General features: G+C 58.9%; 54 protein-coding genes and 2 pseudogenes. 30 read left to right on the top strand and 26 right to left on the bottom strand.

Annotated features, from left to right (window positions below; translation table 11 throughout):
• Positions 1-83: 83 nt before the first annotated feature.
• Together EQV90_RS11980 and EQV90_RS11975 are read right to left on the bottom strand one after the other, a co-directional pair.
• Positions 84-1,232 (bottom strand): FAD-dependent oxidoreductase, encoded by a 1,149-nt coding sequence (locus EQV90_RS11980; RefSeq protein WP_003437746.1) that lies wholly within the window; start codon positions 1,230-1,232, stop codon positions 84-86.
• A gap of 41 nt (positions 1,233-1,273) precedes the next feature.
• On the bottom strand, positions 1,274-1,441 hold the full coding sequence (locus EQV90_RS11975; protein WP_003437744.1) for a rubredoxin: 168 nt from the start codon (positions 1,439-1,441) through the stop codon (positions 1,274-1,276).
• Positions 1,442-1,641: 200 nt separating this feature from the next.
• Here EQV90_RS11975 and EQV90_RS11970 point away from each other — a divergent pair, with 200 nt between their 5' ends.
• Together EQV90_RS11970 and ubiA are read left to right on the top strand one after the other, a co-directional pair.
• Complete coding sequence (locus EQV90_RS11970) at positions 1,642-2,205, top strand: chorismate lyase (RefSeq protein ID WP_003437740.1); 564 nt, start codon at positions 1,642-1,644, stop codon at positions 2,203-2,205.
• A complete protein-coding gene (gene ubiA, locus EQV90_RS11965) occupies positions 2,206-3,096 on the top strand; it encodes a 4-hydroxybenzoate octaprenyltransferase (RefSeq protein ID WP_003437737.1) in 891 nt (296 codons plus the stop codon).
• Positions 3,097-3,159: 63 nt separating this feature from the next.
• Here ubiA and EQV90_RS11960 read toward each other — a convergent pair whose 3' ends face one another.
• Together EQV90_RS11960 and EQV90_RS11955 are read right to left on the bottom strand one after the other, a co-directional pair.
• The gene (locus EQV90_RS11960; RefSeq protein ID WP_240878137.1) at positions 3,160-5,544 is read right to left on the bottom strand and encodes a penicillin acylase family protein; all 2,385 of its coding nucleotides are present in this window, start codon (positions 5,542-5,544) and stop codon (positions 3,160-3,162) included.
• 37 nt (positions 5,545-5,581) lie between these two features.
• On the bottom strand, positions 5,582-6,166 hold the full coding sequence (locus EQV90_RS11955) for a DUF6436 domain-containing protein (RefSeq protein WP_240878136.1): 585 nt from the start codon (positions 6,164-6,166) through the stop codon (positions 5,582-5,584).
• A gap of 109 nt (positions 6,167-6,275) precedes the next feature.
• Between EQV90_RS11955 and EQV90_RS11950 the strand changes: the two genes are divergently transcribed.
• Positions 6,276-7,217 (top strand): alpha/beta hydrolase, encoded by a 942-nt coding sequence (locus tag EQV90_RS11950; RefSeq protein ID WP_240878135.1) that lies wholly within the window; start codon positions 6,276-6,278, stop codon positions 7,215-7,217.
• A gap of 28 nt (positions 7,218-7,245) precedes the next feature.
• Here the strand turns inward: EQV90_RS11950 and EQV90_RS11945 are convergent, their stop codons facing one another.
• Positions 7,246-7,998 carry a DUF2059 domain-containing protein gene (locus tag EQV90_RS11945; RefSeq protein ID WP_003437731.1) on the bottom strand — a complete coding sequence of 251 codons (753 nt, stop codon included), beginning with the start codon at positions 7,996-7,998 and terminating at the stop codon, positions 7,246-7,248.
• 151 nt (positions 7,999-8,149) lie between these two features.
• Between EQV90_RS11945 and EQV90_RS11940 the strand changes: the two genes are divergently transcribed.
• The 3 genes from EQV90_RS11940 (at position 8,150) to EQV90_RS11930 (ending at position 10,104) form a co-directional block, all read left to right on the top strand.
• Complete coding sequence (locus tag EQV90_RS11940; RefSeq protein ID WP_003437729.1) at positions 8,150-8,785, top strand: 2OG-Fe(II) oxygenase; 636 nt, start codon at positions 8,150-8,152, stop codon at positions 8,783-8,785.
• On the top strand, positions 8,782-9,273 hold the full coding sequence (locus EQV90_RS11935) for a DUF523 domain-containing protein (RefSeq protein WP_003437728.1): 492 nt from the start codon (positions 8,782-8,784) through the stop codon (positions 9,271-9,273). Before EQV90_RS11940 ends, EQV90_RS11935 begins: the two co-directional genes overlap by 4 nt.
• A gap of 117 nt (positions 9,274-9,390) precedes the next feature.
• Positions 9,391-10,104: a carbonic anhydrase gene (locus EQV90_RS11930; protein ID WP_003437726.1), complete on the top strand. Its 714-nt coding sequence runs from the start codon at positions 9,391-9,393 to the stop codon at positions 10,102-10,104.
• Positions 10,105-10,177: 73 nt separating this feature from the next.
• On the opposite strand, the gene EQV90_RS11925 is transcribed toward EQV90_RS11930, so the two are convergent.
• Entirely contained in the window at positions 10,178-10,813 is a 636-nt protein-coding gene (locus EQV90_RS11925) for a hypothetical protein (RefSeq protein ID WP_003437723.1), read from the bottom strand.
• A 331-nt stretch (positions 10,814-11,144) separates the two neighbouring features.
• On the opposite strand from EQV90_RS11925, the gene coxB reads away from it, so the two are divergent.
• From coxB to EQV90_RS11880, 9 genes are all read left to right on the top strand, one after another.
• Positions 11,145-12,272, top strand: coding sequence for a cytochrome c oxidase subunit II (gene coxB / locus EQV90_RS11920; RefSeq protein WP_240878134.1), 1,128 nt, complete (start codon positions 11,145-11,147; stop codon positions 12,270-12,272).
• Positions 12,273-12,354: 82 nt separating this feature from the next.
• Entirely contained in the window at positions 12,355-13,944 is a 1,590-nt protein-coding gene (gene ctaD / locus EQV90_RS11915; RefSeq protein WP_003437719.1) for a cytochrome c oxidase subunit I, read from the top strand.
• Positions 13,945-14,061: 117 nt separating this feature from the next.
• The gene (locus EQV90_RS11910; RefSeq protein ID WP_240878133.1) at positions 14,062-14,634 is read left to right on the top strand and encodes a cytochrome c oxidase assembly protein; all 573 of its coding nucleotides are present in this window, start codon (positions 14,062-14,064) and stop codon (positions 14,632-14,634) included.
• Between the two features lie 12 nt (positions 14,635-14,646).
• Complete coding sequence (locus EQV90_RS11905; protein WP_003437717.1) at positions 14,647-15,534, top strand: cytochrome c oxidase subunit 3; 888 nt, start codon at positions 14,647-14,649, stop codon at positions 15,532-15,534.
• A 10-nt stretch (positions 15,535-15,544) separates the two neighbouring features.
• Positions 15,545-16,282: an SURF1 family protein gene (locus EQV90_RS11900; RefSeq protein WP_003437716.1), complete on the top strand. Its 738-nt coding sequence runs from the start codon at positions 15,545-15,547 to the stop codon at positions 16,280-16,282.
• Positions 16,257-16,850: a hypothetical protein gene (locus EQV90_RS11895; RefSeq protein ID WP_003437715.1), complete on the top strand. Its 594-nt coding sequence runs from the start codon at positions 16,257-16,259 to the stop codon at positions 16,848-16,850. The genes EQV90_RS11900 and EQV90_RS11895 overlap by 26 nt, the downstream gene beginning before the upstream one ends.
• A 10-nt stretch (positions 16,851-16,860) precedes the next feature.
• Positions 16,861-17,940 carry a COX15/CtaA family protein gene (locus tag EQV90_RS11890; protein WP_003437713.1) on the top strand — a complete coding sequence of 360 codons (1,080 nt, stop codon included), beginning with the start codon at positions 16,861-16,863 and terminating at the stop codon, positions 17,938-17,940.
• A complete protein-coding gene (gene cyoE, locus EQV90_RS11885) occupies positions 17,928-18,827 on the top strand; it encodes a heme o synthase (RefSeq protein ID WP_240878132.1) in 900 nt (299 codons plus the stop codon). Before EQV90_RS11890 ends, cyoE begins: the two co-directional genes overlap by 13 nt.
• Positions 18,824-19,459: an SCO family protein gene (locus EQV90_RS11880; RefSeq protein ID WP_003437708.1), complete on the top strand. Its 636-nt coding sequence runs from the start codon at positions 18,824-18,826 to the stop codon at positions 19,457-19,459. The genes cyoE and EQV90_RS11880 overlap by 4 nt, the downstream gene beginning before the upstream one ends.
• A 56-nt stretch (positions 19,460-19,515) precedes the next feature.
• Here the strand turns inward: EQV90_RS11880 and EQV90_RS11875 are convergent, their stop codons facing one another.
• The 3 genes from EQV90_RS11875 to EQV90_RS11865 form a co-directional block, all read right to left on the bottom strand.
• Positions 19,516-20,286 carry a MetQ/NlpA family ABC transporter substrate-binding protein gene (locus EQV90_RS11875; RefSeq protein ID WP_010656765.1) on the bottom strand — a complete coding sequence of 257 codons (771 nt, stop codon included), beginning with the start codon at positions 20,284-20,286 and terminating at the stop codon, positions 19,516-19,518.
• 82 nt (positions 20,287-20,368) lie between these two features.
• Positions 20,369-21,043, bottom strand: a complete 675-nt coding sequence (locus tag EQV90_RS11870; protein ID WP_003437705.1) for a methionine ABC transporter permease — start codon at positions 21,041-21,043, stop codon at positions 20,369-20,371.
• Positions 21,043-22,050: a methionine ABC transporter ATP-binding protein gene (locus tag EQV90_RS11865; protein ID WP_003437703.1), complete on the bottom strand. Its 1,008-nt coding sequence runs from the start codon at positions 22,048-22,050 to the stop codon at positions 21,043-21,045. The genes EQV90_RS11870 and EQV90_RS11865 overlap by 1 nt, the downstream gene beginning before the upstream one ends.
• 190 nt (positions 22,051-22,240) lie before the next feature.
• Here EQV90_RS11865 and katE point away from each other — a divergent pair, with 190 nt between their 5' ends.
• Positions 22,241-24,433 carry a catalase HPII gene (gene katE / locus EQV90_RS11860; RefSeq protein ID WP_256681561.1) on the top strand — a complete coding sequence of 731 codons (2,193 nt, stop codon included), beginning with the start codon at positions 22,241-22,243 and terminating at the stop codon, positions 24,431-24,433.
• A 90-nt stretch (positions 24,434-24,523) separates the two neighbouring features.
• Here the strand turns inward: katE and EQV90_RS11855 are convergent, their stop codons facing one another.
• Genes EQV90_RS11855 through EQV90_RS11840 form a run of 4 tightly spaced genes read right to left on the bottom strand, consistent with a single transcriptional unit; the run spans position 24,524 to position 27,329 of the window.
• The gene (locus tag EQV90_RS11855; RefSeq protein ID WP_003437696.1) at positions 24,524-25,240 is read right to left on the bottom strand and encodes a PA5502 family lipoprotein; all 717 of its coding nucleotides are present in this window, start codon (positions 25,238-25,240) and stop codon (positions 24,524-24,526) included.
• A 37-nt stretch (positions 25,241-25,277) separates the two neighbouring features.
• Positions 25,278-26,066 carry a zinc ABC transporter permease subunit ZnuB gene (gene znuB / locus EQV90_RS11850; protein WP_003437694.1) on the bottom strand — a complete coding sequence of 263 codons (789 nt, stop codon included), beginning with the start codon at positions 26,064-26,066 and terminating at the stop codon, positions 25,278-25,280.
• Positions 26,059-26,847 carry a zinc ABC transporter ATP-binding protein ZnuC gene (gene znuC / locus EQV90_RS11845; protein WP_003437692.1) on the bottom strand — a complete coding sequence of 263 codons (789 nt, stop codon included), beginning with the start codon at positions 26,845-26,847 and terminating at the stop codon, positions 26,059-26,061. Before znuC ends, znuB begins: the two co-directional genes overlap by 8 nt.
• On the bottom strand, positions 26,847-27,329 hold the full coding sequence (locus EQV90_RS11840; RefSeq protein WP_029612723.1) for a Fur family transcriptional regulator: 483 nt from the start codon (positions 27,327-27,329) through the stop codon (positions 26,847-26,849). The genes znuC and EQV90_RS11840 overlap by 1 nt, the downstream gene beginning before the upstream one ends.
• Positions 27,330-27,395: 66 nt before the next feature.
• On the opposite strand from EQV90_RS11840, the gene EQV90_RS11835 reads away from it, so the two are divergent.
• Complete coding sequence (locus EQV90_RS11835; protein ID WP_160626503.1) at positions 27,396-28,316, top strand: zinc ABC transporter substrate-binding protein; 921 nt, start codon at positions 27,396-27,398, stop codon at positions 28,314-28,316.
• 84 nt (positions 28,317-28,400) lie between these two features.
• Here EQV90_RS11835 and EQV90_RS11830 read toward each other — a convergent pair whose 3' ends face one another.
• Positions 28,401-29,351 (bottom strand): homoserine kinase, encoded by a 951-nt coding sequence (locus tag EQV90_RS11830; RefSeq protein ID WP_003437685.1) that lies wholly within the window; start codon positions 29,349-29,351, stop codon positions 28,401-28,403.
• A 58-nt stretch (positions 29,352-29,409) separates the two neighbouring features.
• Positions 29,410-29,700: a DUF2782 domain-containing protein gene (locus EQV90_RS11825; protein ID WP_003437683.1), complete on the bottom strand. Its 291-nt coding sequence runs from the start codon at positions 29,698-29,700 to the stop codon at positions 29,410-29,412.
• A gap of 74 nt (positions 29,701-29,774) precedes the next feature.
• Between EQV90_RS11825 and polA the strand changes: the two genes are divergently transcribed.
• Positions 29,775-32,540, top strand: a complete 2,766-nt coding sequence (polA, locus tag EQV90_RS11820) for a DNA polymerase I (protein WP_127196659.1) — start codon at positions 29,775-29,777, stop codon at positions 32,538-32,540.
• A 251-nt stretch (positions 32,541-32,791) separates the two neighbouring features.
• Here the strand turns inward: polA and yihA are convergent, their stop codons facing one another.
• Entirely contained in the window at positions 32,792-33,442 is a 651-nt protein-coding gene (gene yihA / locus EQV90_RS11815; protein ID WP_003437678.1) for a ribosome biogenesis GTP-binding protein YihA/YsxC, read from the bottom strand.
• Positions 33,443-33,632: 190 nt separating this feature from the next.
• Between yihA and EQV90_RS11810 the strand changes: the two are divergent.
• From EQV90_RS11810 to EQV90_RS11785, 6 genes and pseudogenes are all read left to right on the top strand, one after another.
• A pseudogene (locus EQV90_RS11810) lies at positions 33,633-33,921 on the top strand (c-type cytochrome).
• A gap of 46 nt (positions 33,922-33,967) precedes the next feature.
• Positions 33,968-34,588 carry a c-type cytochrome gene (locus EQV90_RS11805; protein ID WP_003437669.1) on the top strand — a complete coding sequence of 207 codons (621 nt, stop codon included), beginning with the start codon at positions 33,968-33,970 and terminating at the stop codon, positions 34,586-34,588.
• 191 nt (positions 34,589-34,779) lie between these two features.
• A complete protein-coding gene (locus tag EQV90_RS11800; protein WP_003437668.1) occupies positions 34,780-35,433 on the top strand; it encodes a thiol:disulfide interchange protein DsbA/DsbL in 654 nt (217 codons plus the stop codon).
• Positions 35,434-35,447: 14 nt separating this feature from the next.
• Positions 35,448-36,314 (top strand): endonuclease/exonuclease/phosphatase family protein, encoded by an 867-nt coding sequence (locus tag EQV90_RS11795; RefSeq protein WP_003437667.1) that lies wholly within the window; start codon positions 35,448-35,450, stop codon positions 36,312-36,314.
• The gene (locus tag EQV90_RS11790; RefSeq protein ID WP_240878131.1) at positions 36,311-38,347 is read left to right on the top strand and encodes a diguanylate cyclase; all 2,037 of its coding nucleotides are present in this window, start codon (positions 36,311-36,313) and stop codon (positions 38,345-38,347) included. The genes EQV90_RS11795 and EQV90_RS11790 overlap by 4 nt, the downstream gene beginning before the upstream one ends.
• A gap of 83 nt (positions 38,348-38,430) precedes the next feature.
• On the top strand, positions 38,431-39,213 hold the full coding sequence (locus EQV90_RS11785) for an N-acetylmuramoyl-L-alanine amidase (RefSeq protein ID WP_003437665.1): 783 nt from the start codon (positions 38,431-38,433) through the stop codon (positions 39,211-39,213).
• Positions 39,214-39,224: 11 nt separating this feature from the next.
• Here the strand turns inward: EQV90_RS11785 and EQV90_RS11780 are convergent, their stop codons facing one another.
• On the bottom strand, positions 39,225-41,015 hold the full coding sequence (locus EQV90_RS11780; RefSeq protein ID WP_240878130.1) for an ATP-binding protein: 1,791 nt from the start codon (positions 41,013-41,015) through the stop codon (positions 39,225-39,227).
• 10 nt (positions 41,016-41,025) lie between these two features.
• Positions 41,026-42,372, bottom strand: a complete 1,347-nt coding sequence (algB, locus tag EQV90_RS11775; RefSeq protein WP_003437663.1) for a sigma-54-dependent response regulator transcription factor AlgB — start codon at positions 42,370-42,372, stop codon at positions 41,026-41,028.
• Between the two features lie 427 nt (positions 42,373-42,799).
• Here algB and EQV90_RS11770 point away from each other — a divergent pair, with 427 nt between their 5' ends.
• The 5 genes from EQV90_RS11770 (at position 42,800) to EQV90_RS11750 (ending at position 47,045) form a co-directional block, all read left to right on the top strand.
• A complete protein-coding gene (locus tag EQV90_RS11770) occupies positions 42,800-43,102 on the top strand; it encodes a hypothetical protein (protein WP_240878129.1) in 303 nt (100 codons plus the stop codon).
• An 83-nt stretch (positions 43,103-43,185) separates the two neighbouring features.
• Entirely contained in the window at positions 43,186-43,350 is a 165-nt protein-coding gene (locus EQV90_RS11765; RefSeq protein WP_003437658.1) for a DUF1328 domain-containing protein, read from the top strand.
• Between the two features lie 2 nt (positions 43,351-43,352).
• Positions 43,353-43,817 (top strand): inhibitor of vertebrate lysozyme family protein, encoded by a 465-nt coding sequence (locus EQV90_RS11760; RefSeq protein ID WP_010656775.1) that lies wholly within the window; start codon positions 43,353-43,355, stop codon positions 43,815-43,817.
• Between the two features lie 573 nt (positions 43,818-44,390).
• Complete coding sequence (gltP, locus tag EQV90_RS11755; protein ID WP_003437653.1) at positions 44,391-45,710, top strand: glutamate/aspartate:proton symporter GltP; 1,320 nt, start codon at positions 44,391-44,393, stop codon at positions 45,708-45,710.
• 105 nt (positions 45,711-45,815) lie between these two features.
• A complete protein-coding gene (locus tag EQV90_RS11750) occupies positions 45,816-47,045 on the top strand; it encodes a nucleoside recognition domain-containing protein (RefSeq protein ID WP_003437651.1) in 1,230 nt (409 codons plus the stop codon).
• A 70-nt stretch (positions 47,046-47,115) separates the two neighbouring features.
• On the opposite strand, the gene EQV90_RS11745 is transcribed toward EQV90_RS11750, so the two are convergent.
• The 7 genes from EQV90_RS11745 to EQV90_RS11715 form a co-directional block, all read right to left on the bottom strand.
• Positions 47,116-47,742 carry an ABC-type transport auxiliary lipoprotein family protein gene (locus EQV90_RS11745; RefSeq protein WP_240878127.1) on the bottom strand — a complete coding sequence of 209 codons (627 nt, stop codon included), beginning with the start codon at positions 47,740-47,742 and terminating at the stop codon, positions 47,116-47,118.
• The gene (locus tag EQV90_RS11740; RefSeq protein WP_003437645.1) at positions 47,739-48,677 is read right to left on the bottom strand and encodes an MlaD family protein; all 939 of its coding nucleotides are present in this window, start codon (positions 48,675-48,677) and stop codon (positions 47,739-47,741) included. Before EQV90_RS11740 ends, EQV90_RS11745 begins: the two co-directional genes overlap by 4 nt.
• Before the next feature lies 1 nt (position 48,678).
• The gene (locus EQV90_RS11735) at positions 48,679-49,470 is read right to left on the bottom strand and encodes an ABC transporter ATP-binding protein (RefSeq protein ID WP_003437642.1); all 792 of its coding nucleotides are present in this window, start codon (positions 49,468-49,470) and stop codon (positions 48,679-48,681) included.
• 8 nt (positions 49,471-49,478) lie between these two features.
• Positions 49,479-50,609 carry an MlaE family lipid ABC transporter permease subunit gene (locus tag EQV90_RS11730; RefSeq protein ID WP_003437638.1) on the bottom strand — a complete coding sequence of 377 codons (1,131 nt, stop codon included), beginning with the start codon at positions 50,607-50,609 and terminating at the stop codon, positions 49,479-49,481.
• Positions 50,610-50,688: 79 nt separating this feature from the next.
• Entirely contained in the window at positions 50,689-51,729 is a 1,041-nt protein-coding gene (locus EQV90_RS11725) for a DUF5924 family protein (RefSeq protein ID WP_003437635.1), read from the bottom strand.
• Between the two features lie 130 nt (positions 51,730-51,859).
• Positions 51,860-52,525: a fumarylacetoacetate hydrolase family protein gene (locus tag EQV90_RS11720; protein WP_010656776.1), complete on the bottom strand. Its 666-nt coding sequence runs from the start codon at positions 52,523-52,525 to the stop codon at positions 51,860-51,862.
• 84 nt (positions 52,526-52,609) lie between these two features.
• Positions 52,610-54,004: an FAD-binding oxidoreductase gene (locus EQV90_RS11715; protein WP_003437628.1), complete on the bottom strand. Its 1,395-nt coding sequence runs from the start codon at positions 54,002-54,004 to the stop codon at positions 52,610-52,612.
• A gap of 206 nt (positions 54,005-54,210) precedes the next feature.
• Between EQV90_RS11715 and serA the strand changes: the two genes are divergently transcribed.
• Positions 54,211-55,440: a phosphoglycerate dehydrogenase gene (serA, locus tag EQV90_RS11710; RefSeq protein ID WP_003437626.1), complete on the top strand. Its 1,230-nt coding sequence runs from the start codon at positions 54,211-54,213 to the stop codon at positions 55,438-55,440.
• Between the two features lie 11 nt (positions 55,441-55,451).
• Here serA and EQV90_RS11705 read toward each other — a convergent pair.
• Positions 55,452-55,691: pseudogene (locus EQV90_RS11705) on the bottom strand (integrase core domain-containing protein); the annotation flags it as partial.

The raw sequence follows: 55,691 nt of genomic DNA, 5'->3' as shown, positions 1-55,691 counted from the left end.
GGCACGCGGCCAAGGCCGGCGCCAGCCTCTGCACCGGCTTTGTTAAAGCAAGGCAATGTCATATGCGACAGAGTTAACCGTATTTACGCCAAAAGTGCCGGCAGCTCTTTGTTCAGCGCCAGTTTTTCGCGAACAGCCTCACCCGTCAGTGCATAACCTAGCAATTTGCCTTCAGCATCGCGGCACAAGGCTTTGATATCTGCGCCCTGGCCTTCCACGGTCCAGACCCCTTCATGGCCACGTGGCACGGGTGACACCACCAGCGGGCAAACCGGGGTTTTGACCGTAATCGGCATCGCACCGTAGCTGACAGCAGTGGGATTGCCTGCGAGGGTTTGAGCCAGTGCCCGGGCGCAGCTCATCAGCGGCATCACATACAACAGGCTCAGCCCATCGACCTCGGCGCAGTCGCCCAGGGCATAGATGTTGTCATGGGAGGTTTTGAGCAGACGGCTCACCTCGATCCCGCGGTTGACCCGGATCCCGGCGGCAGCCGCCATATCGATGCGCGGACGCAAGCCAATGGCCGATACCACCACATCGCAGTCGATCACGCTGGCATCTGACAAATGTGCCTGGAGTCCGTCATCGGTGCGCTGCAGGCGGGTCAGAACCGGGCCCAGGTGCAGGCGCGCGCCCAGGCTTTCAAGGCCCGCCTGGACTGCTGCCGCCGCCGCGGGGTGCAACAGGGTAGGCATGACTTGCTCGCAGGGTGCGACCAGATCAACTTCATAGCCGCCTGCGATCAAGTCATTGGCAAACTCGCAGCCGATCAGGCCTGCGCCCAGAATCAGGACCCGACGCTTGCCCGCGGCGGCTGCGCGGAAGCGGGCGTAATCTTCGAGGTCATTGATCGGGAAGATTGAATCCTGGGCATCCCCTTCCACCGGCACCTGCACCGTTTGCGCGCCCCACGCCAGAATCAGGTCGCGATAGGCAACGGCTTCTTCACCGATCCACAGCTGCTTGTGGCCCGGGTCGATTCCGCTGATGCGGGTATGGGTACGCACCTGGGCATTGAGCTGTTGTGCCATGGCTCCAGGCATCGCCATGCTCAGGCCGTCAGCTTCTTTGTTCTTGCCAAAGCCGGTGGACAGCATGGGCTTGGAGTAGGAGCGGCCGTCATCGGCCGTGATCAACAGCAGCGGGGTTTCGCTGTCCAGCTTGCGAAACTCCCGGGCCAGGTTATAGCCCGCCAGCCCGGTACCAACGATCACGACAGGTGCGTTCATTCCAATCTCCATGGGGTGAGTCAGGTTTTGAGGGGGGTAGATCAGTTGATTTCGATCATCTCGAAATCCATTTTGCCAACCCCGCAGTCCGGGCACAGCCAGTCTTCAGGTACGTCTTGCCACAGCGTACCGGGAGCAATGCCGTCATCCGGCCAGCCGTCGGCTTCGTTATAAATCAGTCCACATACGATGCATTGCCACTTTTTCATCGGGTTCTTCCTCAAGTTCAGGCTAATACGAGGCCACAGGCTTTTTCAGATTCGCCAGGTCTCTCGTCAATTCAGGGCGTTTTGTACTGATGACGACCGGTAGATGCAAGCACGATCGCTGCCAAATAATCCTCGGCCGCTCAATCAAAGATCCGCGTGATAAGCTCGCCGGCCTCAATGGCTGCCAATTATGACCCACTGTGCCGCACATAACTTACCCGCTGATCTCCCCTGTCTGGCTTGAAAAAGACCAGCTTCCTGCATTGCCTGATGAACAAACCCTCGACTGGTTGTTCGATCAAGGCTCTTTGACCCGACGTCTGACTGTGCTCTCGGAGGGTGCCTTTAGTGTGCAGCCGCTCTTTGAGGGCTGGCAGGCCTTGCGCCAGGATGAATGTGCAGCCCTCAGCCTGCCCGAAGGCAGCCAGGGCTGGGTGCGCGAAGTGTATTTGCACGGGCATCAACAGCCGTGGGTGTTTGCCCGCAGCGTGGCGGCGAAAAGTGCGCTGGAAGATGGCGCACTGAACATGGACGAGCTGGGCACCCGATCTCTGGGTGAACTGTTGTTTTGTGATCAGGCTTTTGCTCGCGGCGCCTTGCAGGTGTGTCACTACCCCCGGGGCTGGTTGCCTGCCGCCGATCAGGCAGATCAGCTATGGGGCCGCCGCTCGCGCTTTGTACGCGGAGCGTTGAGCGTGCTGGTGGCCGAGGTGTTTTTACCCAAACTGTGGGCCGCCCTGAGTGCCCGGCCGGAGAACAACTGAATGTACGTGCGCCTGCTCAAGTCACTCAATCGCCTGAACCCTCGCGCCTGGGACTTCATCCAGCTGACCCGCATGGACAAGCCCATCGGCATCTACCTGCTGCTTTGGCCCACGCTGTGGGCGCTGTGGATTGCCGCCAAGGGTGTGCCTTCGCTGAGCAACCTGCTGATCTTTGTGTTCGGCGTAATCCTGACCCGTGCCGGCGGTTGTGTAATCAACGACTTTGCCGATCGCAAAGTCGATGGCCACGTCAAACGTACAGAGCAGCGGCCGTTGGTCAGCGGAAAAATCAGCGGTAAAGAGGCGTTGGTGTTTTTTGCGCTGCTGATGGGGATAAGTTTCCTGCTGGTGCTGTGCACCAATGCCCCGACCATCTGGCTGTCATTCGGCGGTCTGGCGCTGGCGGCGAGCTACCCGTTCATGAAGCGCTACACCTACTACCCGCAAGTGGTGCTGGGTGCGGCGTTCTCATGGGGCATGCCCATGGCATTCACCGCTGAAACTGGCAGCCTGCCTGCCGCGGCATGGTTGCTTTATATCGCCAACCTGCTGTGGACCGTGGGCTACGACACCTATTACGCCATGACTGATCGTGAAGACGACCTGAAAATCGGGGTCAAATCCACGGCCATTCTGTTTGGCGATGCTGATCGCGTGATCATCCTTACCCTGCAAGGCCTGGCGCTGGGTTGTCTGCTGCTGGCGGGCGCGCACTTCGAGCTTGGCGTCTGGTTCCACCTCGGCCTGCTGGTCGCGGCCGGGTGCTTCGTGTGGGAGTTCTGGTATACCCGCGACCGCGACCGGCAACGTTGCTTCAAAGCCTTCCTGCACAACCACTGGGCCGGCTTGGCAATTTTTGTGGGCATCGTGCTGCATTACGCATTGGGTTGACTGAACGGACCCTGCAGGAGCGAGCTGGCTGTTGAATTGAAAAGCTCGCGAGCAAGCTCGCTCCTACAGTTGCTTGGGCACCAGTCGCAAGACGCTGCGGGTGTTGAGCTGGATTTCTGTCTCGTCGATATGCGGGATGCTGTAGTCGCCTTCAATGTAGGGTCGGGCCTGGTCGCGGTAGTGTTTGTCGAAGGGTACGCCGCTTTGCCCTAGCGGGTTGATGGTCAGGCTGTGGTACGGCTCGGCAAAGTCGATCAGACGTCTGGTTGAGGGGCCGTAGGTCACTGCCCAGGGGGCCGGGCCGAGTTTGGCGCTGAGATTGTTGGGTACTTCGTGGCTGCCGGGGGCCTCGAATGGACCGACGTTAAACAGCCAGTCCAGCGGTTTCTGCCGTCCCAGCGGGTGGTCATGGGTCAAGGTGTGCGCCTTGCCCCAACGCCATTGCGCCGGGTCGTCGCCCATGGTGGCTTTCAACTGCGCAATGCTGGTTTGCCAGGCGACCTTGACTGTCTCGGCCCGGGTCTCTTTGTGCGCCGTATTACGGTTGTCCCACCACGGCGAATCCGGGTTTGCGGCGAGGCGTGGCAAGGCGGCGTCGATCACCCGGGTGCTGAGCAAGGTGTCGAAATAAACATCCCCCAACTCATCACTCATCGCTGCGTCAGCCAGGCTGAACAGAAGCTGGTTGAACAGCGTGGCGGCCGTTGATTCCAGCGGATAATCGCCCTGCCATTGCGCCAGTTGTTCTACCAGCTGGCGTTCGGCCGGATCGCTGACTACTTCACGCAGCACTGGCAACAGCGGTTTGAGCACACGCTGCCCGTAGTCGGTGCGGGTGCCCAGTTGCAGCGCCTGGCTGTTCTTCAGGTTCCATTTCACGCCGGGTTCGCTGAGCTGGCGATTGAGTTGCTGGCCGCGGTCCGCCAGGTTGTAGTAACCGGGGATCTCTATGCCGGCAGGCGATACCGGCTGAAAGTTGGCCGATACGATATAGCCCCGCGCGGGATTCTCTTCCTGGGGATTGGCGCTGAACGGATAAAAACCGACTTTGTCTGCCTGGCTGGTACTGCCGTCCAGAATGAACGCGGGATTGACCCCTGCCGGGCGTTTGGGCAATTGCGCCGCCGCCCACCAGCCGATGTCGCCCTTGGCATTTGCCCACACCAGGTTCAGGCCCGGTGCGTGAATATAGGTGGCGGCCGTGCGGGCCTTGCTCAAGGTGTCGGCGCGGTTGAGCTGGTAAAAGCCTTCGAGAATCGGGTCCCGGGTTTCCAGAAAGCCCCACCACATTGCAATCGGCGTGCTGCCGGCGGCAGACCCGAGTACATCGTTGATGATCGGACCGTGGGGGGACCGGCGCAGGGTGAGGGTCACCGGTGCCTGGCCTTTGACCGCAATCTGTTGCTCGCTGCTGCTCATCTCGACCCACTGGCCGTGGTACCACACCTGATTCGGGTGGTCGGGATTGGTCTTCTCTGCGATCAGGTCCAGATCATCGTTCTGGAACATGGTCAGGCTCCAGCCAAAATCGCGGTTGTTGCCCAGAAAGGCGAACGGCACCAGGGCCTGATGGTAGCCATAGAGCTCAAAATCGGGCGCCGAGAGCTGCGCTTCGTACCATACCGCCGGCGCCGAGAAGCGGATATGCGGATCGCCTGCCAGTAGCGGTTTGCCACTTTGGGTACGTTTGCCCGACACGACCCAGGCATTGCTGCCTTCGAACTGTGGCAGGCCGGCCTGATTCAAGGCCTGATCGCTCAGCCGGGCGAGGGAACCGAGGTTTTTCCAGTCGTTGCTCGACAGTGCCGGGCTCAGCACGCCCCGGGGTTGCCAGTCCAGGTCGAAGACTTTCAGGTAGTTGCTGCCTAACTGGTCACGTACGTAAGTCAGTAATGGCTCCGTACGAAAGGCGACTGCAAAGCTGTAAGCCATATAGCCGGCGACGCTGATCGTGTCTTCGGCGGTGAATGGCCGCGGGGTGATGCCCAGCAGGTCAAACTCCACCGGTCTGGCGTGGCTGGCCTGGTACTGGTTGATCCCGTCCAGATAGGCTTGCAGGGCCAGCCACGAAGGTGACTGATAGTCCAGTTCGGCGACATAGCTGGCGGCACGTTCGCGAATGCGCAGGCTGCGGAACAGTTTGTCGGTATCGATCAGCTTGGGGCCGAGTACCTCGGCCAGTTCCCCCCGCGCCAGGCGACGCATTATCTCCATTTGAAACAGGCGGTCCTGCGCCTGTACATAGCCAAGGGCGCGGTACATATCCGTCTGGTTAGCTGCGCGGATATGCGGCACCCCGCGCTCGTCATACCGTACCGCGACCGGTCCCTGCAGCCCGTCCAGCGCTACCTGGCCCTGGCGGGTGGGCAGCTTGCTTTGCACATACCAGGCGCCACCGCCCGCGATGACGGCAATAACGAGGGCGGCCAGGGTCAGGCTGCGTTTCATGGTGCAACTCCTTGTAATTGGTTCGCACCGAAGCGCCTTAGGGGGAAGCGCGGTCATTCTGCCACGGGCAATAGCAGCCCACGGCCATGGTGTGGGTGGCATTTACCGGGCGGCCTTCGTTCAGGGCCTGCAGGACGGGTTCGATAAAGCTGTTGCTGGCGTTGCAGGTGGCACCTTCGCTGTAGGGGCCAAAGTAGGCCAGCTGGCCGCTGCGGTCCCAGATAGCCACGGCCGGGCTGGCGCTCAGATGCTCGGCGCCGGGCAGGCTGGGCAAGGGCTTTATCGCGCCCAGGGTGGCGGGTAACTGGCCATGGGTGCCGGGCTTTTGCACGGAGTAGAACGCGACGCCCAGCGGCACGTAATGCGCCAGTAATTCGCTGAGGTGTTGTTGGTTGCCGACATTGCACGGGCAGGCCGGGTCCCAGAAATGCACCACGCGGATGGGCCCCGGGCCTGACAGCTCGGCGGGCAGGCTCAGGACATCTCCGGCGAACAGTGCGGTCTGGTCGCTGAAGGCGCGAATATAGCGGCCCTGGAACCAGTCGTAGGCCGTCCACAACCCCGCTGCACATATCAGCACCAGCAGGCAGGCAAGCAGGGTTTTTAAGGTGGGCACAGGCATGCAAAAAGGTCCTCGAAGGCCGCGTAGCTTGCCATGCTTGAACGGACAGATGAATATCGTCGGTCTATAAAGCCTGTTTTGCGCACGTGCGCCCCGTCTGGAAATTCTTATGCCTGCCCCGTTTGCCCCCGATTCCTTGCGTGCCAGCTTGCAGCCTTTGCACGATGGCCAGCCATTATCGCGCGAGGGGCTGGCGTATCAGCAGTTCTACGGGCTGGATTTTGCGCAGCGCAAGGTGCCGGTGCGCCGGCAATTGGGGCGCTTCAGTGCCGGCGGCTACGAGCTGGTCAGTCAGGTCTGGTGGCCAGCGTCCACCCCGGTGGCGACGCTATTCGTCATCCATGGTTTTTACGATCATATGGGGCTGTATCGGCACGTGATTGAGTGGGGCCTGGATCACGGATTCGTGGTCATTGCCTGCGACTTGCCGGGGCATGGGCTTTCCAGTGGCGAGCGGGCCAGCATTGATGATTTCGCGCAGTACCAGGCGGTGCTGCAAGGTTTGTTTATCGAGGCCCAGTCACTGGCCTTGCCGCAACCCTGGCACCTGTGCGGGCAAAGTACCGGTGGCGCGATTGTGCTTGATCATGTGCTGCGTCAGGGTGATCAAAGCCCGGCACAAGGGCAGGTGATTCTGCTGTCACCGTTGATCAGGCCCAAGGACTGGAATTGGTCGAAGTTCAGCTATTACCTGCTCAGAGCCTTCGTCAAAGGCATTGCCCGGCGTTTCAGCGAGAACTCCAACGATCCCGACTTCTTGCCGTTCCTGCAGGCCGATCCGTTGCAGCCGGTGCGTCTGCCGACGGCCTGGGTCGGTGCGCTGGCGCGCTGGATTCCGCGTATTGAAAGTGCGCCAGCCTGCTCCCGGCGGCCCTTGGTGATTCAGGGCGAAGCGGACAAAACCGTTGATTGGCGGCATAACCTTGAGGTGCTGAAAACGAAATTCGATCAGCCTCAGGTGCTGTTGCTGCCAGAGGCCAGGCACCATCTGGCGAATGAAACTTCCGAGATTCGTGAGCGTTATTTCGCGTTTCTGGATCAACATCTGTAGGCGCGAGCTTGCTCCTACGGGACGTTGGTTATTGCGACAGGCTTGACGTGCTTTGGCCCACGGCCAGCCCGGCGCGAATAGCTGCCAGTGCCGCCTGATAATAGGCTTTCCCGGCAGGCGACTCTGCAAAGGTGACGAACTCTTCCAGTTCCGGATCAGACAGGTCGCGATACACGTAGAGCAGCGTGTTATCCAGTTCACCGGCAAGTTGTTCCATCAAGCGCTGGCGCTGGCCATTCAACATGCCTTGGGCCTGACCGCCTCCGAGCAACCCCGGGATCATCGAACTCAAACTGTCTGCTGCAATCCCGGCAATCGCCAGAGTGACTTCCGCGCCGGCTTCACGGGCTGGCAGCGCCCGCGACAAGTGGTTGATCAGCAGTTGACGGGTGGCGCTGGCCTCGATGCGCGGCAAGCCTTGGGCGTGTTTGGCCAACTGATCGCGGCGGGTGGCCAGCAGTTCAGCAGCCACAATCTGGCGGCCCAGCGGCGACTGGAAAAAGGTCAGTGCGGGAACAGGGTCTGGCAGGTGGTTACGCATCTGCTCTTTGGCGCGCCGGTCCATTGCTTCGGGGGCAAAGCGCAGGCTGCTGTTATTGACCAGGGCCTGATAAACCGCCGGCGGCAAGTTATTGCGATAGCGCTCCTGGGCGGCAGTAAGGGCATCAACAAAATGCGCGCGCTGTTCTGGCCACCCGGCAGTCGTAAACAGATCATCGAGGTTATCTGCCCATGCGGGTAACGTGCAAAACATCATCAATAGTAAAAACAAGCGGCGCATGAGGGACTCCTGTCTGCAGGGCGCTATTGTCCGGGTGCGGCGTAGGACTTGTCGAGAATTCGCTCGTTCCAAGAGGCTTTAAATACTCCGGTTGATTATTTCCGCTCCGCCAGCTCGACGGAGCTGTCAGATTTTCAGGCGTGTCGATATTATGCGCGGCATGCAAATACCTACTGATCATCCGCTGTTGCTTCGCATCGTCGACGACCTGTACGCACAGGGATGGTCACAGCAAAACATCTTTCTGCCCGAGGCTTTGACCCTCGAACTGGCGGCCGAGTGCCAAAAACGTTCGGCCGAAGGTGAACTGACCCCGGCCGCAGTCGGAAGGGGCATTACCCAGGAAGTCCGCGAGGGTATACGCGGCGACCATATTCAATGGCTGGAGCCGGGAGAGGTTTTAGCCTGCGACAATTATCTGGGGTTAATGGAAAGCCTGCGAATCGCCATGAATCGCAGGCTTTTTTTGGGCCTGGAGGACTTTGAAAGTCATTTCGCCCTCTATCCGCCCGGAGCTTTCTACCTCAAGCATCTGGACCGTTTCCGCGATGATGACCGGCGCATGGTCTCGGCCGTGGTTTACCTCAATCAGGCATGGTTGCCTGAGCATGGCGGGCATTTGCGCATGTATCTGGATGGCGACCTCGACTATGACGTACTTCCGGTTGGCGGTTGTCTGGTGGTATTTCTCTCGGGCGAGATTCCCCACGAAGTCATGCCTGCGACCCGCGACCGCCTGTCGTTGACCGGTTGGTTTCGCCGGCGCGCCACCGAGGTATTTGTATGAGCCAGAAGTTGCTGGTCAGTCGTTGCCTGTTGGGCCATCGCGTGCGTTATGACGGCGGCGCCAGTGGTCCGTACGGGCAATTGGCCCGATGGCAGGAAGAAGGCCGGATCATTGCCTTGTGCCCGGAAGTTGCGGGCGGCTTGCCGACGCCGCGTGCTCCGGCAGAAATACCCGGTGGCCAGGGGAGCGATGTGCTCAACGGCCTGGCGCCGGTGATGACCAGCGAGGGTGAAGATGTGACCGCGGCCTTTATGGACGGGGCACAACAGGCGCTGGCGTTGGTGGTTCGGCACGGTATTGGTATTGCTATCCTCAAGGCTAATAGTCCGTCTTGCGGCAATGTGCAGACCTATGACGGCAGCTTTGGCGGGATCAAGGTTGCAGGCCAGGGCGTCACGGCGGCATTGCTGGCGGGGGCCGGGGTACAGGTATTTAACGAGCTGCAGCTGGAAGACGCCGCGCGGGCTCTAGCGCAGCTTGAGGCCTGAGGATTTGCGGGCCGGCCGGGAAATACCGGCGCGAGCAAACCCGCTCCTGCAAGGGCGTGTAGAGCGTATAAATGAGTTCAGGTAATATCCGGTGCCATTTTGCCCAGGGGATCCATCATGACTGACAAGCCGAAACCACAGCCCTCGGCAGCGACCGAAAGTGCTGATTCTGCACTGCACCATATCGTTGATGGTTTTTTGCACTTCCATCACGAAATCTTTCCTGAACAAGAAGCCTTCTTCAAAAAACTTGCCACGGCACAGAACCCGCGTGCGATGTTTATTGCCTGTGCCGATTCGCGCATCGTGCCTGAGCTGATCACCCAGAGTGCACCGGGCGATTTGTTTGTAACGCGTAACGTCGGCAACGTGGTGCCACCCTATGGCCAGATGAATGGCGGTGTTTCAACTGCCATTGAGTACGCGGTGCTGGCACTGGGCGTGCAGCACATCATTATTTGCGGACATTCGGATTGCGGGGCGATGCGCGCCGTACTCAACCCGGCAAGCTTGAAAAAGATGCCCACGGTCAGAGCCTGGTTGCACCACGTTGAAGTGGCCAAAACCATGGTGCAGGACAACTGCAACTGCGCCAATGAAGCTGAAAGCATGCACGTGCTGACTGAAGAAAACGTGATTGCCCAGCTGCAGCACCTGCGCACACACCCGTCGGTGGCGTCGCGCATGGCCAACGGGCATCTGTTTATTCACGGCTGGGTATACGACATCGAAACCAGCGAGATCAAAGCCTACGACGCCGATAAAGGCGCCTTCCTGCCGCTGGATGGCACCAGCCCGATTCCAAGCGCTACGCCCAAAGCCAGGTTTTAGGCGCTTACCCTTGCTCGCGTGCTCTGCGCTTTCTCGGACACTGCTCTGAAGGCGCTCGCGAGCACGCCGGCTGCTACAGGTTCAGGCCGACGCCCAGTTGCTTGGACAGACAAGGCCAGCGGCTCCAGGCAGCGCCCGTCTCGGGGCTGGTCAGCCGTTCGCGGTAAGCATCGACCGATTCCACGGCAAAGCTTTCGTCGTTAAGCATCTCGTCGAGCGCATGGTGCACGGCTTCGTCCAGTTGATTGGCAAAGGCCTCGCCGATTAACTGGTGGGCGATGAGGTTGGCCACTGTCATGTCCAGAGGAATCAACGGCTGACCCAGGTGCTTGATGTAGAGATCGTTGACCTCTTCGACCAGGCGGTGCGCCAGATAGGCTTCGTCCAGTAAACCTTCAAGCCCCGGATGGCCATCGAGCAGCGGGAGCGGCTGGGCAAAATATTGCTCGGCGATTTTCAGTACCGGCTTGATTTGCGACTCGATACCCGCCTCATGGGCGACTGCGTTGGCAGCATCCAGCAAGTCGGGCACCTGCTCGATGTAGGCGCTGACAAAGCGGGTCATCACGACGTTTTTATCCGTATCAGGCAGCTCGATTGCGGCATGAAGGTGCGGCAGTTGCTTGGCCAGATGCTGGGCCAGCTGCTTCGTTTCGGCCTCATGTTCTTGGGCACGCGAGATCTGCGCGCGGATGGCGGCGGTGTTCATGGGAACTCCAGGGGGGTTGCAAGACAAAAAAGAGCTATAAAAGTAGCCCTTTAAACGCAAAGGGATTTTTTTCAGGGGAAGTATTGTTATTCATTTTGTGACCGGGCAGTGAGTGCCATTTGTCGATGTGGCCTTATTTCACTGTTTTGACCCCTTACATTGCGGGGCTGGTGTCGGTGTCTATACTCGCTTTTGTAACCGTTATTTGATGTCGCCCGACTGCCTGAGCAGACGAGGCTCGGCGGTCCAGGTTCACAGGGTTTGAAAACCGCCCCCTTGTAACGCAGGTTGATACCGGCGCAATAACAAGAAAAACAAAGGGGAACCCGCAATGAAGCGACATCCAAATCTATGGATGGGCCTGCTGTTGTGGTCGGTTTTCGGTCAGGCGCAAGCTGCCTGGACCGTGAACATGACGCCGGGCGCGACCGAAGTCAGCAACGCGGTATTCGACCTGCACATGACCATATTCTGGATCTGTGTCGTGATCGGCATCATCGTGTTTGGTGCCATGTTCTGGTCGATGATCGTTCATCGGCGCTCCACCGGGCAGCAAGCAGCAAAATTCCACGAAAGCACCACGGTCGAAATCCTCTGGACGGTCGTGCCTCTGGTTATCCTCATTTTGATGGCCATCCCCGCAACCAGAACCCTGATCAATATCTATGACTCCAGTGAGTCGGATGTCGACATCCAGATCACGGGCTACCAGTGGAAGTGGCATTACAAATACCTGGGTCAGGATGTCGAGTTCTTCAGCAACCTGGCCACCCCCGCCGAGCAAATTCATAACCAGGCCCCCAAGGGCGAACATTACCTGCTTGAGGTGGACGAGCCGCTGGTGCTGCCGATCGGTGCCAAAGTGCGCTTTCTGGTGACCTCGGCGGACGTTATCCACTCCTGGTGGGTGCCTGCCTTCGCGGTCAAGCGCGACGCTATTCCGGGGTTTATCAACGAAGCCTGGACCCGTATCGAGAAGCCCGGCATTTACCGTGGCCAGTGTGCCGAATTGTGCGGCAAGGACCACGGCTTTATGCCGATCGTGGTGGATGTCAAAACCCGTGCGGACTATGACGCCTGGCTCGCAGACCGCAAGGCCCAGGCTGCTCAGCTCAAGGAACTGACCAGCAAGGACTGGACCCTCGACGAACTGGTGGCCCGTGGCGACAAGGTTTACCACACCACTTGCGTGGCCTGTCACCAGGCAGAAGGTCAGGGCTTGCCGCCGATGTTCCCGGCACTCAAAGGCTCGCCGATCGCTACCGGACCGGCTGCCGATCACCTGCACCGGGTGTTCTTCGGCAAACCGGGGACGGCCATGGCAGCCTTTGGCAAGCAGCTCTCGGAAGTTGATATTGCCGCGGTGGTGACCTACGAACGTAACGCCTGGGGCAACAACAAGGGCGACATGGTCACCCCCAGAGACGTGCTGGAGCTTAAACAGGCGCAAGGCAAATGAGCCGCCGGGGGCTGTGTGTGGGTAATGGCAGGGGGCCGTGGGCCGCCGGTTTTTTGGTCCATCCGTTTGCAGGAGTCAGGACATGAGTGCGGTTATTGATGACCACGGGCCTGCGCAAGACCACGCCCACGGCCCGGCCAAAGGCCTTATGCGCTGGGTGTTGACCACCAACCATAAAGACATTGGCACCTTGTATCTGTGGTTCAGCTTCTGCATGTTTTTGCTCGGTGGATCCTTCGCCATGGTGATTCGCGCCGAACTGTTCCAGCCGGGATTACAGATTGTGGCGCCGGCCTTTTTCAACCAGATGACCACCATGCACGGGCTGATCATGGTATTTGGCGCAGTGATGCCGGCGTTTGTCGGGCTGGCCAACTGGATGATTCCGCTGATGATCGGCGCCCCCGACATGGCCTTGCCGAGGATGAACAACTTCAGCTTCTGGCTGTTGCCTGCCGCTTTCGCACTGCTGATCTCGACCCTGTTCATGGCCGGTGGCGGGCCTAATTTTGGCTGGACCTTCTACGCGCCACTGTCCACGACCTATGCCCCTGAAAGCGTGACTTATTTTATTTTTGCCATCCATTTAATGGGCATCAGTTCGATCATGGGCGCGATCAACGTGATCGCCACCATCCTCAATTTGCGTGCTCCCGGCATGACGCTGATGAAAATGCCGCTGTTCGTCTGGACCTGGCTGATCACGGCCTTCCTGCTGATAGCGGTGATGCCCGTGCTGGCAGGGGTGGTCACCATGATGTTGATGGACATCCACTTCGGCACCAGCTTCTTCAGTGCCGCGGGCGGCGGTGACCCGGTGTTGTTCCAGCATGTGTTCTGGTTCTTCGGCCACCCCGAGGTCTACATCATGATCCTGCCGGCCTTCGGTGCCATCAGCGCGATCATTCCGACCTTCTCGCGCAAGCCGTTATTCGGCTACACCTCAATGGTCTACGCCACGGCCAGCATCGCCTTCCTGTCATTCATCGTCTGGGCCCACCATATGTTTGTGGTGGGGATTCCCCTGGTCGGTGAACTGTTCTTTATGTATGCCACGCTGCTGATTGCGGTGCCGACCGGGGTCAAGGTCTTCAACTGGGTCAGCACCATGTGGCAAGGCTCGCTGACCTTCGAGACGCCAATGCTGTTCGCCGTGGCCTTCGTAATTCTGTTCACCATCGGCGGGTTCTCCGGGTTGATGCTGGCCATCGCGCCGGCAGACTTCCAGTACCACGACACCTATTTCGTGGTCGCACATTTCCATTACGTACTGGTGCCGGGGGCGATTTTCGGGATCTTCGCTTCGACCTATTACTGGCTGCCGAAATGGACTGGCCACATGTACGACGAAACCCTCGGGAAGTTGCATTTCTGGCTGTCGTTTGTGGGCATGAACCTGACGTTCTTCCCGATGCACTTTGTCGGTCTGGCCGGCATGCCGCGCCGGGTTCCGGACTACAACCTGCAGTTCGCCGACTTCAACATGGTGTCCTCGATTGGCGGGTTCATGTTCGGCACTACGCAGCTTCTATTCCTGTTCATTGTCATCAAATGCATTCGTGGTGGCCCCAAGGCCCCCGCCAAACCCTGGGACGGCGCCGAAGGTCTGGAATGGAGCGTGCCCTCGCCCGCGCCATATCACACCTTCACCACGCCGCCGGAAATCAAGTGACCGGTGCATGCCGAGTCCCTGCAGGAGCGAGCTGGCTCGCAATGCAGACGGCCCGGTTTGCCTTGATAAATTCGCTGCTGTCATTGCGAGCAAGCTCGCCCCCTCAGGAAGCCGCTTATGGCTAACTCAACTGCGGTCAAACGCCTGGTCCTGCGCCTGTTGTTGATGGTGGTGGTGATGTTCGCCTTTGGTTTCGCCCTGGTGCCGATTTACGACGTGATGTGCAAAGCCTTCGGCATCAACGGCAAGACCGCCGGACAGTACGAAGGTGAGCAAATGGTCGACCCGACCCGGCAGGTGCGCGTGCAGTTCTTGTCGACCAATGCCATCGACATGGTGTGGGAGTTCTATCCCAAGGGCGATCAGTTGGTGGTCAACCCCGGGGCGGTTAACGAGATGGTGTTTGTAGTCTCCAACCCCACTGACCACCCGATGACGGCGCAAGCCGTGCCGAGTATTTCACCGGCCGAAGCCGCCCAGTACTTCCACAAAACCGAGTGTTTTTGCTTTACCCAACAGGTGTTGCAACCGGGCCAAAGCCTGGAGATGCCGATGCGTTTTATCGTCGACCGCGACATGCCCAAGGATGTGAAACACCTGACGCTGGCCTACACGCTGTTCGATATCACTGCTCGCCATCCGCCTGTCGCCGCTAACGCCGGCAAGGACGAAACCCGGCTTGCCCGATAAGGAGAACGCTCCATGGCAACTCACGATCACTACTATGTCCCGCCTCAAAGCAAGTGGCCGATCATTGCCACGGTGGGGCTGTTGGTCACGGTGTATGGCCTGGGCACCTGGTTCAACGACCTCAAGGCGGCGCGACCCGAGTCCCATGGCCCGCTGATTTTCTTTATTGGCGGCCTGATCGTTGCGTACATGCTGTTTGGCTGGTTCGGCGCAGTGATCAGGGAGAGCCGGGCCGGGCTATACAGCGCGCAACTGGATCGTTCGTTTCGCTGGGGCATGACCTGGTTTATTTTTTCTGAAGTGATGTTCTTTATCGCGTTTTTTGGTGCGCTGTTTTACGTGCGGCACTTTTCCGGTCCGTGGTTGGGTGGCGAGGGCAGCAAGGCGGTGGCGCACATGCTGTGGCCTGACTTTCAGTTTGCCTGGCCGTTGCTGCACACCCCCGACCCTGCGCTATATCCACCGCCTAAAGGCACCATCAGCCCGTGGGGCTTGCCGCTGCTCAACACGGTGTTGCTGGTCAGTTCCAGCATCACCCTGACCATCGCTCACCATGCCTTGAACAAGGGCCATCGCGGGGCGCTGAAGTTCTGGTTGGGCCTGACGGTTTTGCTCGGGGTCGGATTTTTGGGGTTTCAGGCCGAGGAGTACATCCACGCGTACAAAGAGCTGGGCCTGACTCTGGGCTCCGGGGTGTATGGCGCGACGTTCTTTATGCTCACCGGTTTCCACGGTGCCCACGTGACCATCGGCGCCCTGATTTTGCTGGTGATGCTGATCCGGGTGATACGCGGGCATTTCAATACCGAGCACCAGTTTGGTTTCCAGGCTGCGACCTGGTACTGGCACTTTGTGGATGTGGTGTGGCTCGGGTTGTTCCTGTTCGTATACGTGTTGTGAGTCAGCGCCCATGACGCGCTTTCGACCCGGCATCGCGCCGACACTGGTGGTGCTGGCGTTACTGCCGCTGCTGGTGTTCCTGGGTTTTTGGCAACTGAGCCGCGGGGAGCAGAAACGCGCGCTGCTCGATAGCTACGCAGAACGTCAGGCCGCCGCGCCGCTGACCGCAGGCCAACTGCTCAATGTGGAGCAACCGGCCTTTCGCCGTGTGCAATTGCGGGGGCATTTAGACGGGCAACACAGCCTGCTGCTGGACAACCGTATGCGGGATGGCCAGGTCGGTGTCGAACTGCTGCAACCCTTTCAGGATCAAGCCAGCGGCCAGTGGCTGCTGCTCAATCGTGGCTGGCTGCCGTGGCCGAGCCGTCACACACCGCCGGTATTCAGCACTGCGCAACAGACCCTGGATGTGCAGGCCTGGGTTTATGAGTCGCCAGGCGCCCCCTTTCAATTACACGCCGACCCGCTTGACGCGCCCTGGCCGCGGCTGGTGACGACGGTGGAACCCGCCAAACTTTGGGCCGAGCTGGGCCGCGAAGGTTTTGCCGATGAAATCCGTATCGCCCCCGGCCCGGCCGCGTATCAGGCCGACTGGCCACTTATTTCCACGGGCATGGGCCCGGAAAAACACACCGCCTATGCCGTGCAGTGGTTCGCCATGGCGCTGGCCCTGTTCGGTCTTTATCTGTACCTCGGTTGGCACAACGCTCGGGAGAAACGTCATGGCAACGGCCATCAATCCGCCTGATACAGCTCGCGCCCCATCCCCTGCCACCCGGCGCCGCGGGCGATTGCAGCTGATCCTTATTCTGCTGCTGACCATAGGCCCCATGGTGCTGGCCACGGGCATGTACAAACTCAAGTTCTGGGTGCCTGAAAGCCGCAGCTATCACGGAGAACTGCTGGGGAACGGGCAGAACCGCGCGGCCCTTGGCGTCGTGACCGATGAGCAGCGCTGGCAACTGCTGGTAACGGCCCCCCAAGGCTGTGCTGCCGATTGCCAGCAGTTGGTGTATCTGGCACGCCAGCTTCAGGTCGGACTGGGCCGCGATGCGTCGCGGGCGAGCCACGGCTTGGCGGTGGCGCAGCCGGTGGACGCGCAATACGCCGCCAAATTGCAACGCGAGTATCCGCAATTACAGCGCTACACACTGGACCTGCCGACTTATACACAGGGCGCTGAAGGCAATGGCGCGGCGCAACTGTGGATAATCGACCCCCACGGCAATCTGGTGCTGCGCTACGACCCGCAGGTCAACGGTAAGGACGTGCTCAACGACCTCCGCCATCTGCTGAAGCTGTCCAACATCGGATAGGGGCCAGGTCATGGCTAAAGCTGGATTTCGTCTCGCATTGTTGGCCACCTTGCTGGCGCTGGTGGTGGTATTGCTCGGCGCCTACACCCGCCTGACCCATGCAGGCCTAGGCTGCCCGGACTGGCCCGGTTGCTACGGTTTTATCAGCGTGCCGCAAAGTGAGGCGCAACTGGCCCACGCCGAGCTGCACTTTCCCGATGCCCCGGTGCAGGCCGACAAAGGCTGGAGCGAGATGGTGCACCGCTATTTTGCCGGCACCCTCGGGCTGTTGATTCTGCTGCTGGCGGCACGGGCCTGGAGCCAGCGTCGGTTGCAGGATCAGCCGTTAAAACTGCCGTTGTTTATTTTGTTGGTGGTGATCGCACAAGCGGCCTTTGGCATGTGGACGGTAACGCTCAAGTTGTGGCCCCAGGTGGTGACGGGGCATTTGCTCGGCGGGTTTGCGACCCTGAGTTTGTTGTTTTTACTGACCTTGCGTCTGTCCGGGGTGCTGCCCGCCCTGGCTATCCCCCGCCGCCTGCAGCGCTGGGCAACGGCCGGGCTGGTGCTGGCGATCATGCAAATCGCGCTGGGGGGCTGGGTCAGTTCCAACTACGCAGCCGTGGCCTGCGTCGATCTGCCGACCTGTCATGGTGAATGGTGGCCTCAGGCCGACTTCGCCAATGGCTTTCATCTGACCCAGCATATCGGCCCCAACTATTTGGGCGGGCAACTGGACAGCGAGGCGCGCACTGCCATTCACCTTACCCACAGGCTCGGCGCTGTGCTGCTGACCCTGGTGTTATTGGGCCTGGCCTGGCAACTGCGCAAAGTCGGCATGACCCGGTTGGCGGGCTTGCTGCTGCTGGCGCTGGGAGTGCAGATCAGCCTGGGAATGAGCAATGTGCTGTTTGGTCTGCCACTGGTGGTCGCGGTGGCTCACAACGCGGGGGGCGCGGCGTTGTTGCTGACGCTGGTGCTGGTCAATTACCACGCCCGCACGGCATTGGTCAGGGTCAAGGCCCCGCGCTTCTCCCGCTGGATTTTCAGCCCCCGGCGCCATACGCCTGGTCTCGTCACCCTCAAAGGAGAATTGCCATGGCGACCGTGACTGGCGAACATCAGCGCCAGGGGCTCTGGCGTGACTATCTGGAGCTGACCAAGCCGAGGGTGGTCCTGATGATGCTGGTTACTTCGCTGGTGGGCATGTTTCTGGCTACCCGCGCGGGCGTGCCGTGGACGGTACTGGTGTTCGGAAACCTGGGGATTGGCCTGTGCGCCGGTGGCGCGGCGGCGGTCAATCATGTGGTGGATCGGCGTATTGATGCCATGATGGCCCGCACCCATAAGCGACCGCTGGCCGAAGGGCGGGTTTCACCGCTGGCGGGATTGTCGTTCGCGCTATTGCTGTCGCTGTCGGGGCTGGTGCTGCTATTGGTGTACACCAATGCCCTGGCGGCCTGGCTAACGCTGGCTTCTCTATTGGGCTACGCGCTTATTTACACAGGCTTTCTGAAGCGGGCCACGCCGCAAAATATCGTGATCGGCGGGCTGGCCGGTGCGGCGCCGCCGCTGCTGGGCTGGGTGGCAGTCACGGGGCATGTCACCGCCGAGCCGTTGCTGCTGGTGTTGATCATCTTTGCCTGGACCCCACCGCACTTTTGGGCGCTGGCGATCCACCGCAAGGCGGAGTACGCCAAAGCGGATATCCCCATGTTGCCCGTGACCCACGGCGAGCACTACACCAAGGTACATATTCTGCTGTACACCCTCGTGCTGCTGGCGGTCAGCTTGCTGCCCTTTGTGATTCACATGAGCGGCCTGCTCTATCTGGTATGTGCACTAGTGATGGGCGCACGCTTTCTGCATTGGGCTTGGGTGCTGTACCGTGGCACTGCGCCGCACGCTGCGATCAACACCTTCAAGTACTCTATTTACTACTTGCTGCTGCTATTCATCGCGCTGCTTGTCGATCATTACTTAGTGTTGAACCTATGACTAGAACTCAAAAAACCGTTTATATCCTCGTCGCGCTGGTGGCATTGGTCATGGGCCTGACGTTTAACAAAATGATGTCGAGCAAAAGCCAGGGCGACAACACGTCCCTGATCGATGCCGGGATCATTCTGCTGCCGCAGAGCCGTCATTTGCCGGATGTGAAGATGACCGACCAGAACGGTCAGCCGGTGCTCATGAATGAACTGAAAGACAAGTGGAGCATGCTGTTTTTCGGCTACACCTTCTGCCCGGACATCTGCCCGACCACCCTCGCCCAGCTGCGTCAGATCAAAAGTGAACTGCCCAAGGACGTACAGGACAAACTGCAGATCGTGCTGGTCAGTGTCGACCCGAACCGCGATACGCCGCAGCAGCTCAAGCAATACCTGGGTTACTTCGACCCGCAGTTCGTGGGGCTGACCCCTGCTTCCATAGAAGATCTGCAAACACTGGCGAATGCCGTGAGCATCCCGTTCATCCCGGCGGATACCAGCAAGCCCAACTACACCGTCGACCACAGTGGCAACCTGGCGCTGATCGGGCCGGACGGCACCCAGCGGGGTTTCATTCGCGCACCGTTCAACACCGCCAAAATGGTTGCCCAATTGCCGGGGTTGGTAGAGCGCAAATAAAGGACGCGAGGGGCAATCTGTAGGAGCGAGCTCGCTCCTACAGAAAGATCAGAGGATCAGAACGCCGGGATGATGGCGCCTTTGTACTTCTCGTTGATGAACGCTTTCACTTCAGGGCTGTGCAAGGCAGCAACCAACTTCTGCATATCTGCCGAGTCTTTATCGTCCGGGCGAGCGACCAGAATGTTCACGTAAGGCGAATCGCTGCCTTCAATGACCAGGGCGTCTTTTTCCGGGTTCAGCTTGGCTTCCAGCGCGTAGTTGGTGTTGATCAAGGCCAGATCGACTTGAGTCAGAACACGGGGGATGGTCGCTGCTTCCAGCTCGCGGAATTTCAGGTTCTTGGCGTTCTGTTCGATGTCTTTTGGCGTCGAAAGGATGTTGCTCGAGTCCTTGAGCTTGATCAGGCCCGCCTTGTCCAGCAACAACAGGGCACGGCCGCCGTTGGTGGCGTCGTTCGGAATGACCACGGTGGCCCCGTTCGGCAGATCATCCAGCTTCTTGTACTTGCTGGAGTAAGCACCCAGTGGTTCCAGGTGTACGGCTGCAACGCTGACCAGGTTAGTCCCCTTGGCCTTGTTGAACTCGTCCAGGTACGGCTGGTGCTGGAAGAAGTTGGCATCCAGACGTTTTTCGGCCACCTGCACGTTTGGCTGGATGTAGTCGGTGAAAACCTTGACCTTGAGGTTCACGCCCTCTTTGGCCAGTGCCGGTTTCACGAACTCCAGAATCTCGGCGTGGGGTACCGGTGTGGCTGCGACCGACAGATCGCCGGCATGGGCGGAAAATGCGGCTACAGCGGCCACGGCAGCAAATAACTTCTTCATTCAGCAACTCCTTGTGAACACCCGACTTCAGGTGCCTGCCAGCCCTGGGCTGGCGGTTACGTTTATTAACGAGAGGTCGCGCTTACTTGCGCGAAAAGTGCACCACTAGCCGATCACCAACGGTTTGCAGAATTTGCACCAGAATCAGCAACAGCACCACCGTGACAATCATCACGTCGGTCTGGAAGCGCTGATAGCCGAAACGGATCGCCAAATCACCCAGGCCGCCGGCGCCGACCACACCTGCCATGGCGGTGTAGGACACCAGCGTAATGGCGGTCACGGTAATCGCTGCAAAGATGCCGGGGCGCGCTTCAGGCAACAAGGCGCTGGTAATGATCTGACGCGTGCTGGCGCCCATGGCCTGAGTAGCTTCGATGATGCCGCGATCCACTTCACGCAGCGCGGTCTCGACCAGACGGGCGAAGAACGGCGTAGCGCCGACCACCAGAGGCGGGATCGCGCCCGCTACGCCCAGGGAGGTTCCGGTAATCAGAACGGTGAGCGGGATCATCACAATCAACAAAATGATGAATGGCAGCGAACGCAGAATGTTCACCGCCAGTGACAATATGGCGTATACCGCCTTTTGCTCGAACAGTTGGCGCGGGCTGCACAAAAACAGCAGTACGCCCAGCGGCAGGCCAAGCAGGATGGTGAACAGCAGCGAGCCGCCGAGCATCATCATGGTGTCGCCGGTTGCCAGCCAGATTTCGAACCAGTCAATGTTGGAAAAGAAACTCAACAGGGATTCCATCAGCGCAGCACCTCCATATGAACGTCAGCCGCAGTGAAGCGGGCGAAAGCCGCTTCCATGTCGCCACCGGTAATGGCGAGGGTCAGTTGCCCGTAGGGGGTGTCTTTGATGCGATCGATACGACCGGCCAGGATGCTGTAGTCCACCCCCGTTTCACGGGCGACAGTGCCCAGCAAAGGTGCATAGGTGGATTCGCCCTGGAAGGTCAGGCGCACGATACGGCCAGGAACATGGGCGAAGTCGTCGCGCTGCTCGCTTTCGTCGATCTGCTCGTCTTCCTGGACAAAACGCTTGGTGGTCGGGTGCTTGGGGTGCAGGAACACTTGGGCGACCGGGCCTTGCTCGACGATTACGCCTGCATCCATCACCGCTACGTGGTCGCACACGCGACGGATCACATCCATCTCGTGGGTGATCAGGACGATGGTCAGCTTCAGTTCGCGGTTGATCTCAGCCAGCAACTGCAAGACCGAGGCCGTGGTTTGCGGGTCCAGGGCACTGGTGGCTTCGTCACACAGCAGCACTTTGGGTTTGGTGGCCAATGCACGGGCAATGCCGACGCGTTGTTTTTGGCCGCCTGACAGTTGCGCCGGATATTTCTTGGCGTGGTCGGACAGACCTACCCGCGCGAGCAACTCGGCAACCCGCAGATCGATGTCCTTGCGGGACAATTCACCGGCCAGCGTCAGGGGCATGGCCACGTTATCGGCCACAGTCTTGGAGGCCAGCAGGTTGAAGTGCTGGAAGATCATGCCGACTTGCTGGCGAAACCGTCGCAGGCCGTTGGCATCCATCGCCGTCACGTCTTCGTTGTCGACGATGATCTGCCCGCCACTCGGGGTTTCGAGGCGGTTGATCAGGCGCAGCAGGGTACTTTTGCCCGCGCCGGAGTGGCCAATCAGGCCGAAAACCTGGCCGCTCTCAACACGCAGACTGGTGGAGTGCAACGCGGGAATGTCCTTACCGGAAACCCGGTAGGTTTTATGAACGTTATGGAACTCAATCACGTAGCGAACCTTGTGGGGCGCGAAAATAGAAGATCAGCGGTTAGCCGGGCGCGCATTTTAGCCTGTCCGTATAGAGGTTCTTAGCATTTATTTGCGCTGGGACCTTTGATTTGGCAATAAGACGACTGATGGTCTGAATTAAGGAACGACGGTAAACGCTAAAAGTCAGTACTAGGACCCGCCTCGGGAGATTAGTCCAGGAAGCCCGGCCAACAGGGCTTTCGCCAACAAGGAGTTTAGTCTGATGAGTAGCAAAAAACCGTCTTCCAACAAGAGCCAGATGGCCGGCACCGACACCTTGGATCGTGGCAACACCAACGTCAAACTCGATAGCCTCGAAACTTTTCGTGATGACGCAACCGATCAGGCTCTGCGGACCAATCAGGGGGTGAAGGTTGCAGACAATCAAAACACCCTGAAAGCCGGCGCCAGAGGCCCCTCGCTGCTCGAAGACTTCATTATGCGCGAGAAGATCACCCATTTTGACCATGAGCGAATTCCAGAGCGCATTGTTCATGCTCGAGGTACCGGCGCCCACGGCTACTTCCAGACTTATAAATCCCACAGCGCACTGACCAAGGCGGGTTTCCTGCAGGACCCGGGTAAGAAAACTCCGGTTTTTGTGCGTTTCTCCACCGTCCAGGGCCCGCGCGGCTCCGGGGATACCGTGCGTGATGTGCGCGGTTTTGCCGTGAAATTTTTCACCGATGAAGGCAACTTCGATCTGGTCGGCAACAATATGCCGGTGTTTTTTATTCAGGACGCGATCAAGTTTCCGGATTTCGTACACGCGGTAAAACCTGAGCCCCATAACGAAATGCCTACGGGCGGTTCAGCTCATGACACGTTCTGGGACTTCGTCTCACTGGTGCCGGAATCTGCGCACATGGTTATTTGGGCGATGTCTGACCGTGCCATTCCTAAAAGCCTGCGCAGCATGCAGGGGTTCGGCGTACATACGTTCCGTCTGATCAACGCTGAAGGCAAATCCAGCTTCGTCAAATTCCACTGGCGTCCGAGTGTGGGTACTTGCTCGCTGGTGTGGGACGAAGCGCAAAAACTGGCAGGTAAAGACACCGATTACCACCGCCGTGATCTATGGGAGTCGATTGAAACCGGCGATTACCCTGAGTGGGAATTCGGCGTGCAGATCATTTCGGAGGAAGACGAGCATAAATTCGACTTCGATATTCTTGATCCGACCAAGCTGATCCCCGAAGAACTGGTGCCGATTACGCCTTTGGGCAAGATGGTGCTCAACCGTAACCCCGACAACTTTTTTGCGGAAACCGAGCAAGTGGCTTTTTGCCCGGGCCATATCGTGCCGGGTATCGACTTTTCCAATGACCCGTTGCTGCAGGGCCGGCTGTTTTCCTACACCGATACGCAAATCAGCCGTCTGGGCGGGCCGAACTTTCACGAGATTCCGATCAATCGCCCCGTCGCGCCGTTTCACAATAATCAGCGTGACGCGCAGCACCGTAGCACCATCAACAAAGGCCGGGCGTCCTATGAACCGAACTCCATCGACGCTGGCTGGCCGAAAGAAACCCCGCCTGCAGCCCATGACGGGGGGTTTGAGTCTTATCCCGAGCGCATCGACGCCAACAAGATCCGTCAGCGCAGCGAGTCGTTCAGCGATCACTTCTCCCAGGCCCGGCTGTTTTTCCGCAGCATGAGCAAGCATGAGCAAGAACACATTATTGCGGCCTACAGTTTTGAATTGGGCAAGGTCGAGCGTGTGCCCATCCGGGAGCGCCAGGTGAATGAAATCCTGGCCAATATCGACCTTGAGCTGGCCAGGCGGGTGGCTGAGAACCTGGGCTTGCCTGCACCGAAGGCGGGTACGCAAGCGGAGCGCAAAACCAGCGTCAGCCGCTCCCCGGCCTTGAGTCAGGCCAATCTGCTACCGGGCAATATCAAAACCCGTAAAGTGGCAATTCTTGCCGCCAACGGGGTTGATGGCGCAGCGATTGATGCTCTGAAAAAGGCGCTGGCGAGTGAAGGCGCCCATGCCAAATTGTTGGGTCCTACGTCTGCGCCGGTGAAAACCGCAGACGGCAAATTGCTGCCGGTTGATGCATCCATGGAAGGCATGCCGTCGGTTGCCTTTGATGCGGTGTACGTGCCGGGTGGCGCGGCTTCGATCAAAACCTTGAGCACCGATGGCGTGGCGTTGCACTACCTGCTCGAAGCCTATAAGCACCTGAAGGCGATTGCCTTGCATGGCGAAGCCAGGCAGCTGCTGGACGTTCTGCATTTGCAGGCCGATGAGGGGTTGCTGGCAATCAAGGATGGCAAGGATCTGAAGGCGTTCTTTGCCGCGATCGGGCAGCACCGTGTGTGGGCCCGGGAGCCGAAGGCCAAAGCCGTTCCGGCGTAAACGAAGGGCTCTGCAGCAGTTGGCTGGTTCGCGATGGGGTCAGAGATGACCCTGTTGCGAACCAGCTGCTTGCTGCAGGTTTGCCTGGACCTAGGGTTTACTTGGGATCAGCACTATTTGCGCAGGTACATGGCGAATGATCTGACGTTCAACTTTCAGATCGAACGCCGGATCGAGTTTTTTCACCCGCTTGCTGATCAGCGTGGACAGCCATGGGAAGTCCGCTGTGCGCGGAACCTGCAGACTGACAGCACACTGGTAATTGACGATATCTTGCGCGATCAAATTCAGTTGATGGCGAAGTTTCGCAATATCCTCGATGTTAAGCGTAACTGTGGTGCTCTCAGCGGCAGGGTCGATAACCCTGGCCGGTGGCCTGGCCTCGGCAGCCTTGAGTGCGGCTTCGGCTTTATCCAGTTCGGCCTTGCGCGCATGGGCAATGGCACTGTTGACACCGCCGGTCAGCGCTGGAGCCGTGGGCATCAAGGCGCGGGCGCGGCTCAGTGCCGTGGCAGCAGCGTTGACATCACCTTTTTGCAGCACGATCTGACTGCGTTGCAAGTAGGCTTCTGCCAGTTGACGCTGGTATTGCACCAATTGTGGATCATCCGGCGTTTGCTTCTGCAAGGTAGCCAGTTGATCTTCAGCGGTCGCGAGTTCGCTGCTGGCCAGGTTTTGCTCCAGCTGTGCGATGGCCGTAGCGCGCGCATCCGGGACAGGTGTGTCGCCGGAGGGTGTGCTTTGGCAGGCGCCCAGCAGCAAGGAAAATGCGGCCAGGAGCAAGTAACGGGAGTTGAACAGCTTCATTCCTGCGGCTCTCTAAGTGCGCAAAAAACGAGCAAGTCTACACCCCTCGACGGGGCAGAACAAAACTCAGCAGAAACAGTGCCGCGGCACACACCACAATTGATGGTCCCGCCGGCGTGTCTTTGAACCATGAAAGTGCCAGGCCACCACACACCGCCAGCATTCCCAGCAAACTGGCACCCAGGGCCATCTGCTCCGGAGAGCGGGCGTGGCGCTGGGCAGCTGCTGCCGGGATGATCAGCAAGGACGTGATCAATAACACGCCGACAATCTTCATTGCTACGGCAATAACAATTGCGATCAACAGCATCAGCGTCATGCGCAACGCCGCTACCGGCAAGCCTTCAACAGTGGCCAGCTCTTCATGCACGGTGATCGCCAGCAGCGGCCGCCACAGCGCCACCAGCAATGCCAGAACCACAGCGCTACCGCCCATGATCCACATCAAATCGTTGGGGCTGATGGCCAGCAGATCACCAAACAGATAAGCCATCAGGTCGATTCGTACTTCATGCATGAAGCTTAGTACGACCAGCCCGAGGGACAAGGTGCTGGGTGCAAGTATTCCGAGCAATGTGTCAGATGCCAACGGCTGGCGCTGTTGCAAGGTGACCAACAGGACTGCCAGCAGCAGACAGCCGACAGTCACGGCAATGGTAGGGCTGACATCCAGCAGGAACCCCATCGCCACCCCCAGCAAAGCCGCATGGGATAGCGTGTCGCCGAAATAGGCCATTCGTCGCCACACCACAAATGAGCCCAGGGGGCCGGCGACGATCGCCAGGGCCAGACCTGCCAGCAGGGCGTAAAACAGAAAATCAGCCATGCTTGCAGCCTTCTCCATGAACGTGGGCGGGTGCCGTTGTGGCGTCTTCGCTGACCACCGAACCATGCAAGTCATGGGCGTGGTCATGATGGTGATGATAAATCGCCAGGCTCTGTGCGTTTTTGCCGAACAGTTCGACGAAAGCCGGGTCATTGCTGACTTGTTCCGGGTGGCCCGAACAGCAGACATGGCGATTGAGGCAGACCACCTGGTCGGTGGTGCTCATGACCAGATGCAAATCGTGGGACACCATCAGCACGCCACAGCCATGGCGGTCGCGCAGGCGGGTAATCAGGCTGTACAGCTCGGCCTGGCCAGCGACATCGACGCCCTGTACCGGCTCGTCAAGCACCAGCAACTCCGGTTTGCGCAGCAGGGCGCGGGCCAGCAGTACGCGCTGCATTTCGCCACCGGACACACTTTGCACGGGGCTGTCGATGACCTTTTCGGCGCCGACTTCTTTCAGCGCGGCAAGGGCTTGCGCCCTGTCCACACCCGGCACCAGACGCAAAAAGCGTAAAACCGAGAGCGGCAATGTCGGATCGACGTGCAGTTTTTGCGGCATGTAGCCGACCCGCAACCTGGGTTTGCGCCAGACGCTGCCACTGGTGGGCTTGAGCAGGCCGAGCACGGCTTTGACCAGTGTGGTTTTGCCGGCGCCGTTGGGGCCGATGAGGGTGACGATCTGGCCCGGCTCGACACTCAGCTCGATATTGTCGAGCACGTCTTGCCCGGCGAAGGTCACGGTGACCCGGTCCAAACGTATCAGTGCAGCGCTCATCAGGCCTCCCGGCAACCCGAACACAAACCGACCACTTCGACGGTCTGGCCTTCGACAGTAAAGCCGACATCCAGCGCACTGTTGATGATTGCGTCGCTGATGGTTTTTTGCTCGAGTTCGATGGCGGCATGGCAGTTGCGGCAGATCAAAAACTGACCCTGATGCGCGTGCTCGGGGTGGCTGCAACCAATAAAGGCGTTCAGTGAGGCGATGCGATGCACCAGGCCGTTCTCCAGCAGAAAATCCAGCGCCCGATAGACGGTCGGTGGCGCTGCCCGGCGGCCGTCCTGCTCGCTGAGTACTGCCAGAATGTCGTAGGCGCCCAGCGGCTTGTGACTTTGCCACACCAGTTCCAGCACCCGGCGGCGCAGTGCAGTCAGGCGCAAACCCTTTTGCGCGCACAGCACATCCGCTTCGCTAAGGGCGCTGTGGACACAATGGGAGTGGTCATGGGGACGACTGGCAAGCGGTGTAATAGGCATGGGCGGCGACGATTTTTGAGAGAGACGTTATTATGTTACCTGTTTCAACCACCATGAGTGCTCATCGTGCCCCGTCTTTTTTCTATTTTTCTTGCTCTAACCGCCAGTTTGGCCGTAATTGGCCCGGCCCGGGCCGAGGTCAGCGTGTTGACCAGCATCAAACCCTTGCAGCTGATTGCGGCTGCTGTGCAGGACGGCGTGGGCCATCCCGAGGTGCTTTTGCCGCCCAATGCTTCGCCGCATAACTATGCCCTGCGTCCTTCCGACGTACGGCGCGTGCAGTCGGCTGATCTTTTGTACTGGATTGGCCCGGACATGGAAGGTTTCATGCCGCGGGTGATCAAAACCCGCACTTTGCCATCGGTGGCGGTCTACACGCTGCCTGAGCTTAAGCTTCGTCATTTCTCCGAAGATAGCCACTCCCATGCCGAAGATGCGGCCGAACACGACCACGATCACCGTCCTGGAACGCTGGATGCGCACCTGTGGCTGGCCCCGGCCAACGCCCGTGTGATCGCGGCCAAAATGGCGGCTGACCTGAGTCAGAAAGACCCGGCCAACGCTGCCCGGTATCAAGCGAATCTGGCGGCTTTCAATCAGCGTCTGGACGCCCTGGATGCGCGCCTGAAAACACGTCTGGCGGGGATTTCCGACAAGCCGTTCTTTGTATTCCATGAGGGCTACGACTATTTCGAAAGCGCTTACGGCCTAAAGCATGCGGGTGTTTTCAGCGTGGCTGCAGAAGTACAGCCAGGGGCCCAGCACGTCGCCGCCATGCGTAAGCGTCTGCAGGAAGCGGGCAAGACCTGCGTATTCAGTGACCCGCCTTTGCGTCCGCGTCTGGCAGACACCCTGACCGCCGGCTTGCCGGTCAAGTTGGCTGAGCTGGATGCCCTGGGCGGCTATACCCCGGCGACGGCGCAGGGCTATGAGCAACTGCTGGAGAAGCTGGGCAATGACCTGGCGGGCTGCCTGGAAAGCTTGTAACCCCGCACCAATAGAGCCTGCAGGAGCGCGCCTGCTCGCGAGCATTTCAATTACACACAGCTCGCCAGCAGGCTCGCTCCGGCCTTACAGGGCAAAAGGCAGATGAACTGTCACTGTCTGGTGCACGGCCAGACGGCGTTCGAATTCGCCCGGATCGTGAATCAGCACGTCTTGCCCGGCAAAGGTATGGGCCGCGATCAGGCGCGACAGCCAAAAGCGCACGCATGCGACCCGCAGCATCGTCGGCCACAATTGGGCTTCGCTTGCAGTAAACGGGCGCAGTGCGGCATAGGCACCGAGTAAGGCGCGGGCGCGCGGGGCGTCAATCTTGCCGTCTTCGTCAGCGCACCAGTCATTCAGGGCGATCGCAACGTCATACAGCATCGGGCCTGAGCACGCGTTGTAAAAGTCGATCAGGCCGGTCAGATGCGTGCCTTCAAACATGGCGTTATCGCGGAACAGGTCGCCATGCAGGTTGGCCCGGGGCAACGCGAGGATCTGCTCTTTATGCGCGCTGATTTCAATCAACGCGTTTTGCAGCAATTGTGCCGCCTCAGGTGACAGATCGGCCATTAGTGCAGGCCCTTCTGCCAGCATCCAGTCCAGCCCGCGGTCAGTCTTGCGCTCCAGCACCTTGTCGCGGGTGGCCACATGCAAGTGACCAAGCAGCTCGCCGACCTGGGCGCAATGCTGGGCATTGGCTTCACGAATATGTTTGCCCGCCAGGCGCGGTTGCAGCAGCGCCGGTTTGCCCTTGAGTTCACGCAGGGCCTGGCCGTCGACGGTACGCAGGGCGAAAGGCACCGGCAGTTCTGCGCTGTGCAGCACATCGAGCAGTTCGATGAAGAACGGCATCTCTTTGATCGGGCCACGCTCAACCAGGGTCAGGACATATTCGCCCTGCTCCAGACTGATGAAGTAATTGGTGTTTTCGCTGCCAGCGGCAATCCCCTGGAAATCGAGCAGGCGGCCAAGCCCGTAAGGCGCAAGAAAAGTTTCCAACTCGGTGCGAGTCAGGGGCGTGAATACAGACATGGTTTAAAACTGCCAGTACGGGCGCCGCGTTGAGTCGGCGCCGATTAAAGTTAAGACGCTATTTCCATTCGAAGATTTTCCACGATGGAATCAGCATATCCGGCTGGTCGGAACGGATGAAATTGGCATCAGTACCATCAGCGCGCACTAAAAAGTACGGCGGTGCTCCTTTTGGGGTGACCTTGATGGCATAGAGAAAACCGTTTTGACGGTATTCCTGGATCGTTTTATCGCCTTCCGTGCGAATGGTTACGTCTGGGTCAGCTGTGACTGCTTCATCGGCTGCGAAGGTTAGCAGCGGAGTGAATGCAAACAAGCCGGTCAGCAACAGGCGATTTAGTGTGCGCATGATAACCTTGTCCCTTTGTCGTCATTGGTCCGGACATTCTAGCGCCGGACTCGCCGAAAAGGTTGATCCTGCTCATGAGCCAAGCTCCCCTCGTCCTGGTGGACGGTTCTTCATATCTGTACCGCGCCTTCCATGCGCTGCCGCCGCTGACTACGTCCAAGGGGCTGCCGACAGGTGCCGTGAAGGGCGTGCTGAACATGCTTAAAAGCCTGCGCAAACAGTACCCGGACAGTCCGTTTGCGGTGGTTTTCGATGCCAAGGGCGGAACATTTCGCGATGAAATGTTCGCCGAATACAAGGCTAATCGCCCAAGCATGCCCGATGACATGCGGGTCCAGATCGAGCCCCTGCACGCCAGCGTTATCGCGCTGGGTTTCCCTTTGCTGTGCGTCGAAGGTGTCGAGGCCGACGATGTCATCGGCACGCTGGCCCGCAGCAGCGCGGCGGCAGACCGCCCGGTAGTGATCTCGACGGGCGACAAGGACATGGCGCAACTGGTCGATGGCCACATCACCCTGGTCAATACCATGACCGGCAGCGTGATGGACATCGAGGGTGTGAAAGAGAAGTTTGGCGTTTCGCCCGAGCAGATCATCGATTACCTGGCCCTGATGGGCGACTCGTCCGATAACATTCCCGGGGTTCCGGGCATTGGTCCGAAGACCGCATCCGGCTTGCTGGTGGGTGTGGGCGGCGGTCTGGTCGACCTCTACGAGAAGCTCGATATCGTGCCGACCTTGCCGATCCGGGGCGCCAAAAACCTCCCGGCCAAGCTCGAAGAACACCGGGAAATGGCGTTTTTGTCGTACCGGCTCGCCACGATCAAAATTGATGTGCCATTGGATATCGGTCTTGAAGACCTGCACCTCAAGCAGCCAGATTGCGAAAAGCTGATCGAGTTGTACACCGAGCTGGAATTCAAAAGCTGGATTGCCGAGGTGGAGCGCGATGCCAAGCGCGCCGGCCAGGTCATTGTTCATGAAGAGCCTGCGCCGCCTGCTGAAGAGCAGCAGTACGAAACTATCCTGGATCAGGCGCGCTTTGACGTATGGCTGAAAAAGCTTAACGACGCCAAGTTGATTGCTTTCGATACTGAAACCACCGGCCTGGATGCGCAGCAGGCGCAGTTGGTGGGGCTGTCGTTTGCAGTCAAGCCGGGCGAAGCGGCCTACATTCCGCTGACCCACTCCTATATGGGCGTGCCGGAGCAACTGGATCGCGACTCGGTATTACGAGCCCTCAAACCGCTGCTCGAAGACCCGGCCAAAGCCAAAGTGGGCCAGCACGCCAAGTTCGACATGAACATCCTGGCCAACTGCGCCATCGGTGGTGATCAGGCCTGCGGGATCATGGTGCAGGGCGTCGCTTTTGACACCATGCTCGAATCCTATGTGCTCGACTCCACTGCCACGCGTCACGATATGGACAGCCTGGCGCTGAAATACCTGGGCCATAGCACCACCAGCTTCCAGGACATTGCCGGCAAGGGCGTGAAACAACTGACCTTTGACCAGATCTCGCTGGAGCAGGCCGGACCTTACGCCGCTGAAGATGCCGACGTGACCCTGCGTTTGCATCAGGCACTGCACGAAAAACTGCTGGCGATCCCGAGCCTGAACAAGGTGCTGACAGACATTGAGATGCCGCTGGTGCCTGTACTGGCGCGCATTGAGCGCCAGGGCGCGCTGGTGGACGCCAACCTGCTGGGTATTCAGAGCGTTGAGCTGGGTGACAAACTGGTCGCGCTGGAACGTGAGGCGTTCGCCATCGCCGGCGAAGAATTCAACCTCAGCTCCCCCAAGCAATTAGGCGTGATTCTGTACGAAAAGCTCGGTTTGCCGATTATCAGCAAAACCGCCAAGGGCCAGCCTTCGACCGCTGAAGCGGTGCTGGCTGAATTGGCCGAGCAGGACTTCCCGTTGCCCAAGGTGCTGATGCAGTACCGCTCTATGAGCAAACTGAAAAGCACCTATACCGATCGCCTGCCTGAGCAGATCAATCCTCGTACAGGCCGGATTCATACGTCCTACCACCAGGCTGTTACCGCGACCGGACGTTTGTCCTCCAGCGATCCAAACTTGCAGAACATTCCTATCCGTACTGCCGAAGGCCGTCGGATTCGTCAGGCGTTTGTGGCGCCTAAAGGCTACAAACTGCTGGCAGCGGACTACTCGCAAATCGAGCTGCGGATCATGGCCCACCTGGCCAAGGATGAAGGATTGTTGCACGCCTTCCGCAATAACCTGGACGTGCACAGCGCCACTGCCGCCGAAGTATTCGGCGTCGAGCTGGGTGATGTCACTGTCGATCAGCGCCGTAGCGCCAAGGCAATCAACTTCGGCCTGATCTATGGCATGAGCGCGTTCGGTCTGGCCAAGCAGATCGGTGTCGACCGCAAACAGTCCCAGGCCTACATCGACCGCTATTTCGCCCGCTATCCGGGTGTTCTGGATTACATGGAGCGCACCCGCACCCAGGCGGCCGAGCAAGGCTATGTCGAGACCATCTTTGGTCGTCGCCTGTACTTGCCGGACATCAATGCAAAAAACCCGGCGCTGCGCAAAGGCGCAGAGCGGACTGCAATTAACGCCCCGATGCAGGGCACTGCGGCGGACATCATCAAGAAAGCCATGGTGGCTGTGGATAACTGGCTGACGGCTTCAGGCCTGGATGCCCGGGTCATTCTGCAAGTACACGATGAATTGGTGCTTGAAGTGCGTGAAGACCTGGTGGATCAGGTGCGCGATGAAGTGCGTATCCACATGAGCGAAGCCGCGAAGCTCGATGTGCCGCTGCTGGTTGAAGTGGGTGTGGGCAACAATTGGGATGAGGCGCACTAAGGGGCTGCAGGTGAAATTGCGGGCCTGTCAGTCAGGGAAAAACCGGGTTTATTGCAAATGGTTATTAGCCCTCTGGAACTAACCAGCCCTTCGCCACTCAGATTTACTGAATGGGTGGTGAAGCCCTTCAAAGCTCCTGATGTTGTGTTAAGTGTTGGCAGATATCTGGAGCGCGCCCTAGCGTTCCAGTACTTGAACCCCGAACTTCTTCCCCCAATACGAAGTCCGGGGTTTTTTTTGCCTGGGATTTCTTACTCGCTGGCCTCGACCACTTCTTCGCCTTTGTTCGGCAATTCCATCCAGCGTGCCAGCACGGTGTACGCCTCTTCCAGGCCCATGCGTTTCGGGGTGGAGAACAACTGGATGGTCACTGCATCGCCCCACTGCTTGCGAATATCAGCCTGGATTTTGAGCAGGGTATTTTTTGCTGCGCCGTACGTCAGTTTGTCGGCTTTGGTCAGCAAAATGTGCATCGGCATGCCGCTCGAAACGGTCCAGTCGAGCATCAACAGGTCGAAATCGGTCATTGGATGACGGATATCCATCATCAAAATCACGCCTTTGAGGCTTTCACGGCTGCCGAAATAGGCTTCCAGGTGACGCTGCCAATGCAGCTTCAGCGGGATTGGCACCTTGGCATAACCATAACCCGGCAGGTCGACCAGGCGACGTTCTTCGTCCAGCTGGAAGAAGTTCAGCAGCTGGGTGCGCCCCGGAGTTTTCGAGGTGCGCGCCAGGCTGGCATGGGTCAAAGTGTTGAGTGCGCTGGACTTGCCGGCGTTGGAGCGCCCGGCAAACGCGACTTCAAAGCCTTCGTCGTCGGGGCATTGATCAACTTTGGCGGCGCTGAGCATGAAGGTAGCCTGTTGGCACAGACCGAGAATGGGGTTCTTGAGTTGCATGGGATTTCCGATGTGAGCGGCGTCAGGAATGGACGCGGCGAGCGTGTCGTTTCCGTTTCAGTGGCGCCAGTATATAATGCCGCAGATTTTGTGTGCGCTTTGTCCCAGCGTAGGATGAAGAACACGGGAGCGATAAACCTAGGTTGCGCATTAGAACGCAGCAAGCTCCCAACCCTGAAAAGGTCGTTTTATGACGAAATGGCTGCTAGCTGCCGGTATCTTGATGCCACTTTAACAGCACTCAGGCTACACAGGATCCGGAAGCCGTGTACAACCGCGTTTGTATTGTCTGCCAGCTGGTCAACTGCCCGTAGCATCGAAATCCGGTGATCGGGAAGCCTCAAGGCCAAGGACAGGATGATATGGAAGCGCTGGTGCAACACGTGACCCAGGGTTTCAAGGCGATGCCGCCGCGTGGTTTGTGCATGGACTGCAGTGTCGAGGATTACCGGTCAACCATCCTGTGGGTGAACGAGTAAGCCCGGCCCATAACTCTTTAACCCTTAGCCGTAGTTGGATTAGCTGATGAACAAATTACTCGTGAGTCTGCTGTTGACCTTGGGCGTCGCCGGTATTGCCCAGGCTGCAGCCACCGCCGTTGTCGGCGATGCTGCTGCAGGTCAGGCAAAAACCGCTGTATGTGGCGCGTGTCACGGTCCGGACGGCAATAGCATGGCGCCAAACTTCCCCAAGCTGGCCGGGCAAGGTGACCGTTACCTGCTCAAGCAGCTGCACGAAATCAAGGACGGCAAGCGCCAGGTTCTGGAAATGACCGGTTTGCTGACCAACCTGAACGATCAGGATCTCGCGGATATCGCGGCCTATTACTCCAGTCAGAAAAACTCGGTGGGTGCTGCTGACCCGGCGCTGGTTGCCCGTGGCGAAGCCCTGTTCCGTGGTGGCGACCTGCAAAAAGGCATGCCTGCGTGCACCGGTTGCCACTCCCCGGACGGCCAGGGCAATGCTGCCGCCGGCTTCCCGCACCTGGGTGGCCAGCACGCCAGCTACATCGAGAAACAACTTACCGACTTCCGCGAAGGCGAGCGCACTAACGACGGTGACTCGATGATCATGCGCGGTATTGCTGCGAAGTTGAGCAACAAGGACATCAAGGCACTGGCCAGCTACATACAGGGTCTGCACTAAGGGTCGATCAGGCCAGGATGCAAGCCTTCGGCCGTGTTAACGATCGTTTAATCCTTGACTGTGAACCTGAAAGGGCAGCTTCGGCTGCCCTTTTTCGTAGCATCTGCCGCTACACTACCGAACTCAAGCCAGAACGGACCTGTCTGAAGACAGGTCACGTTGAAGCGACCTTATTTGCCCAGGAGTAAAGCATGCGTAATCTGATTCTCAGCGCCGCTCTCGTCAGTGCCAGTCTGTTTGGCATGACCGCTCAAGCTGCCGATGTACCGCTTGAAGCCGGTAAGACCTACGTCGAATTGTCCAACGCTGTTCCGGTTGCAGTGCCCGGCAAGATCGAAGTGGTTGAGTTGTTCTGGTACGGCTGCCCGCATTGCTTCGCGTTCGAACCGACCATCAATCCATGGGTTGAGAAGCTGCCGGCAGACGTTAACTTTGTCCGCATCCCGGCCATGTTTGGCGGCATCTGGGACGTTCACGGTCAACTGTTCCTCACCCTCGAAGCCATGGGGGTAGAAGACAAGGTTCATAAAGCGGTCTTTGAAACCATCCACAAGGCTTCCCTGAACGACAAGTCCGGGAACCTGCTGAAAACTCCGGAAGAAATGGCTGAATTCCTGGCGGCTCAAGGCGTGGATAAAGACAAGTTCCTGAGCACCTACAACTCCTTCGCCGTTGCCGGTGCGGTCCAGAAGGCCAAAGATAAAGCCAAGGCCTATCAAATCTCCGGCGTTCCGACCATGGTCGTGGATGGCAAGTACCGATTCGATCTGGGTACTGCCGGTGGCCCGGAACAGGCACTCAACGTGGCCGATCAACTGATCGCCAAAGAGCGGGCCGCCAAGTAACAGGGGGCCTTGCCGTGCGCGGCTGGAAAAGCAAACGCATCGTTGGCCTGCATGAACCGCAGGTCAACGAGGATCATCTGGCTACCTGCGGGCTGCCGGATGATCGGCGTTTGCGGCTGCTAAGTTTCAATATCCAGGTCGGTAACAGCACCCAAAGTTATCGTCATTACCTGACCCGCAGTTGGCAGCATGTACTGCCACACAAAGGGCGGGCCGGTAACCTGGACAAGATTGGCGACTTGTTGAGCGACTTTGATCTGGTCGCGTTGCAGGAAGCCGATGGTGGTAGCCACCGATCCGGCTACATCAATCAGGTCAAGTACCTGGCCCAACAGGGCGAATTCCCTTACTGGTATCAACAGCTCAATCGCAATCTGGGGCGACTGGCGCAGCATAGCAATGGCGTGCTCAGCCGCTTGCGTCCTACGGCGATTGAAGATCATCCCTTGCCCGGCCCTGCGGGTCGTGGCGCGATTTTAGTGCGCTTTGGTACCGGCCCTGATGCGCTGGCCGTCGTGGTCATGCACCTGGCGCTGGGGACTAAAGTACGAAACCTGCAACTGGCCTACATTCGCGAGCTGGTTAGCGGTTATCAGCACCAGGTGCTGATGGGCGACATGAACACCAATGCCACCGATCTGCTCCAGACCTCGCCCCTGCGTGACCTCGGTTTGCTGGCGCCACAAATGCAAGCCACTTTCCCCAGTTGGCGCCCGCAGCGCTGTCTTGATCATATTTTGCTCAGCCCCAGCCTGACCCTTGAGCGTGTGCAGGTGCTGGACCAGCCTATCTCTGACCATTTGCCGGTGGCAGTTGAAATCCGTTTGCCGGGAATGGTGGGTAGCGATTCACTGCCGATGTTGAGCGGCTCGCCTTCATGAGCTCCGACGACGCCAATCGCTGGAAAGAGAAGTACCTTTTAAGCATCGAGCGCCAAGACAAACTTGAGCGGCGCTGGAATGCGCGGCTCGACCTGCTGCGCAGGGGCCTGGTGCGCAGTACCCTGGCGGCGGAAGGGACAGACCGCACCGTTGATCAATGCATGAAGGAAATGCGCGAAGCGGTACGCACTGACGAGATGGACGCGGCATTGGCGACCTTGCTGCCCCGTCTCGAAAAAGCCGTACTCGACTCCGAACAACGCCGCGAAACCCGGGTTGCGCAAATCAGTACTGCGCTTAATACCCTGGTCACTCAACTGCAGGCGTTGCCGTTGCCCCGTGAAGTCAGCAAGCCGCTCAAGGCATTTGCCAGGCAGCTCGACAGCCGGGCTGGCCAGGCCCGTGAGATACCGCTGTTGCTGGACGAGTTGAGTAACTTGCAGGGACTTGCCCTGGCGCCGCAACGCCAGGCACCGGAATCGTCCAAACCGGGCTTGTTACAGCGTCTGTTCGGTGCTCAAGACCCAGACAAAACCCAGCCCGAAGTCGTTGCGGTACCTGCAGCACAAGCCACGACACCGCCAGTCATGCTGCAGCCGATGGTTGCCAAGTTGCCTGCAGCGCCGGTGTTGCCACAGGCTGAGAGCCAGCCGCCGGTGTCTGAGCAACCGCAACCGGCGCCAATGGAGCACGCGCAGTCCTTGCCTGAGTACGCGCAAAAGGCGCCTGAACAGCCCCTTGCCGTACTCGAAGTGCCCGCACCCGATGAGCCGGAAGAACAAGCTCTCTGCGGTGCCCTGGAGTCGGTGGTGGCTCTGGTCGATGCAGAGAACAGTCTGCCTGAGGCGCCGGTCGAGTCGCTCACCCTTGAACCTGACGACAGTGCTGAACTGCCTGAATCGGTAGACCCGGTTGCGGCTGCGCCGCCGGAGCCTGATACCGCCTATGCGCTGCCTGAAAGCCCGGAGCCCTCATACAGCTCGGTGGCGGCGCATATCGAGTCAACCCTGCTGGGTCTGCTAAGTGACCTGTCGTTGCCGGAGCATCACCGCCCGCAAGCCGAAGCCATGAAAGCTCGTCTTGAAAAAGGGCTCAACTGGTATGAGTTACTACCGATTCTCGACGATCTTGCAGTCTTGATGCTGGCCGTCACTGACAGTGACCAGCATGAGTTCGAGGCGTATCTAAAACAGCTCAACGAGCGGCTCGAGTCATTCCAGAACAGCCTTCAGGCGGCCAGTGAAGGGCACACTGAAGGTCGATCTGCCGCGGCTGACTTGAACAATCAATTGCGCGAACAGGTCGACGGGCTGCAAAACAGCGTTCAGGGCGCGGTTGACCTGAGCAGTCTCAAACACATTCTGGAAAATCGCCTGGAAGGCCTGCTGGGCACGCTGGATCAACACCAGCGGCAGCGTGATGCGCGCGAGCAAGACGTCGCAGCACACCTGCAAGCATTGGCCGAGCGGGTGGTGCAAATGGAGCAGCAGGCCCAGGACTTTCGCGAGCACCTGGAAGAGCAGCGGCAAAAAGCCCTGCTCGATCCCCTGACCGGTTTGCCCAATCGGGCGGCCTGGGGCGAGCGGCTGGCATTTGCAGTCGCACGCTGGCAAACACAGGGCAATCCGTTGCTGATCGCCATGCTCGATCTCGACCATTTCAAGCGGATCAATGATGGTTATGGGCATCTGGCAGGCGACAAAGTGCTCAAGATCATTGCCAATCAACTCCGCAGGCAACTGCGCCCGGGTGATTTTATCGCCCGGTTCGGCGGTGAAGAGTTTGTCCTGTTGATCCCTGACGCTACGCCGGCCATGGGCCTGGCGCTGCTCGAAAAACTGCGACTGGCCATTGCCGACTGTCCGTTCCACTTCAGGGGCGAGCCGGTAACCATCACCGCCTCCATCGGGGTCTCGGCGTTCAAGGCGGGTGACCGCAGCGAGTCTGTACTCAAGCGTGCAGACGAAGCCCTGTATCGGGCCAAGCATAACGGGCGAAATCGCATTGAGTCCGACCTTCAGGAGCTGCTCTGAAGGTCTGAGGGCTCAGGTTCAGATGCATCCGCAGCCAGTAAGGTATGCTGGTGTATTAACATTTTACTGTGTTGTGTCTGCCCATGAAATTTTCCGCGCTTCTAGTCTTTATTGCCCTGCTGGCGGGTTGTGCCAGCGGTCCCCGCATGGATACCAGCCATCCTTCGGCCAACCACGACAGCCGCGTGCAGTTTGTGGTCCTTCACTACACCTCGACCTCCCTTGAGCGTTCACTGCAATTGCTGACCAGCGGGCCGGTGAGCAGCCACTATCTGATTGGTGATACCCCGCCAACCATTTACAAGCTGGTGGACGAAAACCAGCGGGCCTGGCACGCCGGTGAAAGTCAGTGGAACGGCCGCACCTGGCTCAACTCCAGTTCCATCGGCATTGAAATCGTCAACAAGGGTTTCCGCGATACGCCCAACGGGCGGGTCTGGTATCCCTACACTGAAGGTCAGATCCAGTCGGTGATCGCCCTGCTTAAAGACATCACGACGCGCTACAAAATCGATCCGCACAACATCATTGGTCACAGTGACATAGCGCCGTTGCGCAAGCTTGATCCGGGGCCGTTGTTTCCCTGGAAGCGCCTGGCCGAAGCCGGCTTTGGAGTCTGGCCGCAGGCCCAGGCCGTAGCCCGGGAGCAGGCCCTGTTTGCCAACGCACTGCCAAGTATTGGCTGGTTTCAGCAGCAGTTGGCCCTGCTGGGCTACGAGACCCCCCAGACCGGTGAGCTGGACGTTGCCACTCGCCACGTCCTGGCGGCCTTCCAGATGCATTTCCGGCCAGCGCTGTTTGATGGCACGCCCGATGCCGAAAGCGCGGCCATTTTGAAAGTGCTGAACACCCAGGCAAAGCGATGACCGCGCGAGCGCTATAACAGCGGCAGGGCCATGTAGAACTGGGTGCCCTGGCCAGGGCGTGAGTAGACGCCGATCCGCCCGCCGTGGAGCTGGACGATTTCCTTGCACAGCGCCAGCCCCAGGCCGGCGCCGCCTTTTTTGCGACCTACCTGCACGAAGGGCTCGAAAATCCGCCCTTGTTGGCCATAGGCAATGCCTTCGCCATTGTCTTCAATACTGATGATCACCCGCTCGCCATGCCGCCGCGCCTGCAGGCGAATCTGCCCGCCGCTGGCCGTGTGGCGCAAGGCATTGTCCAGCAGGTTATCAATGACCCGTTCGAGCTGTGGCTGGTCGGCATTCAACACCGGTAGCGGTGGCTGCAGGTCGACCTGCAACTCGATCCCCTTGGCTGCCGCGCGGGCCGCGAAGCGGGTCCGGGCGTCTTCGAGCATGCCCGGGAGGTCGCAGGGGGCCAGCGTCAGCTTTTGCATGCCATTTTGATAGCGGGAAAAATTCAGCAGGTCATTGATCAACTGCATCAGCCGCTGCATTTCTTCATTGACGGTGTTGAGCAGGTCGGTTTCACGGGACTGCGGATCAAAACGCGCCCGCTCCATAAACAAGCCAAAGGCCATATGCATACCGGTGACCGGGGTGCGCAATTCGTGTGAGGCACGCAGTACGAACTCGCTGCGTACCCGTTCAAAGGCCCGCTGCTCGGTGACATCATGCAACACCATTACAGCACCAAGAATCGGTCCTTTGGGCTGGCTGACCGGGGTCAGGCTGTAGGTCAACAGGCGTTTTTCACCCTCTATATCGACGCTCAAGTCTTCCGGGGCTCGTTCCAGGTTGCCGCCACGCAAGACCGTGAGCAATTGCTGATCGAGCTCCGGGCGCATCAGCGCCTCGCCCAGCGGCTGACTGAGGCGGCTCTGATCCCAGCCCAACTGGCGTTGCGCGACCGGATTCAGATGCTCGAGGCGGCCTTGCTGATCAATCATCAGCAAACCGTCGTCAATACTGTCGAGCACCGCCTGAAGCCGTTGCTGGCCCGCCAGCAGTTCGTCGACATTGGTTGCCTGATGTTGGCGCAGTGCTTCGGCCATGATCCCGAAACGCCGGGTCAGCAGGTTCATCTCGGTGGCCGAGGAGAGTGGCAGCACCACCTCGAAGTTGCCTTTGCCTATATTGTCGGCGGCTTTGGCCAATGCTTCGATCGGCGCGCCAAAACGTCGGGCAATGCCGTGGGCGGTAATAAAACCTATGGTCAGTACCGCAAGCCCTACCAGGCCCAGAAGCAAGGCAATGATCAGGGCCCGGTCCCGGGCGGAGGCCTGGGCGCTATAGATATTTTCGAGGGCCTTGCGGTGCTCGGTAATCAGGCCGTTGCGCAACAGGTTGAAGCGGTTCCTCAGCTCGTTGTCAGTACTCAGGTCAGGGGTGTTGGGTTGAGCCGGGTTGAGGGCTTTGAGGAAGCTTTCGTAGTCCGTACGGGCCTGGGTAAAGCCGCTGTGCAGATTGTTTTTGCGCTCATGCTCGATGCCCTCGTCGAGCAGTTTCAGGTATTCCCGGGTTGATGCTTGCAGCGCTTTGGGGTCTTGCTGATTACGCAGCAGCAGAATCAGCTGGTCACCCAGGCTTTGACGCAGCTTCAGGCCCAGATCGAGGGTGATGAAGTTATTGCGGATCAGCGCCTCCTGGGTCTTGGCCATTTGCATCACACTGACGACGCCAAGCAGGAGCCCGAGCAGCGCCACCGTAATCAGTGCAGAAATGCTTAGAAACAGCCGGGTTCGCAGCTTGATCGCAAGTTTCATCGTATGCGGCTCACAAGTTGTACTGCTTGCGCTTGCGATAGAGTGTCGAAGCGTCGATGCCCAGGGTTTTTGCTGCCTGGTCCAGGGTTTCACTCGTGGCCAGTACCGCACCGATGTGGGCTTTTTCCAGCTGGTCGAGACTCAGTGCCGCACCAATGCGCGGAGTGTTCGGCGTGGTTTGCTCGGCCATGCCCAGATGGCTGACTTCAACCACTTCCTGCGGGCAAATGATGCTCGCACGTTCAACCACGTTGCGCAGCTCGCGAATGTTGCCGGGCCAGCGGTAATTGGCCAGCGCCAGTCGGGCTTCTTCGCTGAAGCCCCGGGCTGGGCGAGCGTACTCTTTAACGAAGCGGGCCAGAAAGCGATCGGCCAGGGTCAGAATGTCTTCACTGCGCTCGCGTAGCGGCGGCAGGTGCAGGGTGATGACGTTCAGGCGGTAGAGCAGGTCTTCACGAAAGCGCCCGTCGCGAACCATGTCTTCAAGATTGAGGTTGGTGGCCGCCAGGATGCGCACATCGGCGCGCCGGGTCACGGGGTCGCCGACCCGCTCGTAGGCCTTGTCCTGAATGAAGCGCAGCAGTTTTGGCTGCAATGTCAGGGGGAAGTCGCCGATCTCATCGAGAAACAATGTACCGCCGTCCGCCTGGTTGACCCGGCCCAGTGTACTTTCACTGGCGCCGGTGAAGGCGCCGCGGGTGTGGCCGAACAGTTCGCTCTCCATCAACTCGGCTGTCAGCGACGGGCAGTTGATGGTTACACAGGATTTCTTGGCCCGTTTGCTCCAGCCATGGATGGCTTGGGCCAGTTCGCCTTTACCGGTGCCGGATTCACCGAGAATCAAGATGTTGGCATCGGTGCCTGCTACCTGGCGCGCGGTTTCCAGCACCGCCATCATGGCCGGGCTGTGAGAGTCGAGCCCGTCTTTAGGCTTGCGAATTTCACCTTCCAGGGCTTCGAGGCGGGCGGAAAGCTGGCGTACTTCCAATTGTTTGGCGGTGGCCAGACGCAACTGATCAGGGCTGCAGGGTTTCACCAGATAATCGGCGGCGCCTGCCTGAATGGCATCCACGGCGGTGTCCACAGCCGAGTGGGCAGTCACTATCACGACCCGCATCCATGGCGCCTGAATGCGCATATGGGCCAGGACATCCAGGCCATTGTCTTCACCCAGACGCAAATCCAGAAAACACAGGTCGAATACTTGTCGCTGCAGCAGCGCATCGGCTTGTGCCGCACTGTTGGCGGTGGCAACGGTGTAACCCTCGTCTTCGAGGCAATAGCGAAATGTACGCAGGATGGCGGACTCGTCGTCCACCAGCAGAATGCGGCCCTGGTGCTCTTTGGCTGTATCCATTTCCTGCCTTCCTCTATGAGTGTTCATGGTTAGTGTCGGAATAATCGGGCAAGTTGCATGATTTTTTCACGATTTTTTAAGAGGCTAGCAGGGAAGGCCTTTGGCTGCATTGCCTAACTAGATGATTTAGAAGCTTTTAAACCTGAATGGACGCAGCAGGTGAGTGCTCATTGGTGCCTCTGTGCCTCACGCAAGCCTTCAGGGCTCTACACAGATCGTGCAGAACGCACGACAGTCTCGGCAGCATCGTGCAGGATGCGCGCACAGCTGTCTTTTTAAAGCGTTTAACTCGTTGATTTATAAGTATTTATTTATTTTATAAAAGCTGGCATGCAGCCTGCAATAACTCAGGTATAGACGCCGTACAGATCAGTCATGACTGGCGGACCATTCCCTGAATTGACCACCGAGTGGCAGGAGTTTGAGCATGCATCGCCAAGGTTTCGCCAGCTTTCATATTTCGCCACTGCACCTGCAGCAGGGTCTGTTCGCCAGCCTTGCTTTGGTGGTGACCCTGATCGGTGGTCAGCAACTGGTTCGCTGGGAGCAAGCGTCGCAGCCTGTGGCCGCGCCCTTGCCTGCTGTCGCCTATCAGCAACACCACTTCAGTACGATCAAGTCGAGTGCACTGAATGCGCGAGTCACTGCCGCGGACAGTTATGCACTGACCGCCGCCGAAGAGACGCAAACAGCTAATTCGCAACCTGCACCGGAACGTTGGGTGTTTTAAGTGTTCACAGTTTTGAGGCCCTTGCTGGCATCGGAATGCACCATTGGTATTAGGCTATTCCCACAGTAATAAGGAGAAACACCATGTTGAGTTGGGCAGTTACCTTCCTGATCATCGCCATCATCGCTGCTGTACTGGGCTTTGGTGGTATAGCGGGCACCGCGACCGGCATTGCCAAGATTCTCTTTGTCGTATTCCTGGTGATGTTCGTGGTGTCCTTCATCTTTGGCCGTCGTGGTAAAGGTTGATCATGCTTAGCCGATCCCTGAAGGCATTGGCCGCTGCCCTGTTGGTGGGCAGCAGTGCCATGGCCCTGGCCGCAAACGATGGCCAGTCGCACGCTAACCAGTTACTCAGCGATCCTGACTACCGTGAGGCCTGGCAACAGGTGGTGAAGAAGGAGGAGCGTTTGCCCGAGTGGGTGATGAACCTCTCCGGTGCGGCCGAGCAAATGAATGCCGTGACTGAAAATGGCGACAAGTATCTGGTCGGTCCTTTATGTGAAACCGCCGATACCTGCACGACCGGGCGCCTGATTGTCGCCGTCAGTTTTGACAAGAAACACGCTTATGCAATGTTGGTTGAGGTGCCGGCCGGTCTGCCTGCAGACAAATCCCCGACACGTCACGCCGACTACCGCTTTTTGGGTCAGCCGGACGAAGGTGTACAGGCCATGCTTAAAGAGCAGTTAAAGAAAGACCCGAATTGGTACTGAGGAGCACGGCTCTTTGATTTTTCGGGAGCAGGTTCGCTTTTTCAGACACGACAGCCCAGGTTTTCTCTGGGCTTTTTTGTGTCTGCAGGGTCGCTGCAGACATAGCTAATGCATTGTCTGTTCTCATTATTTTGCAAAGTATCGACGGGGCAGGAACAACCTCTGAACCCCGACCGTATATCGACCGGATACAAAATCTTTTCTTCAGAATTCCCGATTAATGCAATGGGATATTTCTTAATTGTTTGACGATTTTTCGTCGCTATTTACGGCCACAAAAGACCTTGAAACAGCCGGTGTGCGGCACTTATGTCGTCTATTCTTAGCTTTCCTCAGCCCATGTTCATGAAGTCTTGTCGGACAAAACCCATGCCGATTCGGCATGGGGTAGGCGTTTACGGCATTAGACGGTTTACTCCGGCATGGGAATAGTTGCGCCTTTTTTCGCCTGCCAAAGAGCCTGTCCGGTTCGATTTGGGCGACCTTCTACGGGGGTGCAGGCTTTCGATTTTTGCGCTTTGAGCGCTCTGGTCAAAGCCTTCACCCGAGTCCACTTGAAGTAAGGGTAATGACATGAAGAAGGCAAAACTTAGCCTCGCCTGGCAGATCCTAATCGGTCTGGTCCTCGGGATTGCAATCGGCGCGCTGCTCAACCACTTCAGTGCCGAAAAAGCCTGGTGGATCAGCAACGTTCTGCAACCTGCCGGCGATATCTTTATCCGTCTGATCAAGATGATCGTGATCCCAATCGTGATTTCCTCACTGGTTGTCGGGATTGCAGGCGTGGGTGATGCGAAGAAGCTGGGTCGCATCGGTCTTAAAACCATTCTTTACTTCGAGGTGGTGACCACCATCGCGATTCTGGTCGGTCTGGTGCTGGCCAACGTGTTCCACCCGGGCGCCGGGATCGACATGAGCACGCTGGGCACGGTCGATATTTCCAAGTATCAGGCCACTGCTGCTGAAGTGACCCACGAGCATGCGTTCATTGAAACCATCCTCAACCTGATTCCGTCGAACATCTTCGCAGCCATGGCTCGCGGTGAGATGCTGCCGATCATCTTCTTCTCGGTACTCTTCGGCCTCGGCTTGTCGAGCCTGAATGCCGAACTGCGCGACCCGCTGGTGAAAACCTTCCAGGGCGTGTCCGAGTCGATGTTCAAAGTGACTCACATGATCATGAACTACGCGCCAATCGGTGTGTTTGCGCTGATCGCCGTGACCGTTGCCAACTTCGGTTTTGCCTCTTTGGTGCCGCTGGCCAAACTGGTATTGCTGGTTTACGCCGCCATTCTGTTCTTCGCCTTTGCCGTGCTGGGCCTCATCGCCAAGCTGTTTGGCTTCTCGGTAATCAGGTTGATGCGCATCTTCAAGGATGAGCTGGTCCTGGCTTACTCCACCGCCAGCTCCGAAACCGTGCTGCCGCGCGTGATCGAGAAGATGGAAGCCTACGGCGCGCCGAAAGCCATTTGCAGCTTCGTGGTACCGACCGGCTACTCCTTCAACCTGGACGGCTCGACGCTGTATCAAAGTATCGCGGCGATATTTATCGCGCAGCTGTACGGCATCGACCTGTCGATCAGCCAGCAACTGCTGCTGGTACTGACCCTGATGGTTACCTCCAAAGGCATCGCCGGTGTACCGGGCGTGTCCTTCGTAGTGCTGCTGGCCACTTTGGGCAGCGTGGGCATCCCGCTTGAAGGCCTGGCCTTTATCGCCGGTGTCGACCGTGTGATGGACATGGCCCGTACCGCCCTGAACGTGATTGGTAACGCCCTGGCGGTACTGGTTATTTCGCGCTGGGAAGGTATGTACGACGACGCCAAGGGCGAGCGCTACTGGAACTCGCTGCCGCACTGGCGCAGCAAGGAAGCCCTGCCTAAAGGCGAATAATCGTCCCTCGGCAGCTGCACCCTCACAAACCCCGGACTTGTCCGGGGTTTGTTGTTTCTGCGGTCTGGCCGCTATCATTCGGCGTATCTTCCAGGAGTTCACTCGATGCTCAACGGCCTATGGCTCAGCTTTTTCGTGGTCGCTACGGTATCGGCGCTTGTCCAGTGGCTGGTGGGCGGCAATGCCGGAATCTTTGCGGCCATGGTGGAAAGTATCTTTGCCATGGCCAAGCTGTCGGTCGAGGTGATGATTCTGTTGTTCGGCACCTTGACCCTGTGGCTGGGATTCCTGCGCATCGCTGAAAAAGCCGGCATCGTCGACTGGCTGGGCAGGGCGCTGGGGCCGCTGTTCAAGCGCCTGATGCCCGAAGTGCCGCCCGGGCATCCGGCACTGGGGTTTATCACCTTGAACTTCGCGGCCAACGGCCTGGGCCTGGACAATGCCGCCACGCCCATTGGCCTGAAGGCCATGCGGGCACTGCAAGAACTCAATCCAAGCCCGACCAGTGCGAGCAATGCACAAATCCTGTTTCTGGTGCTCAACGCCTCGTCCCTGACCCTGTTGCCGGTGACGATCTTCATGTATCGCGCTCAGCAGGGCGCAGCCGACCCTACCCTGGTGTTCCTGCCGATCCTGCTGGCGACCAGCGCCTCGACGCTGGTAGGCCTGCTCTCGGTGGCCTTCATGCAGCGCTTGCGACTGTGGGACCCGGTGGTACTGGCCTATCTGGTACCCGGGGCGTTGATTCTGGGCGCGTTCATGGCGTTGCTGGCGAGCCTGTCGGCTGCAGCGCTGGCGAGTTTGTCCTCGATCCTCGGCAATCTGACGCTGTTCGGGCTGATCATGCTGTTTCTGGTGATTGGCGCGCTGCGCAAGGTCAAGGTATACGAGGCGTTCGTCGAAGGGGCCAAAGAGGGCTTCGATGTCGCCAAGAACCTGCTGCCCTATCTGGTGGCCATGCTGTGTGCGGTGGGCGTGTTGCGGGCTTCTGGTGCGCTGGATTTCGGCCTGGACGGAATTCGCCATGTGGTCGAGTGGCTGGGCATGGATACGCGCTTTGTCGATGCGTTGCCGACGGCAATGGTCAAGCCGTTCTCGGGCAGTGCGGCGCGGGCCCTGTTGATCGAAACCATGCAGACCCAAGGGGTGGACAGCTTTCCGGCGCTGGTCGCCGCGACGGTGCAGGGCAGTACTGAAACCACCTTCTATGTGCTGGCCGTTTACTTCGGCGCCGTGGGCATCCAGCGTGCCCGCCATGCGGTGGGTTGTGCCTTGCTCGCCGAGTTTTCGGGCGTAGTGGCAGCGATCGCGGTGTGCTACTGGTTCTTCGGTTAATCCTCAAACTATCGCTGGCAAGCCGGCTTCCACAGGTGTTGTGGGGGCCGGCTTGCCAGCGATAAAGGGCTCAGCGTTGCGCCTGCCCTTGCTGAATCACCCACTGCACCACTTGCGGCATCAGCGTGTCAGCGGCCTGGCCAAAACCTGCAACAACCCCCGGCACCATCGGATTGCTCAGTGGCTGGCGTGCTTCAAAGCGCCTGGACGCCAGCACCCGCTGATCGCTGCTGCGCACCAGCCGGGCGTTGTACTGAATCAGCACCTCGGGGCTTTTACCGTTATAGCGGGTCTGGAACGCCAGTAACTCTCCGCCTAACTCGTAATCGGCCTGCAGGTTGCTGTCGTCGGTGCTCAGCCCCTGAATCCGGCCATCCTGCAAGAACGCATCGAGCAAGCGATTGCGCAGCAGTACAGGCGCCGGATCGCTCCAGCGTGCGCCTTTGTAATTGCTGATCAGATTGCCCTCGGGCACCACCGCAATGTTCTGGCTGTTCAGCGCGTTGCTGGCCATCGGTTTTTCGAGTCGCAGCGACCAGTTAACCGGCGCGCCACGGCTGGCGGCGAGCGGCGCCTGGGCATAGGGCAGCCAATACACGTCAACCTGCTCGGGCTTGGGCAATATCGAACAGGCGCTGAGCAGGCTCAGACTGGCAGCCAGGACGATTGAACCTGCCAGGCGATAAGTACGGGTCATGGCGTGAATTCCTTGTTCTGTTCGCGGCCCAGCAAGTAACCGCTTGGATTGGCTTCCAGGCGCCGCGAAATCGAGCGTAATGTGCCGAGGGTTTCGCGCAGCTCATTGACGGCCGGGCCCAGCTGATTGAGGCCCTGCAGGCCGCTGTTGAGCGACTGTTCATTGTTGTTGATCAACAGATTGATGGTTGCAGTGCTCTGTTGCAGCGACTTCATGGCCTGTTCGGCACTGCTGAACATCTGTTGGCCCTGGTTGCTCAACATGCCATTGGCGTTGCGCATCAGTGCGGTGGTTTGCTCCAGGGTGCCGCTGGCCTGTTTGCTGACCTGGGCCAGCTGTTTCATCATCTGGCTGATATCGTCACGCTGGCTGGCAATGGCAGAGGTGGTCTGCTCCAGGTTTTCCAGAGTCTTGCCCACACGGTTGACGTTGTCGTGGGAGAACAGGCGGTTGGCGTTATGCAGCAGGATGTTGATATTGGCCAGCATGTCATTGCCATCGGTGAGCAACCGGGCAATCGGGGAGGGGGTGGCCACGATGGTGGGCAGTTTGCCGTTTACACCTTTGAGGTCCGGGCTGTTCGGGTCGCCACCGCTGAGCTGGATGATCGAGGTGCCGGTCACGCCCGTCAGCGCCAGCTTGGCCTTGGTGTCGACCTTGACCGGGGTGCCGGCGGCCAGACGAATCCGGGCCAGTACGCGGCGCGGGTCCTTGTCATCCAGACGCAGTTCTATGACATCGCCGACCTTGATCCCGTTGTATTGCACCGAGCTGCCTTTGGACAAGCCGCTGACAGCCTCGTTGAACACCACTTCGTAATCCTTGAAGGTGCTGTCCATGCTGGCCTTGGCCAGCCACAGGCCAAACAGCATGGCCCCGACTATGACCAGAACGCTGAACAGGCCGATCAATACATGATGGGCACGGGTTTCCATGTTATTGCTCCTTGATCTTGGTTGCCGCTTCGTATGCAGCGCGGCCGCGGGGGCCATGGAAATATTCATGAATCCACGGGTCGTCGTAGTCTTCGACCTGCTTGATAGGGGCGGCCACCAACACCCGTTTTTGCGAGAGCACCGCTACCCGGTCGGTGATGGTGTACAGCGTGTCCAGGTCGTGGGTCACGAGAAATACGCTCAGACCCATCGCGTCACGCAAGGTCAGGATCAACTGGTCAAACGCCGCTGCGCCAATGGGGTCCAGCCCGGCGGTAGGTTCATCCAGAAACAGAATGTCCGGATCCAGTGCCAGTGCCCGGGCCAGTGCCGCGCGCTTGATCATCCCGCCTGACAGCATGGACGGGTATTTGTCAGCGGCGGACAGGGGCAGCCCGGCCAGCGCCAGCTTTACGCACGCCAGATGCTCTGCATCGGGGCGGCTCAGCCCCGCGTGTTCGATCAGGGGCAGGGCGATGTTTTCCGTCACGGTCAGCGAAGAAAACAGCGCGCCGCTCTGGAACAACACGCCAAAACGCCGCTCAATCTTCGAACGCGCCTCTTCCGGCAGGCTTAACAGGTCCTGGCCGAACACCCGGACCTGGCCTTCAGTCGGTCGCCTTAGCCCGACAATACTGCGCAACAGCACCGACTTGCCGGTGCCGGAGCCGCCGACCACGCCGAGAATCTCGCCCTTGTACACATCCAGGTCGAGGTTCTCGTGCACAGCCTGGCTGCCAAACCGGTTACACAGACCCCGTACTTCGATTATCGCCTCGCGGGGCGCTTGCATTGGCCCACTCACCAGCCCATCTCCATAAAGAACAACGCGGCCACGGCGTCGAGGACGATCACGATAAAGATCGATTGCACCACGCTGGACGTGGTGTGCTCGCCGACAGATTCGGCGCTGCCGCTGACTTTAAAGCCCTCAAGGCAGCCCACTGCGGCGATCAGAAAGGCAAAGAACGGTGCTTTGACCATGCCCACCAAAAAGTGCTGAACGCCGATATCGGAGTGCAACAGCGATATGAACATGTCGGGGGAAATGCCCAGCGAGACCACGCACACCACCGCGCCACCGAGGATGCCGGCCATCATGGCCAGAAAGGTCAGCAGCGGCAGCGCGATAAGCAGTGCCAAAACCCGTGGCAGCACCAGCAAGTCCATGGGGTCGAGGCCCAGAGTGCGAATAGCGTCGATCTCTTCGTTGGCTTTCATCGAGCCGATTTGTGCCGTAAAGGCGCTGGCCGTCCGGCCTGCCAGCAGGATGGCGGTGAGCAACACGCCAAACTCGCGCAGGAAGGAGAAGGCAACCAGATCTACGGTAAAGATCCCCGCACCAAAGTTGGCCAGCACCGTGGCTCCAAGAAAGGCCACCACCGCGCCCACCATGAAGGTCAACAACACCACAATCGGCGCGGCGTTGAGGCCGATCTGCTCGATATGCGCCACCATGGGGGTAATGCGCCACTGTTTTGGCCGGAACAGGTTGCGCGCCAGGGTTTGCAGAATCAGCCCGATGAAGCCCAGCAGCTGCAGCGAGTCTTGCCACAGCTTGTAGACCGCGCCGCCGATACGGCTCAACAACAGGATGCAGATGTTCTGCTGGGGGACTTTGACCGGCACACAGAAGTCGCGCAGTGAGGCGTAGACCGTTTGCAGCAGGGCACGGTCAGCGGCGGGAAGTTTGTGTGCGGTGTCGGTCAGCTGGCTGACGCGTTCGGCGCCCAACAGATCCACCAGCAACGACGCCCCTGCAGTATCGATGCTGGACACTTCATCCAGATCAATTGCGGTTTGAGCATCGTACTGACCGGCCAGTTGCTCGGTCTGCTGTTTGAGCCGGGTGTAATGGGCCAACGTCCAGTCGCCGCTGATACGCAGCCGCGCCGGATTGCTGGAAGTGTCTAGTTGGGCATTGCCCGCCATGGCCGTAATAATCGTAAGCTCCCAGCTAAATACGCTTGAACGTAGACCTTATGTAATAGCACAGTCCTGTAAAACTGCGTCAGTTTGCCTGAACATCGGTCCCCGGGGATTGATCTGGGTTAACCCGAAAGCGCAACACGCCAATCAGTTGCCCGTCTTCGGTGATCACCCGTACTTGCCAGCGTCCCTCGGGATTCGGCGGGAAGTTCTGTTTGTGGGTCCAGGCGCGATAGCCTTCTTTGCGTCCCCCGTGAATATCCAGCGCGATACGGTCGACTTCCTGGCCGTTGAGCTGCCACACATGGTAGATCCGTTCATTCAGGCCACGGGGTGCGTTGATCGAGGTGTAGGCATACAGACCCCTGCTGCGCAGTTCGCTAACGCTGATCTGCTCAACGCTTTCGCCCGGCGTGCGGTCCTGCAGCTGGGTGGTCACCGCGACCTCGGTCATCCATAGCGTTGCAGGCGGTACCCACGAGCGCAGCAGCCAGCCGGTGCCCCCCAGTGTCAGTACGATCAAGGGCAGCACCAGCCAGCCGCGCCAGGTCTTCAGCGGCAGGCTCACGGCCAGGCTCGGGATTGAAAGCAGTACCGCGGTGCCCAGCGCCAGCTTGTAGCTCTGGGAGGTGGTCAGGTTGAGGATGATCGGCAGTGCCGTCAGCAGGGCCGCGAACAAGGCCAGGGTGTGCATTGCCAGATACAGCCAGCGCCTGGGTGCCAGCCAGCGGTAGTACAGCGGGTCGGTGATGGTCACCAGCGCCGCGGCACCCAGCAGACCGGTAAACACCAGTTGTCCGCTGTTCCAGGTGGTGGTAATGAAGAAGAAGGGCAGGACAAAAAACAGGCTTTCCTGATGAATCATCTGCGTTGCATAACGCAGCAACGGCGGGGGGATTTCGCGTTTGAACACGCGGCTGAACAACTGGGTGAAACTGTTTTCCAGCATCAGCCAGACCCAGCTCACCAGCAGGATCACGGCGATCCAGCGGGCCATGCCTTGCTGGCGGTCCACCAGAATGAAACTGCCCACGCCCGAGCAAAAGCCAAATGCCGCGATCAGCCCCGGATAGCGCTTCATTAATTCAAGGATGCGCTGTACGTAGTGGTTCCAGTTCGGCATTCGGCGGTTCACATTCTGTATAGGAAATATCCTCGACAGAATAGCGTTTTAGAGGACGCAGCGTCCGGGATGTTTACGCCCCCGCAGCCCGAAACAGGTGGGAGCTGGCAAGCCAGGCTCCCACTGCGGTTCAGCGCACGCTGCTGTCGAAGCGGCTCACGTCAGTCAGTTCCAGTACCAGTTCATCGCCGACATTCAGCGGGCCAACGCCTGCCGGGGTGCCGGTCATGATCACGTCGCCGGCTTGCAGCGAGAAACAGGCTGCCATGTGCTGGATCATCGGCACGATCGGATTGAGCATCAGCGCGCTGTTGCCGTCCTGGCGCACTTCACCATTGATGCTCAGGCGGATGCCGATGTCGGCCAGATCAGCGAAGGTGCAGCTCGGTACGAACGGGGCCAGCACGCAGGCGCCATCGAACGATTTGGCGATTTCCCATGGCAGGCCCTTGCCTTTGAGTTCGGCCTGCTTGTCGCGCAGGGTCAGGTCCAGTCCGGGCGCGAAGCCGGAGATAGCATCCAGCACTTCCTCGCGGCTTGGTTTGTTGGACAGGGCCTTGCCGATCAGCACCGAGATTTCTGCTTCGTAATGCACCGAACCGCGCTCGGTGGGGATCGCAAAACCACCGTCCAGAGCCACGACACAACTGCCCGGCTTGATAAACAGCAGGGGCTCGGTGGGGATCGGGTTATCCAGCTCTTTGGCGTGCTCGGCATAGTTGCGTCCGATGCACACCACCTTGCCGATTGGAAAGTGAATCCGGGTACCGTCGACATACTGGTGCTGATAGCTCATGGACCGCTCCGCTGGGGATTCAAGGGTGAAACCAACCCTGCAGGAGCCAGCGCTAAAGCTCGCTCCTGCAGGGGGCATTGTTAGTTAAATCGCAAAAATCTTGCCCGGGTTCATGATGCCGTTCGGGTCGAACACGGCCTTGAGCGCTTTCATGTACTCGATTTCGACCGGCGAGCGGCTGTAGGTCAGGTAGTCACGTTTGGTCATGCCCACGCCGTGTTCGGCAGAGATGGAACCGTTGTACTTCTCGACGGTTTCAAATACCCACTTGTTCACCGTCGCGCACTTGGCGAAGAACTCGTCCTTGCTCAGGTTTTCCGGCTTGAGGATGTTCAGGTGCAGGTTGCCGTCGCCAATGTGGCCGAACCAGACGATTTCGAAGTCCGGGTAGTGTTCGCCGACGATGGCGTCAATTTCCTTTAGAAATGCCGGGACTTTCGATACGGTGACCGAAATGTCGTTTTTGTATGGCGTCCAGTGGGAAATGGTTTCGGAGATGTATTCGCGAAGTTTCCACAGATTTTGCAGCTGGGTCTCGCTCTGGCTCATCACGCCATCCAGCACCCAGCCCTGCTCCATGCAGTGCTCGAAGGTTTCCAGCGCGGCATTGGCCACTTCTTCAGTGGTGGCTTCAAATTCCAGCAGGGCATAGAACGGGCAATCGGTCTCGAACGGCGAGGGTACATCGCCGCGGCCCATCACTTTGGCCAGAGCCTTGTCGGAGAAGAACTCAAAGGCTGTCAGATCCAGCTTGCTCTGAAAGGCGTGCAGCACGGGCATGATCGAATCGAAATCGGCCGTACCCAACACCATCGCCGTCAGGTTTTTCGGCGCACGGTCCAGGCGCATGGTGGCTTCGACCACAAAACCCAGGGTGCCCTCGGCGCCGATAAACAGCTGGCGCATGTCGTAGCCGGTGGCATTCTTGATCAGGTCCTTGTTGAGCTCGAGCACATCGCCCTTGCCGGTCACGACTTTCATCCCCGCCACCCAGTTGCGGGTCATGCCGTAGCGGATAACCTTGATCCCGCCGGCATTGGTGCCGATATTGCCGCCAATCTGGCTGGAGCCGGCCGAGGCAAAATCCACCGGGTAGTACAGGCCGTTTTCTTCGGCCAGGTTCTGCAGATGCGCGGTGACCACACCGGGCTGACAGACCACGGTGCGGTCCGTCAGGTTGATGTCCAGCACCTGGTTCATGTAGTCAAACGACACCACCACTTCGCCATTGGCCGCCACGGCTGCCGCCGACAAACCCGTACGGCCGCCCGACGGTACCAGGGCGATCTTGCGCTCATTGGCCCAGCGCACAATGGCCTGTACTTGCTCAGTGGTTTTGGGGAACACGATGGCCAGCGGGGCCGGGGCGAAATGCTTGGTCCAGTCCTTGCCAAAAGCGTTGAGGGAGTCAGCGTCGGTCAAGACCTTGCCAGGCTCTACCAGGGACTTTAGCTCTTCAATCAAGACTGGATGGGTCATCAACAGAACTCTCGAACAATTCATGGTCATCCTGAGAACGCTTCACGTCGCAGGTATGGGTGTTTAGCGGGGCGCTTATGCTAGCATACGACCCCCCCGTAGAATCGAGCCGTAGGACGATTCTCGGTGCCGGTCTTCACGCCGGACAGGTCAGCTCTCGCTGTCCATTCCCTGCCATTTTTTCTCTGGGACACAGGTTTACGCAGATGAGCAAGACTTCTCTCGATAAGAGCAAGATCAAGTTCCTTCTTTTGGAAGGCGTCCACCAATCCGCTGTTGAAGTACTCAAGTCTGCCGGTTACACCAGCATCGAGTACATCACCAGTTCCTTGCCTGAAGCCCAGCTGAAGGAAAAGATCGCTGATGCCCACTTTATCGGCATCCGTTCTCGTACCCAGCTGACCGAAGAAGTGTTCGATTGCGCCAAGAAACTGGTCGCTGTTGGTTGTTTCTGCATCGGCACCAACCAGGTCGACCTCAACGCTGCTCGCGAACGCGGTATCGCTGTTTTCAACGCGCCTTACTCCAACACCCGTTCGGTGGCCGAGTTGGTGCTGGCTGAAGCGATCCTGTTGTTGCGTGGCATCCCTGAGAAAAACGCTTCCTGCCACCGCGGTGGCTGGATCAAAAGTGCAGCTAACTCCTTCGAAATCCGGGGCAAGAAACTGGGTATCGTCGGTTATGGCTCGATCGGTACGCAGTTGTCGGTACTGGCCGAAGGCCTGGGCATGCAGGTGTTCTTCTATGACACCGTGACCAAGCTGCCGTTGGGTAACGCGACCCAGGTTGGCAATCTGCACGAACTGTTGGGCATGTCCGACATCGTGACTCTGCACGTACCTGAAACTGCAGCCACCCAGTGGATGATCGGCGAGAAAGAAATTCGCGCCATCAAGAAGGGCGGGATTCTGATCAACGCCGCACGTGGCACCGTGGTTGAGCTGGACGCCCTGGCTGACGCGATCAAGGACAAGCACCTGATCGGCGCCGCTATCGACGTGTTCCCGGTTGAGCCGCGCTCCAACGACGACGTGTTCGAAAGCCCGCTGCGTGGCCTGGACAACGTGATCCTGACCCCGCACATCGGCGGTTCCACCGCTGAAGCGCAAGCCAACATCGGTCTGGAAGTGGCAGAGAAGCTGGTCAAGTACAGCGACAACGGTACTTCGGTATCGTCCGTGAACTTCCCGGAAGTTGCCCTGCCGGCTCACCCTGGCAAGCACCGTTTGCTGCACATCCACCAGAACATCCCGGGTGTGATGAGCGAGATCAACAAGGTCTTCGCCGAAAACGGTATCAACATCTCCGGCCAGTTCCTGCAAACCAACGAGAAAGTTGGCTATGTAGTGATCGACGTCGACGCCGAGTCTTCGGACCTGGCGCAAGAGAAGCTGCAAACCATCAACGGCACCATCCGTTGCCGCGTTCTGTTCTAAGACGCGGGTGTCTAGTCCTGAAATAGGTTTACACCTGTTTCACCCCAACGCCCGATGCATTGCATCGGGCGTTTTGTATTTCAAAGACTGGTGCGGACGCTCGCTGTTGTAGATCGATATCGACTCACTCACCATCTTCTTCGCCTGCATTAAGTCGTGTGGGCGCTCAAGCAGAAGCTCTGTTTTCAAGATCCCGTTGACCCGCTCTGCCAAAGCATTTTGGTAGCAGTCATAGCCGTCCGTCATCGAAC

This window comes from Pseudomonas sp. TMW22089 (genome assembly GCF_022496645.1).
Classification (GTDB): domain Bacteria; phylum Pseudomonadota; class Gammaproteobacteria; order Pseudomonadales; family Pseudomonadaceae; genus Aquipseudomonas; species Aquipseudomonas paraversuta.
Note: the sequence above shows the minus strand (reverse complement) of the source record. Positions and strands in the feature narration are given on the sequence as shown.

What these genes read in the sequence shown, in the direction of transcription:
- EQV90_RS11930 (WP_003437726.1), top strand. Translation starts at nt 9,391, where the DNA reads ATGACTGACAAGCCGAAACCACAGCCCTCGGCAGCGACCGAAAGTGCT.
- EQV90_RS11725 (WP_003437635.1), bottom strand. Translation starts at nt 51,729, where the DNA reads ATGCCGAACTGGAACCACTACGTACAGCGCATCCTTGAATTAATGAAG.
- EQV90_RS11960 (WP_240878137.1), bottom strand. Translation starts at nt 5,544, where the DNA reads ATGAAACGCAGCCTGACCCTGGCCGCCCTCGTTATTGCCGTCATCGCG.
- EQV90_RS11740 (WP_003437645.1), bottom strand. Translation starts at nt 48,677, where the DNA reads ATGGAAACCCGTGCCCATCATGTATTGATCGGCCTGTTCAGCGTTCTG.
- gltP (WP_003437653.1), top strand. Translation starts at nt 44,391, where the DNA reads ATGAAGAAGGCAAAACTTAGCCTCGCCTGGCAGATCCTAATCGGTCTG.
- EQV90_RS11945 (WP_003437731.1), bottom strand. Translation starts at nt 7,998, where the DNA reads ATGCGCCGCTTGTTTTTACTATTGATGATGTTTTGCACGTTACCCGCA.
- EQV90_RS11870 (WP_003437705.1), bottom strand. Translation starts at nt 21,043, where the DNA reads ATGGAATCCCTGTTGAGTTTCTTTTCCAACATTGACTGGTTCGAAATC.
- EQV90_RS11950 (WP_240878135.1), top strand. Translation starts at nt 6,276, where the DNA reads ATGCCTGCCCCGTTTGCCCCCGATTCCTTGCGTGCCAGCTTGCAGCCT.
- EQV90_RS11745 (WP_240878127.1), bottom strand. Translation starts at nt 47,742, where the DNA reads ATGACCCGTACTTATCGCCTGGCAGGTTCAATCGTCCTGGCTGCCAGT.
- EQV90_RS11935 (WP_003437728.1), top strand. Translation starts at nt 8,782, where the DNA reads ATGAGCCAGAAGTTGCTGGTCAGTCGTTGCCTGTTGGGCCATCGCGTG.
- EQV90_RS11940 (WP_003437729.1), top strand. Translation starts at nt 8,150, where the DNA reads ATGCGCGGCATGCAAATACCTACTGATCATCCGCTGTTGCTTCGCATC.
- EQV90_RS11825 (WP_003437683.1), bottom strand. Translation starts at nt 29,700, where the DNA reads ATGCGCACACTAAATCGCCTGTTGCTGACCGGCTTGTTTGCATTCACT.
- EQV90_RS11735 (WP_003437642.1), bottom strand. Translation starts at nt 49,470, where the DNA reads ATGCAAGCGCCCCGCGAGGCGATAATCGAAGTACGGGGTCTGTGTAAC.
- EQV90_RS11905 (WP_003437717.1), top strand. Translation starts at nt 14,647, where the DNA reads ATGGCAACTCACGATCACTACTATGTCCCGCCTCAAAGCAAGTGGCCG.
- EQV90_RS11900 (WP_003437716.1), top strand. Translation starts at nt 15,545, where the DNA reads ATGACGCGCTTTCGACCCGGCATCGCGCCGACACTGGTGGTGCTGGCG.
- EQV90_RS11750 (WP_003437651.1), top strand. Translation starts at nt 45,816, where the DNA reads ATGCTCAACGGCCTATGGCTCAGCTTTTTCGTGGTCGCTACGGTATCG.
- EQV90_RS11980 (WP_003437746.1), bottom strand. Translation starts at nt 1,232, where the DNA reads ATGAACGCACCTGTCGTGATCGTTGGTACCGGGCTGGCGGGCTATAAC.
- EQV90_RS11840 (WP_029612723.1), bottom strand. Translation starts at nt 27,329, where the DNA reads ATGCCTATTACACCGCTTGCCAGTCGTCCCCATGACCACTCCCATTGT.
- EQV90_RS11785 (WP_003437665.1), top strand. Translation starts at nt 38,431, where the DNA reads ATGAAATTTTCCGCGCTTCTAGTCTTTATTGCCCTGCTGGCGGGTTGT.
- znuB (WP_003437694.1), bottom strand. Translation starts at nt 26,066, where the DNA reads ATGGCTGATTTTCTGTTTTACGCCCTGCTGGCAGGTCTGGCCCTGGCG.
- EQV90_RS11925 (WP_003437723.1), bottom strand. Translation starts at nt 10,813, where the DNA reads ATGAACACCGCCGCCATCCGCGCGCAGATCTCGCGTGCCCAAGAACAT.
- serA (WP_003437626.1), top strand. Translation starts at nt 54,211, where the DNA reads ATGAGCAAGACTTCTCTCGATAAGAGCAAGATCAAGTTCCTTCTTTTG.
- algB (WP_003437663.1), bottom strand. Translation starts at nt 42,372, where the DNA reads ATGGATACAGCCAAAGAGCACCAGGGCCGCATTCTGCTGGTGGACGAC.
- EQV90_RS11880 (WP_003437708.1), top strand. Translation starts at nt 18,824, where the DNA reads ATGACTAGAACTCAAAAAACCGTTTATATCCTCGTCGCGCTGGTGGCA.
- ubiA (WP_003437737.1), top strand. Translation starts at nt 2,206, where the DNA reads ATGTACGTGCGCCTGCTCAAGTCACTCAATCGCCTGAACCCTCGCGCC.
- cyoE (WP_240878132.1), top strand. Translation starts at nt 17,928, where the DNA reads ATGGCGACCGTGACTGGCGAACATCAGCGCCAGGGGCTCTGGCGTGAC.
- EQV90_RS11910 (WP_240878133.1), top strand. Translation starts at nt 14,062, where the DNA reads ATGGCTAACTCAACTGCGGTCAAACGCCTGGTCCTGCGCCTGTTGTTG.
- EQV90_RS11715 (WP_003437628.1), bottom strand. Translation starts at nt 54,004, where the DNA reads ATGACCCATCCAGTCTTGATTGAAGAGCTAAAGTCCCTGGTAGAGCCT.
- EQV90_RS11895 (WP_003437715.1), top strand. Translation starts at nt 16,257, where the DNA reads ATGGCAACGGCCATCAATCCGCCTGATACAGCTCGCGCCCCATCCCCT.
- EQV90_RS11790 (WP_240878131.1), top strand. Translation starts at nt 36,311, where the DNA reads ATGAGCTCCGACGACGCCAATCGCTGGAAAGAGAAGTACCTTTTAAGC.
- EQV90_RS11760 (WP_010656775.1), top strand. Translation starts at nt 43,353, where the DNA reads ATGCTTAGCCGATCCCTGAAGGCATTGGCCGCTGCCCTGTTGGTGGGC.
- EQV90_RS11780 (WP_240878130.1), bottom strand. Translation starts at nt 41,015, where the DNA reads ATGAAACTTGCGATCAAGCTGCGAACCCGGCTGTTTCTAAGCATTTCT.
- yihA (WP_003437678.1), bottom strand. Translation starts at nt 33,442, where the DNA reads ATGCAACTCAAGAACCCCATTCTCGGTCTGTGCCAACAGGCTACCTTC.
- polA (WP_127196659.1), top strand. Translation starts at nt 29,775, where the DNA reads ATGAGCCAAGCTCCCCTCGTCCTGGTGGACGGTTCTTCATATCTGTAC.
- EQV90_RS11765 (WP_003437658.1), top strand. Translation starts at nt 43,186, where the DNA reads ATGTTGAGTTGGGCAGTTACCTTCCTGATCATCGCCATCATCGCTGCT.
- coxB (WP_240878134.1), top strand. Translation starts at nt 11,145, where the DNA reads ATGAAGCGACATCCAAATCTATGGATGGGCCTGCTGTTGTGGTCGGTT.
- EQV90_RS11805 (WP_003437669.1), top strand. Translation starts at nt 33,968, where the DNA reads ATGAACAAATTACTCGTGAGTCTGCTGTTGACCTTGGGCGTCGCCGGT.
- EQV90_RS11875 (WP_010656765.1), bottom strand. Translation starts at nt 20,286, where the DNA reads ATGAAGAAGTTATTTGCTGCCGTGGCCGCTGTAGCCGCATTTTCCGCC.
- EQV90_RS11830 (WP_003437685.1), bottom strand. Translation starts at nt 29,351, where the DNA reads ATGTCTGTATTCACGCCCCTGACTCGCACCGAGTTGGAAACTTTTCTT.
- EQV90_RS11855 (WP_003437696.1), bottom strand. Translation starts at nt 25,240, where the DNA reads ATGAAGCTGTTCAACTCCCGTTACTTGCTCCTGGCCGCATTTTCCTTG.
- EQV90_RS11770 (WP_240878129.1), top strand. Translation starts at nt 42,800, where the DNA reads ATGCATCGCCAAGGTTTCGCCAGCTTTCATATTTCGCCACTGCACCTG.
- EQV90_RS11955 (WP_240878136.1), bottom strand. Translation starts at nt 6,166, where the DNA reads ATGCCTGTGCCCACCTTAAAAACCCTGCTTGCCTGCCTGCTGGTGCTG.
- znuC (WP_003437692.1), bottom strand. Translation starts at nt 26,847, where the DNA reads ATGAGCGCTGCACTGATACGTTTGGACCGGGTCACCGTGACCTTCGCC.
- EQV90_RS11800 (WP_003437668.1), top strand. Translation starts at nt 34,780, where the DNA reads ATGCGTAATCTGATTCTCAGCGCCGCTCTCGTCAGTGCCAGTCTGTTT.
- EQV90_RS11720 (WP_010656776.1), bottom strand. Translation starts at nt 52,525, where the DNA reads ATGAGCTATCAGCACCAGTATGTCGACGGTACCCGGATTCACTTTCCA.
- EQV90_RS11975 (WP_003437744.1), bottom strand. Translation starts at nt 1,441, where the DNA reads ATGAAAAAGTGGCAATGCATCGTATGTGGACTGATTTATAACGAAGCC.
- ctaD (WP_003437719.1), top strand. Translation starts at nt 12,355, where the DNA reads ATGAGTGCGGTTATTGATGACCACGGGCCTGCGCAAGACCACGCCCAC.
- EQV90_RS11890 (WP_003437713.1), top strand. Translation starts at nt 16,861, where the DNA reads ATGGCTAAAGCTGGATTTCGTCTCGCATTGTTGGCCACCTTGCTGGCG.
- EQV90_RS11730 (WP_003437638.1), bottom strand. Translation starts at nt 50,609, where the DNA reads ATGGCGGGCAATGCCCAACTAGACACTTCCAGCAATCCGGCGCGGCTG.